Source organism: Streptomyces sp. TBY4, assembly GCF_024213195.1.
Taxonomy (GTDB): domain Bacteria; phylum Actinomycetota; class Actinomycetes; order Streptomycetales; family Streptomycetaceae; genus Streptomyces.
This window is the reverse complement of the sequence record NZ_JANAVF010000018.1, coordinates 1-55,038: the sequence shown is the minus strand read 5'-3', so window position 1 is coordinate 55,038 and position 55,038 is coordinate 1. Positions and strand designations below refer to the sequence as shown.

Sequence of the window (55,038 nt, the reverse complement as noted above, 5' to 3'; positions counted from 1 at the left end):
CGATGCGCGCGGGGGCCTCGGCGCGCAGCTGCTCGATCAGCCCGGGCACCTTCTTGGCCTGCTGCACGGCCAGGTCGGCGGTGCCGGCGGCGAAGTAGAGGGGGGTCGGGTCGGTGAGGGTCTTCTTCAGGTCATCGGCGATGGCCATGTGGTGGTCCTCCCGGATCACGGTCTTGGTTCGTGCTCAGTTCTTACTCAGTGCGTAGGGCTCGTCCCGGCATCGCCACCGCTACCGCCGCCGTCCGCCGCGTTCTCCGCGGCGGCCTCCGCGGCGTTCTCCTTGCGGAAGGACTCGTAGACCTGGAGCAGCACCTGCTTCTGCTGCTCGCTGATGGACGGGTCGGCGAGGATCGCGGCCCTCGTCTCCACGGCGTCCCGGTCCCGCTCGTCCAGGATCCCGGCCTGTACGTACAGCGTCTCGGCGGAGATCCGCAGCGCCTTGGCGAGCTGCTGCAGGATGTCCGCGCTCGGCTTGCGCAGTCCGCGCTCGATCTGACTGAGGTACGGATTCGACACCCCCGCCGCATCGGCCAGCTGCCGCAGCGAAAGCTGCGCCTGCCGCCGCTGCTCGCGGAGGTACTCGCCGAGGTTGCCGACGTTGAGCGATGCCATGACCCGATCCTGCCGCACCTTGCTAACTATTGCAAGCAGCTGCTTGCAATAACTCCCACCCCTGTGGACCGGGACGCGGCCTACGGCGCCGTCGCGATGATCACCGTCGCGTAGTACTCCTCGGAGGTCACCGCGCGGACCGACAGGCCCGCCGAGGTCAGGGAGGAGGCCGTGAGCGGGGCCTGCCTGGCGCTCGTCTCGATCAGCAGGGTGCCGCCCGGGGCGAGCCAGGGCGGGGCGCCGGCGGCCACCCGGCGGTGGACGTTCAGGCCGTCCGCGCCGCCGTCCAGGGAGACGGGCGGTTCGTGGTCGCGGGCCTCCGGCGGGAGCAGGCCGATCTCCCCGGTGGGGACGTACGGGGCGTTGACCACCAGGACGTCCACCCGGCCCCGGAGCCCGGCGGGCAGGGCTGCGTAGAGGTCGCCCTCCCACACCCGGCCGCCGTACGGGGCCACGTTGCGCCGGGCGTAGGCGAGCGCGGCCGGGTCGATGTCCGCCGCGTGCAGTTCGGCTCCCGGCACCTGCGCGGCCACGGCGGCGCCCAGCGCGCCCACCCCGCAGCACAGGTCCACGACCACCGCGCCGGGCCGGGCCGCCGTCACCGCCTCCTGCGCGAGGAACTCGCTGCGTCGGCGCGGCACGAAGGCCCCCTCGCCGACGGCCATGCGCAGCCCGCAGAACTCCGCCCAGCCGACGACGTGTTCCAGCGGTTCGCCCGCGACCCGCCGGGCCAGCATCCCTTCCAGGTGCCCCGCGTCCTCGGCGGCGGCCGTCAGCAGCTCCGCCTCCTCCTCCGCGAAGACGCAGCCCGCCGCCCGCAGGGTCTCCACCAGTGTTGCCACGTACTGCCTCAGTCCTCGTGATGTCCGTCGGGCCCGCTCATCGTTCGCTCAGAAGATGTCCGGGCACCACGGCCTGCGCGCCGTGCGGAACACCGCGTCCGCGAGCGCGAGCGCCCCCGGGCGCTCCTCCGTGACCGCGCCGAGCGCCGCCAGCCGTACCGCCGACTCGTCGCCCAGGTACAGCGACCCCAGCGTGCCCACGTCCAGGCGCAGGTCGGCCGGCTCCTCCGTGCGTACGCAGTCCCCCGCGCCCGCGTCGAGCCGGTAGCGGCCGCCCGCCGGACCGGAGGGGTCGGTGACCTCCAGGACGAGCACCCCGGGTACGGCGTAGGTCCGCGCGCGCAGGGCCCGTACGACGTCCAGCACCCGCAGCCACAGCCAGTCCGCCGAGGTCACCAGCCGGGCGGCGCGCGGGTCGGGCAGCAGCCGGGGGACGAGGTCGTCGGGGGCGCGGTAGCCGGTGCGGACCTTCATCACCCAGTCGATGGAGCACAGGAATCCCCACAGCGCCCGCTCCACCTCCGGGGTGAGGGCGAGCAACTGCCGGACCTGCAGGGTGTTCTGCGGAATCTTCGCGTCCGTCCAGTGGTCGTCCGTGGTGTACCGGACCATGCCGGCCACCTCACCCTCCGCGGTGCGGTACACCGCGTGGAAGGACGGCGTGTAGGTGTTGTGGGACATGTGCTCCACGCCCGTGATCACCCGCCAATAGCGGGCGTCGCGGTTCACCGCGCCGGGCGTGGCCGCCCGCACCCGCTCGTGCAGGGCGGGGCCCAGCTCCCGGACCTCGGCCTCGTCGATCAGGTCGATCCGCCCCCCGTCCCCGGGGACGGGCCGGCGCGGGTCGAGTCCGGTGCGCGGTACGTCGATCTCCCACTCCGAGACGGAGGTGGCGGGCCCGTACCCGTAGCGTCCGTAGATCGGGTACTCGGCGGCGATCAGAATCGACACCACGTCACCGCGCGCGTGGGCGGCGGACAGCTCGGCGGCCATCATCCGGTTCAGCAGGCCCTGCCTGCGGTGCGTCGGCGTCACGGTCACGTTCGTGACAGCGCTCGACGGGACGAACCCGCCGCCGGGCACGGTCAGTTCCTGCGGGAAGGACCGGAAGCTCGCCACGCACCGGCCGGTGTCCGGGTCGAACCCGCCCTGGGTCCGGGCGAGGTCGACGAATCCGGCCAGCTGTTCGTGGTCCCCGGCCGTCGGATGCGCCGGGTTCAGGAAACCGGTCTGCTGGGCACGCAGCCACGCGGGAAGTTCGGATGCGGCGATCGGCCGGACGTCAGCGCTCATAGCGACCCACGCTAATCGGACCGGCCCAGCCCCGTCGCCCGGATTTCCCGCGCGCCGACGCGCGCCGATCCGCGCCGAACCGCGCCAACGCCCGCCGACCCGCTCAGGCCAGCAGGTCGTCCACCTGGGCCTCGCCCTCCCGGTACCGCCGGGTGATCTCCGCGCTGCAGTCGTCGGCCGTGCGCTGGAGCTGCTGGCGGCGCCGCGAGACCTGCTGCTCGTAGCGCACCAACCGGCCCATGCCCTCGTGGAGTTCCTCGTCCGTACGCGCTCCCAGGTCCGACAGCTCCACGTCGGAGAGCATCTCGGCGGCCAGCAGCCGGTACTCCTCCCCGTGCGGGGTGCCGAGCGTGACGTGCCGGGCGGAGGCGCTGCGGCTGGAGGGGGCATCCGCGAGGATCTCCGAGAGCCGGTCCACCACCGGCGCCTCGGGGTCGGTGCGCCGGGCGAGTTCGGCGCGCAGGATGTCGATGCGGCCCTGGAGCAGCCGGCGTACGTAGCTCAGGTCGGCCTCGTCGCGCTGCGCGTCGCGGCGCAGCCCGCGCAGCTCCGGCAGCCCGAGCGCGGTGGTCGCCGTCGGCGGAGCGTCCCCGGCCCCGGTCCGCTGCGCGGGCGGACGCGGCGCCGTGGCCTCGGCGGCCGGCGCGACGGCCGCAGAAGCGGGTGAAGCAGGTGCAGGTGCGGAGGTACCAGAAGTGTTCATGCGTTCGTGTCCGTCCCCTCGACCGGTGCTGGGGGCACCGCCTGCGTGCATGGTGCCACTCCCCGCGGCACCGACGCAGTCCCACTCCACCCGATCGGCCCCGGACGGGTGCAAGCTGGTACACAGGTGATATGCGAGCAGTGGTGCAGAGGGTGGACGGCGCGAGCGTCGTGGTGGCCGGCGAGACCGTCGGGGAGATCGTCGGAGAGGGGCTGTGCGTGCTCGTGGGGGTGACCCACGACGACACCCCGGAGAAGGCGGAGCTGCTGGCGCGCAAGCTCTGGTCGGTGCGGATCCTGGAGGCCGAGAAGTCCTGCAGCGACGTGAACGCGCCGCTGCTGGTGATCTCGCAGTTCACCCTCTACGGAGACGCCCGCAAGGGCCGCCGCCCCACGTGGAACGCGGCGGCGGGCGGCGCCTTCGCCGAGCCGCTCGTGGACGAGGTCGTGGCGCAGCTGCGGGCGCTGGGCGCGACGGTGGAGACGGGCCGGTTCGGCGCGGACATGCGGGTCTCGCTGACCAACCACGGCCCGTTCACCATCGTCATCGACATCTAGAAGGCCTTACGGGGCTACGACGACCTCCTGTGCGGCGGCCGTCTTGCCCACCAGCAGCGGGGCGTCCACCGGAACGTTCCGCTTGACCAGGGCGAGCGCGATGGGCCCCAGCTCGTGGTGGCGGACCGAGGTGGTCACGAAGCCCAGCTGGCGGCCCTCCTCCCCGTCCGCGGCCAGCCGTACGGGCGCGCCGTGCGCGGGGAGCAGCACCTCGGAGCCGTCCAGGTGCAGGAAGACCAGCCGGCGCGGGGGCTTCCCCAGGTTGTGGACGCGGGCGACCGTCTCCTGGCCGCGGTAGCAGCCCTTCTGCAGGTGCACGGCGGTGCCGATCCAGCCGAGCTCGTGCGGGATGGTGCGGTGGTCGGTCTCCAGGCCGAGCCGCGGCCGGTGCGCCTCGACGCGCAGGGCCTCGTACGCGAGCAGTCCGGCGGCCGGACCGTGGGAGCCGGCGAAGGCCTCCAGCTCCTCGCTCGGCAGGAACACGTCACGGCCGTACGGGGTCTCCCGTACGGCGAGTTCCTTGTCGACCTCGGCGATGGAGCCGGCCGGCAGGTGCACGACGGCGAACTCGGCGGTCCGGTCGGCGACTTCCACCTGGTAGAAGAACTTCATCGACTCCAGGTAGGCGATCAGCTCCTCCTGGGTGCCGGGCTCGACGTGCATCCACGTCGTCGCGCCGTCGTCCACGAGGTAGAGCGCGTGCTCGATGTGGCCGTTCGCGGAGAGGATCAGTGCCTCGGTGGCCTGGCCGGCCGGGAGCGCGGTGACGTGCTGAGTGATCAGCAGGTGCAGCCAGCTCAGCCGGTCCGGGCCGGTGACGGTGACGACCCCGCGGTGGGAGAGGTCGACGAAGCCTCGGCCGTCGGCGAGTGCGCGCTGTTCTCCGTACAGCTCTCCGTAGTGGGCGGCGACGCCCTCGTCGCGGCCTTCGGCCTGCACGGCGCCGGGGAGATGGAGCAAGGGGCTGCTGGTCATGCCACCAGCCTACGACCCTGCCCGGAGGTGTCCTAGCGCTGCTCGGCGGCGCAGGTCCGGCAGCGGCCGAAGATCGCGAAGTGCTTCATGTCGGTCTCGAAGCCGAAGGTGTCGCGGAGCTTGGAGGTGAACTCGGCGGCGATGTCCACGTCGGCCTCGATGACCTCGGTGCAGTCGCGGCAGACCAGGTGGATGTGGTGGTGCCGGTCGGCCAGGTGGTACGTGGGGGCCCCGTGCCCGAGGTGGGCGTGCGAGACCAGCTTCAGCTCCTCCAGGAGCTCCAGCGTGCGGTAGACCGTGGAGATGTTGACCCCGGAGGCGGTCTTGCGCACCTCGGCGAGGATCTCGTCCGGGGTGGCGTGCTCCAGGGAGTCCACGGCCTCCAGCACGAGCTGCCGCTGCGGGGTCAGGCGGTACCCGCGCTGGCGCAGGTCGCTCTTCCAGTCGCCGCTCTCGGCGGCGGCGGGGCTCTCGGTGCTGTCGGTGGTCACCACCCGGCCAGTGTAGGCCTCGGGTCCGCGCGGGGGGAGCGGGGAGGCGCCCCGGGAGGCGCCCCGCACGCGGGAGCCCCCGGCGGCCGGAGCCGCCGGGGGCTCCCGGGCGTAGGTGGTGCCTCACGTGCCTTACGGCCTAGCGGAAGAAGGCGATGCCGTCGTCCGGCATGTCCGGGAGGTTGCGCGCCATCTCCGCGACCTCCTCCGGGGTGACGACCTTCTTCAGCTGCGCCGACATGTACGGGCGGAGCTCCACCTCGGGGGTGGCCTTCTCGCCGACCCACATCAGGTCGCTCTTCACGTAGCCGTAGAGCCGCTTGCCACCGCTGTACGGGCCGGAGGCCGCGGTGCGGGCGACCGCGTCGGTGACCACGTCGATCTGCGGCTTCTTGTCGGCGAGCTGGCCGTACCAGACCTCGACGACGCCCTGGTCGCGGACCATGACGATCTCGACGTTGCGGTCCTTGTCGATGCGCCAGTAGCCCGACTCGGACTCCAGCGGCCGCACCTTGTTGCCCTCGGCGTCGAGCACCCAGGAGCGGGAGGTGTACTCCAGGAAGTCCCGGCCGTCGTGGCTGAAGACCACTTCCTGGCCGAAGTTGCACTTCTCCTCACCGGGGAAGTCGAAGACGCCCGCTCCCTCCCAGTTGCCGAGGAGGAAGGCGAGGGGGACGAGCCCCGGGTTCAGGTCGGACGGGATCTGGATCATGAATGGCTGCTCAGCTCAGGCGATCTGTGGGAGGGGTTCCGGTATCCGGGGCGGTCGGCGGCAGATCCGAGGGGATCAGCGCTGGCCCTGGTACAGCTTCTTCACGGCCAGGACGGAGAAGGCGAGGACGCCGACGCAGACCAGGACCAGCAGGGAGGTGAAGACTGCCTCAAGCACGGGGTGCTCCTCGGAGTGTTAAGGGTGGCGTTACGGGGCCGGTCCCCAAGCCTACTGGCCTGGGGACCGGGGCACCGTGTGAGGTAGGCCGTACGAACCCTGCGGGGGTCCGCCCCGGCTCAGCGCAGCAGCTGGTGCTGCAGGAGGGCCGTCTGGTGGAAGGGAACGACCGCCACCTCGCCCTTGCCGCTCTGCAGGACGACGGCCTGGACGTCACCGGACTGGATGCACCCGACCCGGAACCGCTCGTCGCCCGCGGGCTCGGCCTCCTGGTACAGGGACAGGTCGCTGGTGTTGCCCTGCGTGGCGTAGCCGGAGGTCCGGTTGCCCAGGTCGCTGCGCTGCGAGGCCTTGACCTTGGCCCACACCGAGTCGGCCTGCAGCACGAGGGCGTCGCGCAGGCCCATGGAGATCTTGCAGCCGCCGAAGGCGTCGGCGAAGCCGGACGAGTGGAAGCGCAGCAGGTAGATACGGGTGCGCGTGCCGTCCGGGGTGGTCCAGCCGCGGGCGACGATCTGGCGGAGCCCCTCGTCGGCCAGGTCCGTCTTCATCTTCTCGCGGAGGCTTTCCTGGTACTCCGACAGGAACGTGTCCACGGTGACCACCTCGTCCTTCTCCAGCTTCAGCGTGGAGTCGGGGGTGGATCCGGCGGGCGGCGGCAGCAGCAGCTGGGTCAGGCCGGCGTAGTGGATGCCGTCCGGGTTGTCCTTGGCGAAGGGCAGGGCGGCGCCCGCCGGCAGCTGCGGCTTGGAGAGCTCCGGGTAGACCCAGCGGCCGTCGGACTTGGTGGACAGCCCCGGGATGTCGGTGCGTTCGGGCTGGGTGATCCCGTACGCGACTCCGGAGCCGACGGCGGCGAAGACGAGCACGGCGGCGGTCCAGCGGAGCGCGGCGAACAGCTTCCGGCGGTCCTTGGGCGCGACGGGGACCTCGACGGGGACCTCGACGGGAACCTCCGGGGCCGCGAGGGGGTCGGCCACGAAGGGATCGGCGGCGGGGTGGCCTGCCACGACGGTGTCGACAGCGGGCTGCTCCGCTACGGGCGCCCCGGCCTGCGCCGGGACCGCGGCGGGGACGGAGTCCTCGGGGGTCGCCGGCGGCGCCTCGGTGGTGTTCTGCTCGGTCACGCGGACTCCCCGGGGGACTTCAGGTGGCTCATCTGGTTCTTGAAGAACCCGACGGCGTCGTTGGTGGAGAAGGGCTTGGGACCGTAGGCGCGGAAGGTGACGGCGATGTCGCCCTCGACGGCCGTGCAGTCGATCGAGTCGATCTTCTCCTTGCCCTCCTCCGTACCGATCGCCAGCAGCGCGCACTTGGCGTCGGGGAACCCGTCCACCTTGGGCGCTTCGCGCTTGTCGCCCGCGAGCTCGATGAGCTTCTTGGTGACCTCGGAGAAGCTGCCGACGGCCTTGGGGTCGGCCCGCATGATGCGGACTTCGGCGATCCAGCCGCCCATCTCCTTGGCGTACGTACGGCCCGCCAGGCCCTGCAGCTTCAGCTGGGCCAGCATCTCGTCGCGCTTCTTGCGCTCCGTGCTCGACAGGCCGCTGCGGGACTCCTTGAAGCCCTCGATCGCCTGCTCGCCGGACAGGACGAAGTCGTTGCCGTCCGACCCCATGTCCGGGCCGGGCCGGAAACCGTCCGGGATCGGCAGCAGCTTGCCCGACAGGGCGTTCGCCGGCACCGCACCCGGCTCCACGGCCTTCGGTGCGGGCTCGCCGATCGGCACCCAGTAGGCGGTGGGCGCGTCCCGGTCGGCGTCCGCGATCGCCGTGGACGCCCAGACGCCGCCGCCCACGAGGACCGCGGCGGCGACGCCGGCGGCGATCAGGGCGACCGGCCTGCGGCGGGCCGTGCGGCCGGCGTCGCCGGCGGGCTCCACGGGCGGAGCCGGGACCTCGGCCACGGTCTCGGCCAGAGCCACGGCCGGGACCTCGGCCGGAGTCACTTCGTTCTGGGGCTCGGTCACAGTCGCTCCAGCTGTCGCTTGGCCAGGTCCACGACATCGCCTTCGGCGATCTTGCCCCGGTTGTTCACAAAGTGGATGTCCAGCACGAGGTCACCACGGCGGGCCACGGCCCGGGCGCCTCGCATCGGGAGGTAGCCGGCCTTCTCCTCGGCCTTCGAGTCCACCCAGACGCGTCCGAGATCGGAGCTGATGCCGGGGATGGGCACGCCGTCGTTGGCGGCATGGTCCTTGTCGGACATGTAGCCCGACTGCTCCTGCTGGTAGTCGTCGGCCCCACCGCGGTCGGCGAACTGCAGCAGGGTGACCGTGACGAAGGTCGAGTCGCCCACGGTCCAGCTCACCGAGGCGATCCGGCGGGTCCGGGCGGAGGTGAACTCGCGCAGCGCGTTGTCCGGTTCCTTGAAGTCCAGCGCGAGGAAGTCGAGGCTGCCGTAGCCGGACTCCTGCTTCTTCGCCCCGCTCGGCGCCTCGACCAGCAGCTTCGTGAGGTCGTCGTCGGACGCGTGCCAGCGGTTGGCGTTGATCGTCCGGTGCGTGGTGGCGTCGTCGGGCGCCAGCGCCTTCGGGTACGCCAGGTCCGCCTGCGCGAGGGGCGCCAGCGGGGTCGGTTCGCGGTCGTACTGGACCGCGTAGCCGGTGACGGTGCCCGCCAGGACGCCGAGGACGGCGGCGCCCGCGATCAGGAGGACCGCACGGCCGCGGCGACGGCGCCGGGGACCGGTCTGAGCGGCGTCCGGAGTGCCCGGTTCCGGGCTGCTCTCCGCCTCTTTCCGCTGCTCAGGGATGGTCTGTTCGTGTTCCAAAGGGAGTCCCCCCACAGGACTGGAGTCGCGGAGCGATCGTCCGCGTACACACAAGACACCCTGCCGTCGGGAGATGTTGTAGTCACCCTTATTACATTTTTATCTCGGCCGGTTTCAGTCCTCGCGACGCCGCTTTCCATCCAGTTCGTCCCACCACTCGTCGGACTTCGCGTCACCCGAGGGGTCGTCCCACCAGCGGTCGTCCGGACCGCGCCGGTTCGCGACGATCGAGGCGACCGGCGGGATCACCATGGCGACGACGCACAGCGCCACGGCGGCCTCGACCGACCACAGGCGCACGAAGGACCAGGCGGAGACGAAGAGGAACAGGCATCCGCCCATGAGGAGGAAGTACAGGCGCCGGCGCCGGGCGTACATGCCTCAAGGGTAGGGCGGCCCCGCCCTCCCGGGGAGGCCCGGAAACGGCACGAAGGGCCGCACCCCGATCCGATGGCGTCCAACCCCCGGGGGTGCGGCCCTTCGGCCGGTCTTTCATGCGGTCATGCGGTCATACGGTCACACAGGTGCGGTGCTCAGACCGCGATCGCCACGTCCGTGACGCCGCCGGACTCGACGACGACCACGGCGCGGTCCGCCTGGGCGCCGGGCACGAGCGCGCGCAGCGTCCAGGAGCCCTCGGCCGCGTAGAAGCGGAACTGGCCGGTGGCCGAGGTCGGGACCTCGGCGGTGAACTCGCCGGTCGAGTCCAGCAGACGGACGTAGCCGCTGATGGGCTCGCCGTCCTTGGTGACCTGGCCCTGGATGGCCGTCTCACCGGGCTTCAGCGTCGAGAGGTCGGGCCCGCCGATCTTTGCTCCACACATGTTCTCTGTCCTGTCCTAGAGAGGTATGACTACGGGCGTCGCATGCCCGGAATGCTGGGTGCCCGGAACTACTTGTTCGGGCCGAGCTCGATCGGCACGCCGACCAGCGAGCCGTACTCGGTCCACGAGCCGTCGTAGTTCTTGACGTTCTCCTGGCCCAGGAGCTCGTGCAGCACGAACCAGGTGAGCGCGGAGCGCTCACCGATGCGGCAGTAGGCGATGGTGTCCTTCGCCAGGTCGACCTGCTCGGCCTGGTAGAGGGCGGTGAGCTCCTCGTCGGACTTGAAGGTGCCGTCGTCGTTGGCGTTCTTCGACCACGGGATGTTGCGGGCGCTCGGGATGTGACCCGGACGCTGCGACTGCTCCTGCGGGAGGTGTGCGGGGGCGAGCAGCTTGCCCGAGAACTCGTCGGGCGAGCGGACGTCGACCAGGTTCTTGGTGCCGATCGCGGCGACCGCGTCGTCACGGAAGGCGCGGATCGAGGTGTCCTGGGCCTTGGCCTTGTACTCGGTGGCCGGGCGGTTCGGGACCTCGGTGCCGTCGACCAGGTCGCGGGAGTCGAGCTCCCACTTCTTGCGGCCGCCGTCGAGCAGGCGGACGTCCTGGTGGCCGTAGAGCTTGAAGTACCAGTAGGCGTAGGACGCGAACCAGTTGTTGTTGCCGCCGTAGAGGACGACGGTGTCGTCGTTGGAGATGCCCTTGGCGGAGAGGAGCTTCTCGAAGCCCTCCTGGTCCACGAAGTCGCGGCGGACCGGGTCCTGGAGGTCGCTCTTCCAGTCGATCCGGACGGCGTTGGTGATGTGGTTCTTGTCGTACGCGGACGTGTCCTCGTCCACCTCGACGATGACGACGTTCGCGTCGTTCAGGTGGGCCTCGACCCAGTCGGCGTCTACGAGGACGTCGCTGCGGCTCATGGTGTTCTCCTCCGGGGCAGTGTGCGGCGGGGCTGTGCTGGTGGTGCGGGGTGCGTGCGTCCGGGTGCTCCCCCAGCTACCGCTGGGAGGTACCCCCGGGCGATCCTGTTGCGGGGAGGCTTCAGGAGGGCGGGGGCAGAAGTGGTCGCACGGGAAAAGCGGAAGGCCGTCGTCCGGCTATGGAGCGGGATGCGCTCACACGTCACATGGATCGACAGAGCATGGCGGCGACGCGACACAGGTCTACTGCCCGTCGCTTCGTGAGGTCCGCCTGCTGATGCTTCATAGCCATGGATCGTAGGGACGAATCGGCTGCCCTGTCACCGTCGTGTCATATTTCGAGACAGGATCGTCCGGATGGTGGGATGGGAGCGCCCCTGGCGGCTGCCGCACCGCTTCCGGGGACCCTCGTACAGCCCATCCCATCTGCGGGTCGGACCACCGCGTCTCACGATCCGGCCAGCACCACGTTCGTTCCGCCCAGAACCAGCTTCAGGCCGTCCTCCTGCGCGGTGAGCGCGGTCAGCCGGAGTCCGGACGGCAGACCGCCGCCGAGGTCACGGTCGAAGTCGGTCCGCTTGCGCACCGCCGCCTCGATCCCGGGCAGGCCCTCGCCCGGCACCTCGTCCGCATGCACCCGGACGACCTTGCCGCCGTCCTTCCCGTCCACCAGGGAGACGGTCGAGATCACGCTGCGGCTCAGCGTCCGGCCCATGAACTCCACCGCCGCGGTGACCTTCACCTTGCCCGGCGCGCCCCCGTAGGAGATGGTCACGCCGCGCTGCGCGGCCGAGGTCAGGTCGGGGTAGGAGAGCGATGCCGATCCTTCGGCGCGCTTGGCCGTACCGCCGCTGTAGTCGCCGTTCAGGCCGACCTCGTGGAAAGTGGCGCGCAGCTGCGACAGCGCCGCCTCCCGGCCCTCGGGAGTCTTCACGGTCAGGTGGTCCGCCCTGAGGTCGACCCGGTCCAGGTCGTGGCTCAGGGCCTGGGTCAGGAAGGGGAACCCGGCGATGTCCACCCGTACGCCGCCCACCCCGCCCGTCCGGGCCTCGAACCGCTCGGCCATCCGGTTCTCGGCGTAGCCGACCGCCCAGCGGTCCAAGCCGACGAACAGGCCGCCGAGCAGCACTCCGACGACCACCACCGCACGCAGGACACGCGGAACACGCACCTGTGGACACCCCCCGTCGATCGGCCGGACCCGACAAGGGTCCCGGACAGGCCCCAGTTGACCACGAACACCTGTCAAGGGGCCGTCAGCCCGGCGTCGGCCCGGGTCAGCCGACCACCCGGCCGATCAGGTAGACCGCCGGGGCCGCCGCGGCCAGCGGCAGCGCGACACCGGCCGTCATGTGGACGAACTTCGACGGGTAGTCGTACGCCGCCACGCGCAGCCCGATCAGCGCGCACACCCCGGCCGCCAGGCCGATCAGCGCACCGCCCGCGCCCACGGACGTCAGCCCGCCCACGGCGATGCCCGCACCGGCCGCGGCGGCCAGCGAGACGCCGACCGAGGGCGCGGTGGGCAGCGGGAGCGCCCGGGCGAAGACGGCCACCGCCACGGCCGCGGCGCCCACGCTCGCGGCCGCGGAGTCGGCGGCGAGGTAGCCGGCGCAGACGATGGCCAGCGCGGCCGAGGCCACCGAGGCCATCAGCCCGTACATCCGCTCGTCCGGCTCCGCGTGGCTGCGCAGCTGGAGCACCAGCGTCAGCAGCACCCAGGCCCCGAGGGTGCCGATGATCGCGCCGGGCCCGTACGGCTCGTCCACCGCGAGCACGGCCGCATCGGCGACGACCGCACCGGCGAAGGCCAGGGCGATGCCCTGACGGGCCGGCCACATCCCGTTGAGCCGGAACCAGCCCGCCGCGGTGAGCCCCTGCAGGGCGATGAGCGGCGCGAGCAGCGCGAGCTCGCCCACAGCGGCGGCGGCCGCCATGACCAGCCCGAGGGCGGCCGTCAGTATGGCCGCCTGCGGACCGGGATCGATGATCGGCGAGCGGCCTTCGGCGCGGGCCTGGGCCGGGTCCACGGCGCGCAGCGTGTTGCCGCCGAGCGTGGGCGGAGACCAGGCGGGCTCCTCCTCGGCCACCCCGTCACCGGCCACCGCGGCGGCCGCGGCACCGGCCGCCGCCTGCTGCGGGAGGTACGGGGCCTGCTCCGCGGCCCACTCCTGGCCGGGGGCCGGGGTGTAGGCCGGAGCCTCGACCTGGGCAGCCTGGGCGTCCGCCTGGAAGGGGTCGGACGGGCCGGGGTAGGGCGTCGGGTACGCGGCCTGCGGTGCCTGCTGCGCCTGTGCCTCGTCGCGGTACCAGTGGTCCGGGGCCGAGGTCTGCGGGTGCTGCGGGGCCGGCGCCGCGTAGGGATCCGCGTACGGATCGGCGTAGGAATCCGCGTACGGCTGCTGCTGACCCCACTCCTGGCCGGGGACGGGCGCCTGTGCCTGCGGCTCCTCGCGGTACCAGCCCTCGGGGGCGACCGGGTACTGCGCCGGTACGCCGTCCAGCGGGGCCTGGACCGGCTGGTACGAGGTGTCCCACGTCGGGGCCTGCCAGGTCTGGGTCCCGTACGGATCGGGCTCCTGCTGCTGGTGCTGCTGCTGCTGGTGCTGCTGTTCCTCGGGCGTGCTCATGAGGCTCCGCTCACCCGCCCGCGAACGGTGGGAGCACCTCGACGGTGCCCCCCTCGGTCAGCTCGACGGAATCGTGCGGGCGCTTGCCCACGGGCTCTTCGTTCACGAGGAAGGAGCAGCGCAGCAGGACCCGGGTCAGCTCCCCGGGGTGGCGTTCCCGCACGGCGTCGAGCGCCTCGGCCAGTGTCCGCGCCGAGTACGGCTCCTCCGCCGTCTTGGCCGCGGCCTTCGCCGCCGCCCAGTAGCGGATGGTTCCGGTTGCCACTGCACGCTCCTCTCGTCGGCGCTCTGCCGTCGGCCTCCATCATGACCCCTCGCGCCCGCGATCCCGGCGTGCCCCAGCGCGCCCCGCGTGCGCCCGGGCGGCCCGCAGCAGGTCCACCGATCCGGTGAAAACGGCTCATACGCAGGTCCCGGGGGTGGTGGGAACCACAGAAGTGGAACCCTTCGAAGCCTCGGCCCCGCCGGGGCGGGTGGGCTATTCTGCTGCCGAGAGGATCCGGGCAACGTAGCCCCCGGGTCCTTTTGTGCTTTCAGCACGTTGAACGGACCGAGAACAGTGGTGACCGTCCGGGCCTCAGGGCGCGGGGACGGACGGACGCCGGGCAAGTCGTACGAAGCAGTGCCGCGAACGTCCTCGACGGGACCGAGGAGGAACCGACGTGATGGACCAGCGAACCGTCGTGCACGTACGGGTGCGCGCAGAGGCAGCCGAGGTAGCAGGGCTGCAGGCGCACGCACCCGTGCACGCACACCACCAGGACCACCGCCCGACCCGGGCGGGTGGTCGGGCATGAGCTCACTCCTGCTCCTGACCAATGCCCTGCAGCCCTCGACCGAGGTCCTGCCGGCCCTCGGCCTGCTGCTCCACAGCGTCCGGGTGGCCCCCGCCGAGGGCCCCGCCCTCGTGGACACCCCGGGCGCCGACGTGATCCTCGTCGACGGCCGCCGCGACCTGCCGCAGGTGCGGTCGCTGTGCCAGCTGCTCCGCTCCACGGGGCCCGGCTGCCCGCTGATCCTCGTCGTCACCGAGGGCGGCCTCGCGGCCGTCACCGCCGACTGGGGCATCGACGACGTCCTCCTCGACACCGCCGGACCGGCCGAGGTGGAGGCGCGGCTGCGCCTCGCCACCGGCCGTCAGCAGCTCGGCTCGGACGACTCCCCGATGGAGATCCGCAACGGCGACCTGTCGGTCGACGAGGCCACGTACTCGGCGAAGCTGAAGGGCCGGGTCCTCGACCTCACCTTCAAGGAGTTCGAGCTCCTCAAGTACCTCGCCCAGCACCCGGGCCGGGTCTTCACCCGTGCGCAGCTCCTCCAGGAGGTGTGGGGCTACGACTACTTCGGCGGCACCCGCACCGTCGACGTGCACGTACGGCGGCTGCGCGCGAAACTCGGGCCCGAGCACGAGTCGCTGATCGGTACCGTCCGCAACGTCGGGTACCGCTTCGTCACTCCGGAGAAGGTGGAACGGGCGGCGGCGGAAGCGGCCGCGCAGGCGGCCACGAAGGCGGCGGCCGAAGCCTCCGCCCGGGCGGCCGCGGCACTCACCCGGATGGACTAGGGAGCCCGTGGGAACGACCTCCTCCGGACGCCCTGCCCAGAGGTAGGTCACCCCGCGTAGACTTCCGCGCGTGGCCAAGGTGACGCGGGATGACGTGGCACGACTTGCGGGTACTTCTACCGCCGTCGTGAGCTACGTCATCAACAACGGACCCAGGCCGGTTGCCCCGGCCACGCGCGAGCGTGTCCTCGCCGCGATCAAGGAACTGGGCTACCGCCCGGACCGGGTCGCCCAGGCGATGGCCTCACGCCGCACCGATCTCATAGGCATGATCGTCCCCGACGCCCGCCAGCCGTTCTTCGCGGAGATGGCGCACGCGGTCGAGCAGGCCGCCGCCGAGCGCGGAAAGATGGTCCTGGTCGGCAACTCCGACTACCGCACCGAGCGCGAGGTCCACTACCTGCGGGCCTTCCTCGGAATGCGGGTCTCCGGCCTGATCCTGGTCAGCCAGGGCATGAGCGAGCAGGCCGCCTCCGAGATCGAGGCCTGGGACGCCCGCGTGGTCCTCCTCCACGAACGCCCCGAGGCCATCGACGACGTCGCCGTCGTCACCGACGACATCGGGGGCGCACAGCTCGCCACCCGGCACCTGCTGGAACACGGGCACGCGTACGTCGCCTGCATCGGCGGCGTCGAGAACACCCCCTCGGTGGGCGACCCGGTGGCCGACCACGTCGAGGGCTGGCGCCGGGCCATGCAGGAGGCCGGCCGCTCGACCGAGGGCCGGATCATCGAGGCCCCGTACAACCGCTACGACGCGTACAAGGTCGCCCTGGAGCTCCTCGCCGGACCGGACCGCCCGCCGGCGATCTTCTGCGCTACGGACGACCAGGCCATCGGCGTCCTGCGCGCCGCGCGGGAGCTGCGCATCGACGTGCCCGGGGAGCTGGCCGTGGCCGGCTTCGACGACGTCAAGGAGGCGGCCCTGACGGACCCGCCCCTCACCACGGTCGCCTCCGACCGCCCCGCGATGGCCCGCGCGGCGGTGGACCTCGTCCTCGACGACGCCCTCCGGGTGGCGGGCTCCCGCCGCGAACGCCTGAAGCAGTTCCCCTCGGCCCTGGTCATCCGCCGCTCCTGCGGCTGCCGCTGACTCCTTCTCGACGCAGAGCTCGCACCGCTCAGCGCTGGCGCGCTTCCCGGGCTTCGCCCCGCTGCGCCGGACTCCGTCCGGCGGTGGCCGGTCGGCGCTGCCGCCCCTGTCGCCTGGCGCGGGTGCCGGTGGGCGGGTGCGGCTGGTTGGGCCCTGCGGGGCGAGGTCCCCTACCCGCCCTTCGCCCGTTCCCCGGGCTCCGCCCGGACCCGTACGTGCGCTGCGCGCCCGTGCCCTCAAACGCCGGGCGGGCTGGAGTTTGAGGCGCGGGGTCCGGGGCGGAGCCCCGGGGAACGGGCGAAGGGCGGGTAGGGGACCTCGCCCCGCAGGGCCCAGCCCCTCCCGGGCTTATATCGGGCATACACGGTTCTGTCGGGCTTCTCAGACGGGACTCAGGAAGCTCTCATGATCCGCGGACAGAGTCATATGCATGACCGAGAACCTCCGCCGCGAAGGCGAGTACCCCCAGGAAAACCGCCCCCAGCAGCCCGCCCCCTGGGGCGAGGACTGGCAGCGCGGTCGTGATCGGCTCGCCCAGGACGCCGCCGCCGCGTACCCGCCGCCGCCCTCCTACCCCCCGGCCACCCCCGCCGCCGCCCCCGGCTGGCACGAGGCGCACCAGCCCCCCGTCATCCTGGGCGAGACCGTCCCCCAGAGCGGCGGCGGGAACGGCGGCGGCTGGGCCGCCTGGGGCGAGGCCGCCCCGGCATCGCCGGCCCCGCAGGGGCACGCCCGGGCCAAGCGCCCGGTCGCCCTCCTCGCCGCCGTGGCCCTCGCGGCCGCCGTCGTCGGCGGCGGTACGGCCGCCGCCGTGCAGCAGATGCTGAACAAGACCAGCGGCACCGGCACCGGCGTCAACGGCAGCACCATCTCCCAGTCGAGCAACGGCACCGTCTCCGGCGTCGCCGAGAACGTCAGCCCCTCCGTCGTCCGCATCGACACCCGCACCACCTCCGGCCAGGGCACCGGCTCCGGCATCGTGATCACCGCCGACGGCGAGATCGTCACCAACAACCACGTGATCGACGGCGCGAGCCAGATCCAGGTGACGATGAGCGACGGCAAGAAGTACAACGCCAAGATCGTCGGCACCGACCCGGACAAGGACCTCGCCCTCATCAAGCTCGAAGGCGCGAGCGGCCTCAAGCCCGCCAGCCTCGGCAACTCCGACAACGTGAAGGTCGGCGACGAGGTCGTCGCCATCGGCTCCCCCGACCGCCTCACCGGCACCGTCACGAGCGGCATCGTCTCCGCCCTCAACCGCGAGGTGAACGTCCCGAAGTCCGAGAAGCGGCAGTCCCCGCAGGACGGCTTCCCGTTCTCCTACGGCGGCCAGCAGTTCAACGGCGACACCGGCTCGGACACGACCTCGTACAAGGCCATCCAGACGGACGCCTCCCTCAACCCCGGCAACTCCGGCGGCGCCCTCGTCAACCTGAACGGCGAGATCGTGGGCATGCCCTCCGCGATCTACTCCCCCTCCAGCGGCAGCGGCACCGCGGGCAGCGTCGGCCTCGGCTTCGCCATCCCGGTCAACACCATCAAGGCCGACCTTCCCTCCCTGCGCAAGGGCGGCCCCGGCGGCGCGGGCAACGGCTCCGGCAGCGGCACCGGCAGCGCCGCGAACGGTTTCGGAACCTCCTTCTAGCCCGGCTTCCGGCCCGCCCGTGCGAGCCTGTTAGGAGACCGACCACCACCTGGGGGGACCCCGTATGAGCGCCGAAGGCGACCAGCAGCGCATCCTCGTCGTCGACGACGAACCGGCCGTGCGCGAGGCCCTGCGCCGCAGCCTGGCCTTCGAGGGGTACGGAACGCAGACCGCCGTCGACGGACTCGACGCCCTCGACCAGGCGGACGCGTACGCCCCCGACCTGATCATCCTCGACATCCAGATGCCGCGGATGGACGGACTGACCGCCGCCCGCCGGCTGCGCGCCGCCGGCAGCACCACGCCGGTCCTGATGCTGACCGCCCGCGACACGGTCGGCGACCGCGTCACCGGCCTCGACGCCGGCGCCGACGACTACCTGGTGAAGCCGTTCGAGCTGGACGAGCTCTTCGCCCGGGTCCGCGCCCTGCTCCGCCGCAGCTCCTACGCCGCCCCCGCCCCCGGGGACGGCCACCCCGGGGACGCCGACGCGCTGACCTTCGGCGACCTGCGCATGGACCTCGCCACCCGCGAGGTCACCCGTGGCGGGCGCCCGGTGGAGCTGACCCGCACCGAGTTCACCCTGCTGGAGATGTTCCTCGCGCACCCGCGCCAGGTCCTGACCCGCGAGCAGATCCTCAAGACCGTATGGGGCTTCGACTTCGAGCCCAGCTCCAACTCCCTGGACGTGTACGTGATGTACCTGCGCCGCAAGACCGAGGCCGGGGGCGAGCCCCGCATCGTGCACACCGTGCGCGGGGTGGGCTACGTACTGCGGGCCGGCGAGAGCGGTCCCGAGTGAGCCCCAGCGCCAGATTCCGCGGCCTGCCGCTGCGCTCCCGCCTGGCCCTGCTGGTCACCGTCGCGGTGGCGCTCGCCGTCGCGGCCGTCGCCGCGGTGTCCTGGGTGATGGTGCGCACGCAGCTGCGCGACCAGCTGGACCAGTCCCTGATGTCCACGAACGCGTCCGCCGAGGTGGGCCGGCTCATCTTCGACAACCGGCCGTGCCCGGAGAAGGCTCCGGCCCAGAGCAGCCAGAACGCGCAGCCCGGCCAGGAGATCGCCGGCAGCCTCAACGCGTCCGTGCAGATCGTGACGGCCGACGGCAGGCACTGCTGGGTGAGCGGACCGGAGAACCTGCCGGTCACCAAGCTCGACAAGGAGATCGCCGCGGGCGTGCGGGGCGGCACCCTGCACGACGTGACGACCGCCGAAGGCGTGGACATGCGCGTCTACACCCAGCCCGCGCGGGTCTCCCAGACCTCCCCCCTCTTCGCCATCTCGGTCGCCAAGCCGCTCGCGGACATCACCGAACCCCTGTCCACCCTGGCCTGGGTGCTCGTGTTCGTCTCCGGCGTCGGAATCCTCGGCGCCGGCGTGGCCGGCCTCTGGGTGGCCCGTACGGGCCTGCGCCCGGTCGACGAGCTGACCGGAGCCGTCGAGCACATCGCCCGCACCGAGGACCTCACCGTTCGCATCCCCGACGAGGGCGACGACGAGATCGCCCGCCTGTCGCGCTCCTTCAACTCGATGACGGCGGCCCTCGCCTCCTCCCAGGAGCGCCAGGCCCAGCTGATCGCGGACGCCGGCCACGAGCTGCGCACCCCGCTCACCTCGCTGCGCACCAACATCGAACTGCTGGCGCGCAGCGAGGAGACCGGCCGGGCCATCCCGCCGGAGGACCGCAGGGAGCTGCTGGCCTCGGTCAAGGCGCAGATGACGGAACTGGCCTCGCTGATCGGCGACTTGCAGGAACTGTCCCGCCCGGACGCGGCCACCCCCGGCCCCCTCGGCGTGGTGGCCCTGCACGAGATCGCGGGCGCGGCGCTGTCCCGGGCCCGGCTGCGCGGTCCGGAGCTGGAGTTCGACTCGGACCTGGCGCCCTGGTACGTACGCGGCGAGGCGGCGGCCCTGGAGCGGGCGGTGGTCAACGTCCTCGACAACGCGGTGAAGTTCAGTCCGCCGGGCGGCGCGGTCACCGTGTCGCTGCGCGCGGGCGAGCTGACCGTGCGCGACCGCGGCCCCGGCATCCCGGCCGACGACCTCCCGCACGTCTTCGAGCGCTTCTGGCGCTCCCCGTCGGCCCGTTCCCTGCCCGGCAGCGGCCTCGGCCTGTCCATCGTGGCCCGTACGGTGCAGCGCGCGGGCGGCACGGCCGCCCTGCGGGCCCCGGCGGACGGCGGCCCGGGCACGGAGGCGGTCCTCAGCATCCCGGGCGCCCCGACGCCTCCGCCCGCGCAGGCGTCAGTTGTGCCGGATCAGTGAGGCGACCAGGCCGGAGCGGGTGTTCGGGAAGTCCATGGGGACGATGCCGAGCCCGGTCCGGCCGGTCAGTTCGGAGCCGTCGACGAAGGCGTGCACCTGCGGGTTCAGGCGGTCGGAGTTCCAGCGGGGCGGCAGGGCCGCGGCCGTGCTGGTGTAGTTCATGAAGAGCTTGCCGGGCTGCTGGACGGCCTTGCGGAAGTGGTTCTCGATCCTGCCCCGCTTGGCGAAGGGCTCGGCCATGTAGTCGTCCTGGATGTCGAAGACGTTGCCGTCGCCGTAGCGCAGGCCGCCGGGCAGGCCGCCGTTGTCGGGCAGCAGCAGGACCTTTCCGCGGACCTTGCCGAGGAGCGGGAGCGCGTTCTCGATCCGGAAGAGCGGGGCCCAGCCCCGGTTGTTCAGGTAGTCGTCGAAGACGGCGCGGAAGGCGGCGTCGCTCTCCTCGGAGTACTCCTGCTTGAGCCGCATCAGCACGGTCTCGGAGGGGTGCGCGGCGAGGAAGTTCCAGCAGGCGGCGAGGACGTCGCCGAACATCAGGTTCTGGTAGTACGCGCCGTGGTGGATCGCGAACGATCCGCCGGTCACCCGGCAGCGGACGTCGAGGAAGCGGATCCCGGAGTCGAGCTGCGCGGTGATGGAGGTGTTCTGGCAGGCGACGTAGAGCCCGCCCCGGGTGGCGCCCGAGTCGTGGGTGCCGGGGATGGTCATGCGCTGGAGCGGGGTGGAGTCGGCGAGCCCGCTCATCCAGTCCTGGGTGGAGAGCGCGCCCGCCGCGGCACCCCTGGCCCCGGTGGCGGCCGAGGCGGTGCCGGCGCCCGCGCCGAGGAGGGCCGCGCCGCCCAGGGCCGCCGCCCCCGCCAGGAAGCCGCGCCGCCGCAGCCCCGTAGCCGTGCCGCCGTCGGTGCCCTTGCCGCCGTCCGTGCCGACGCCCGTGCCCGTGCCGCCGTCCGTGCCAACGCCCGCACCCGTGCCCGTGCCCACGCCCATGCCCGCCCCTTTGCCGACCCAGTGGTGGCCCGGATTATGGCGTGCGGAGCCCGCCATTACTACCCACGGGTAGCGGTCAGCTTTCGAGCAACTCGGCCATCGCGCGCAGCCCTTGGGCGAGGGAGCGGCCGTCCGGCGCGTGCTCCGGGTCGGTCAGGCACTGCACCATGACCCCGGTGAGCAGCGCGAGGTGCACCGAACCGAGGCTCCGTACGTCCTCCTCCGCGACCTCCTCGGCCGGGACCCCGCGCAGCTGCGCGGCCACCATGCGCCGGTTGTGGCGCTGCCCCTCCGCCAGGACCGCGAGCAGTTCCGGCGAGGACTGCGCGTGCACGAAGGCCTCGACGGAGGCGGTCCAGAGCCAGCGCATCTCGCCGAAGTCCCGGATCTTGCGGTCCCAGGTGTCGGCGTAGCGCTCCCGCGCGGTGTCCCCCTGTCCGGCGAGCCGGCCCGAGCCCGCGGCCCACTCGTCCATGGCCGCGAACAGCGCCTGGTTGAGCAGGGCCTCGCGGGTGCCGAAGTGGTAGCCGATCGCGGCCATGCTCACCTGCGCCGCCGAGGCGATGTCGCGCACGGTCGTCCGGAGGTACCCCTTCTCCTCCAGGCAGCGCCGGGCTCCGGCCAGCAGGTCCTCGCGATTTCCCATGCCGGGATCGTAGCCGCGCAGGGTTTTGGGCAAGCGCCCCAGACGCACGTATTGCGCGCTTGCCCAAATCCTGCCAGGCTGGTGATCACGGCCCACCGACCAGCACACACGGGGAGAGCAACGCCATGCGCCACGAGCTGAAGATCGACGACCGCACCCTGTCCTACCTGGACTTCGGCGGACCCGGCCGCCCGCTGCTTGCCCTGCACGGCGGCATGTCCGAGGGCCTCGCCTTCGCCCCGCTCGCCGAGGCCCTCGGGGACGCCTGGCGGGTCATCGCCCCCGACCAGCGCGGCCACGGGGACTCCGACCGGGCCGCCGGCTACGGCCGCGCCGGATACGTCTCCGACGCCGTCGCCCTGCTCGACCACCTCGGGCTGGACGAGCCCGTCGCCCTCCTCGGCTACTCCCTCGGCGGGCTCAACGCCCTCCACCTGGCCGCCGCCCACCCCGACCGGATCTCCGTGCTCGTCGACGCGGAGTCCGCCGTGGAGATCGACCCCGCCGACAGCGGGTGGATGGCCTTCCTGCGGGCCATGCGGTACACCGCCGCCACCCGCGAGGAACTCCTCGAAGCGGCCGGGCCGGTGGGCTCGCAGTTCGTGGCGCAGGCCCTGCGCCCGCTGCCCGACGGGGGCTGGCGGCTCCCGTTCCACCCGCAGGACATGCTCGACTCCGTCGAAGCCTGCCGCGGCGACCACCGGGCCGCCTGGCTCGCGAGCACCTGCCCGGCGCTGCTGATCCACGGCACCCGCAGCGCCTCCCTGCCGCAGGCACAGGCCGACGCCATGGTCACCCGGCGGCCCGGGACCTCGTACGCGCCCCTGGACGGCGACCACTTCCTGCCGTTCACGCACCCCGCCGAGTTCCACGAGGCGGTGCGCTCCTTCCTGGCCGCGCACTGAGCACTCGGCCCCGGGAACGCCGAAGGGGCGGCGGGCCGACCGGCCCACCGCCCCTCCTTCCGTACAGGTGTTACTTGATGACCGTGATCCGGTCCGCCGCCGGCGGCGCCAGCGGCGCGGCCGGCGAGGAGTGCCCGGTCAGGTAGGCGTTGAAGATGTCCAGGTCGGACGCGCCGACCAGCTTGTTCTTGTGCTCCTTCAGGACGCCGAAGCCGTCACCGCCGCCCGCGAGGAACTCGTTCATCGCGACGCGGTAGGTGCGGGCCGGGTCGATGGCCTCGCCGTTCAGCTTCACCGAGTCCACGACGATGCGGTCCGCGCCCGCCTTGGTGGTGTCCAGGGTGTAGGTGAAGCCCTTGGAGACCTGCAGGATCTTCGGGCTCAGGCCGTTGACCGGGCCGGTGACCTGCTGCTGGAGCGCGGTGATCAGCTGGGCGCCGGTCAGGTCGACGACCGTCATCATGTTGGTGAAGGGCTGGACCGTGTACGACTCCCCGTACGTCACCACCCCGTCGCCCTCGGCGCCGGCGGCCTTGTAGGCCAGGTCCGAGCGGATGCCGCCCGGGTTCATGAGGGCGAGCTGGGCGCCGCCCTTGTCCGCCGGGGCCAGGGCCTCCAGCTGGGCGTCGGCGATCACGCTGCCGAGCGGCTTCTCGTACTCCGTCGAGCCGCGGCCCGCGATGTCGGCCGAGATGTAGCCCATGGGACGGTTCGCGATCGGCGCGGCCAGCGCGTTCCAGCGCTGGATCAGCTCGGTCAGGTCGGGAGCCTTGGGCTGGTCCCGGTTGACGACCTTCTGGACCACCAGCGGCGCCTTGACCGGCGTACGGACGATGTCCTTGGTGCGGCGGTCGTAGGTGAGGGTGGTGTCCGTGTACAGACGGCCGTAGGAGGCGGCCGAGGTGACCGTGCGCGAGTTGCCCGCCGGGTCGGGGATGTTGCACGCGTACGCCTGGTGCGTGTGACCGGTGACCAGGGCATCGACCTTCGGCGAGACGTTCTTCGCGATGTCGACGATGGCCCCGGAGATGCCGGCGCCGGCGCCCGGCACGTTGCAGTCGTAGTTGTACGCGCCGCTCGCGGGCAGGCCGCCCTCGTGGATCAGCGCCACGATCGACTTCACGCCCTGCCGGTTCAGCTGGTCGGCGTACTTGTTGATCGTCTCGACCTCGTCGCCGAAGGTGAGGCCCTTGACCCCGTCGGCGGTCACGATGTCGGGGGTGCCCTCCAGGGTGACGCCGATGAAGCCGATCTTCACGTCCCCCTTCTTCCAGATGTAGGTCGGGTTCAGCATCGGACGCTTGGTCCGGTCGTCCACGACGTTGGCGGCGAGGTACTTGAACTCGGCGCCGCCGAACTCCTTGCCCGGCTCGAAGCAGCCCTCGACCGGGTGGCAGCCGCCGTACTGCATGCGGCGCAGCTCGGTCTTGCCCTCGTCGAACTCGTGGTTCCCGACGCTGCTCACGTCCAGGTCGAGGTCGTTGAGCGCCTCGATGGCCGGCTCGTCGTGGAAGAGGCCCGACACCATCGGGCTGGCGCCGATCATGTCGCCGGCCGCGGCGGTCACGGAGTACCGGTGACCCTTGCGGGCCTCGCGCAGGCTGGTGGCGAGGTACTCGACACCGCCCGCCGGTATGGCCTTGGTGGTGCCGTCGGCCTGACGCTCGGTCACGTTGCCCGAGGAGCCCTGCGGGGGCTCGAGGGTGCCGTGGAGGTCGTTGAACGACAGCATCTGTACGTCGACGGTACGGCCGCGGTCGTGGTCGCGGCCGTATCCGTCACCACTCGCGGCTCCGGCCGGAAGGGCGGCGGCGAGCATCGCACCGCCCGCCGTGGCAACGGCGAGAGCGGTGAGGGCCAACCGGCGGGTTCGGCGGTGCCGTTGTGGCGTCGCTGACATTTGGTCCCCTTTGTGGACAGCGATACATCTTGGGAGGTCTGCCGAAGCCTAGAGTCAACGCGCGTAGCGCGACAGGGGGTACCGGGTATCGAGCTGGTTACACGCGGAAGAAGGACGGCCGTCGGCGGGGCATTCCGGGCCCCCGGCCGCTCCCCCAGCTGCTCCCCCGGCCGTACGCCGTCAGCGCCCCGTCCGGGCCGCACCCCGCCCGGCCCCCGCGGTGGTCGTAGGCTCGGTTCCATGACTGACGACGCAGCAGCGGTCCTGGAGCCGGGACGGCAGATCCAGACCCTCGACGAACTGACGGACGAACAGGCCGACGCCGTTCTCGCCCTGATCGAGGACGCGGCCCGCACCGACGGCACCACCGCCGTCTCCGAGCAGGGCCGGCTCCAGCTGCGCGGCGGAGCGCGCGAGGGGATCCGCCACTTCCTCCTCACCGCCGACGGACGGCTCTCCGGCTACGGGCAACTGGAGGACACCGACCCGGTGGAGGCCCCCGCCGCCGAGCTCGTCGTCCACCCCGCGCTGCGCGGGCGCGGGCACGGGCGGGCGCTGGGCACCGCCCTGCTGGCCGCCTCCGGCAAGCGGATCCGCGTATGGGCGCACGGCGGCAAGTCGGCGGCCCGCCACCTCGCGCAGGTGCTCGGGCTGACCCTGTTCCGCGAACTGCGCCAGCTCCGCCGCCCGCTCGGCGCCTCCGCCGACGCGGCCCCGCTGCCGGAGGCCGTGCTCCCGGCGGGCGTGACCGTACGCACCTTCGTGCCCGGCGCCGACGACGCCGCCTGGCTGGCCGTCAACGCGGCGGCCTTCGCCCACCACCCCGAGCAGGGCTCGCTCACGCAGCGGGACCTGAACGACCGCATCGCGCAGCCCTGGTTCGACGCCAAGGGCTTCTTCCTCGCGGAGCGCGACGGCGAACTGATCGGCTTCCACTGGACGAAGGTGCACGCCGAGCAGCAGCTCGGCGAGGTCTACGTGCTCGGCGTACGCCCCGGCGCGCAGGGCGGCGGCCTCGGCAAGGCCCTCACCGCGATCGGCCTGCGCCACCTCGCCGGGGAGGGCCTGCCCACGGCGATGCTCTACGTGGACGCCGACAACCCGGCGGCCCTGGCCGTGTACGAGGGCCTCGGCTTCTCCACCCACGAGGTCGACCTGATGTACCGCACGGAAAGCTGACCGCACCGGCGGCCCCGGGCCCCGGGGCCGCCCGGAATCCCTGCCCGGCTACTCGGCACCCACCTTGCAGGCGCTCTCCGCCGTCGCCTTGGTCACGCCGCTGACCTCGGTCAGGCCGGTCACGCACTCGCTCTGGGCCCCGGTCACCGCGATGTAGCACGCCGCGCGGACGGCCGCCGGAGCCTCGCCGCCCTTCAGCTCCCGCTCCACCTGGCTGATGCAGGCCGACACGTCCGCGGGGGCCGCCTGGACGGCGGGGACGGCCTGGGCGGCGGGGGCCGCCAGGGCCGCGCCTCCCAGGGCGAGGGTCAGCCCGGTAAGAACACCTGCGATACGGCTCGACGTGCGCATGGCACGCACCTGCTCTCCGGAACCGCCGCGCGGCCCGGCCCCGGACGCGCCGGGACCCTCGACGTACGGCCCCGGAGGCACCGGAACCCTGGACGTACGGACCCCGGAGGCACCTGAACCCGGACGCACCGGACCACGTGGAAACGACGCCGAGCACACCCGGCCGGCGTAAGGCCCCGGGCCCGGTCCCCGTACCGGACCGGCTCGGCAGGACACCCCTCCCTCCCACCGACGCTAGAACACCCCCGGGCCGCACGCACCCGCTGACGCGGGACGAGGGGCCGGCCGGTGCCGACCTGGGCCGGGGCGCAGCCAAGGCCCCCCGGCCCCCGGTCAGCACCAGCTGACCCCCTCCCGGACCCTGGAAGCCATACGCCATTAACCGGGCATTAATGCGCGCTCGCGAAGCTGACCGCATGCAGCCCCGACTCCGACTGACGGCCGACCCGTCCGACGCGCCTGTCCTCCCGCGTGCGCGGAAGAATGGAGTCATGAGCCACAAGCCCAGCGCAGCCCCCACCGAGGTCCCCAACCAGCAGCCGCCGCACAAGTTCGCGTCCCCGTCCGCGCCCTCGGCCGCCGACGTCTCCGACTCCACGGCCGCCGCCGCGGCGACGCCCGAGGCCGTCGCCGCCCGCGCGGCCACCGGCGCCCACGCCCGCCTGGGGTCCATAGCCGCCCACCGCCCGCACGTCGATCTGGAACCGGATCTCGACGCGGACCTGGACGCCTACGACGAGAAGGACACCGGTGAGCTGCCACCGGGCCGCTTCCTCGACCGGGAGCGCAGCTGGCTCGCCTTCAACGAGCGGGTCCTCGAGCTCGCCGAGGACCCCGCCACGCCCCTCCTGGAGCGCGCGAACTTCCTGGCGATCTTCGCCAGCAACCTCGACGAGTTCTTCATGGTCCGCGTCGCCGGCCTCAAGCGCCGCATCGCGACCGGCGTCGCCACCCGTTCGGCCTCGGGCCTGCAGCCCCGCGAGGTCCTCGACCTCATCTGGACCCGCTCCCGCGAGCTCATGGCCCGCCACGCCGCGTGCTTCCAGCAGGACATCGCCCCGCAGCTCGCCGAGGAGGGCGTCCACCTCATCCGGTGGCCCGACCTCACCGAGAAGGAGCAGGCGCGCCTCTTCACCCTGTTCCGCAACCAGATCTTCCCGGTGCTCACCCCGCTGGCCGTGGACCCCGCGCACCCGTTCCCGTACATCTCCGGGCTCTCCCTGAACCTGGCCGTGGTCGTACGCAATCCCGTCAGCGGCCACCGCCACTTCGCCCGCGTCAAGGTCCCGCCGCTCCTGTCCCGCTTCCTGGAGGCCTCCCCGCAGCGCTACGTCCCGCTGGAGGACGTCATCGCCGCGCACCTGGAGGAGCTGTTCCCCGGCATGGAGGTGCTCGCGCACCACATGTTCCGCGTGACCCGCAACGAGGACCTCGAGGTGGAGGAGGACGACGCGGAGAACCTCCTCCAGGCCCTGGAGAAGGAGCTCATGCGGCGCCGCTTCGGCCCGCCGGTGCGCCTGGAGGTCGAGGAGTCCATCGACCCCGGGGTCCTGGACCTGCTCGTGCAGGAGCTGAAGGTCAACCCGTCCGAGGTGTACCCGCTCCCCGGCCCCCTCGACCTCACGGCCCTCTTCGGGATCGCCTCGCTGGACCGCCCGGAGCTGAAGTTCCCGAAGTTCGTCGCCGGCACGCACCGCGACCTCGCCGAGGTCGAGTCCGCGTCCGCGCCCGACATCTTCGCCGCGCTGCGCGAGCGCGACGTGCTGCTGCACCACCCGTACGACTCCTTCTCCACCTCGGTGCAGGCCTTCCTGGAGCAGGCCGCCGCCGACCCGGACGTCCTCGCGATCAAGCAGACGCTGTACCGGACCTCCGGCGACTCCCCGATCGTGGACGCCCTGATCGACGCCGCCGAATCCGGCAAGCAGGTCCTCGTACTCGTCGAGATCAAGGCCCGCTTCGACGAGCAGGCCAACATCAAGTGGGCGCGCAAGCTGGAGGAGTCCGGCTGCCACGTGGTCTACGGGCTCGTCGGCCTCAAGACCCACTGCAAGCTGTCGCTCGTCGTCCGCCAGGAGGGCGACACGCTGCGCCGCTACTCCCACGTCGGCACCGGCAACTACCACCCCAAGACGGCACGGCTCTACGAGGACCTCGGCCTGCTCACCGCCGACCCGCAGGTCGGCGCGGACCTCTCCGACCTCTTCAACCGGCTGTCCGGCTACTCGCGCCGCGAGACCTACCGCCGGCTGCTGGTGGCCCCGCGCTCGCTGCGCGACGGCCTGATCTCCCGGATCGACAAGGAGGCCGCCCACCACAGGGCGGGCCGCCCCGCGTACGTCCGCCTCAAGATGAACTCCATCGTCGACGAGGCACTGATCGACTCGCTCTACCGGGCCTCGCAGGCGGGCGTGCCCATCGACATCTGGGTCCGCGGCATCTGCGCGATCCGCCCCGGTGTCCCCGGGCTCTCGGACAACATCCGGGTCCGCTCGATCCTCGGCCGCTTCCTGGAGCACTCCCGGGTCTTCGCCTTCGGCAACGGCGGCGAACCCGAGGTGTACATCGGCAGCGCCGACATGATGCACCGCAACCTCGACCGCCGCATCGAGGCACTGGTCAGGGTCGCCGACCCGGCCCACCGCGCGGCACTGGACCGGCTGCTGGCGACCGGGATGTCCGACGAAACCAGTTCCTGGCACCTGGGCCCGGACGGCGAATGGACCCGGCACAGCACGGACGGCGAGGGCCAGCCGCTGCGGCACGTTCAGGAGATGCTCATTGACGCCCGGAGGCGCCGGCGTGGCTCAGCCAAACCATGACCTGACCGCGACGACGGCAGGCACCGTGCTCGGTACGTACCTGCGTGCGCAGGCCACCGCTTTCCTGCGGGGCCTGCGCCTGCACGAGGAGGGCGCGGCGAGCGGCGGCGCCGAGGGCAGCGAAGCGGCGCGCAGCCTGCGGGGGGCTGCGCGCCGGATCTCCTGCTCCCTGTCCACGTTCAGGGCGGTCGCCGATTCCTCGTGGGCGGATTCGCTGCGCACCGAGCTGGTCTGGCTCTCGGCGACCCTGGCCGACGAGCACGCGTACGCGGCCCGGCTGCTGCGGCTGATGGACGCCCTGCAGCGGCTGTCGGGAAGCCCCGAGGTACCGGCGCCCCGGGGGACGGCGGGCTCGCTGACCGTGGGCTCGGCCCGCGCGGGCGCCCTGCTGGAGCGCCAGCTCACCCTGGCCCGGACCCGGGCCCACTCCGCGACCCTGCAGGCGCTGGGCTCCTCCCGCTTCCACGCGGTCGCGGACGCGGTGGCCGTACTGGCCTCCGAGGTCCCGCTGGACCCCGTAGCGGCCCGGGGACGGGTGGACGAGGTCCTGGTGCCCCTCGCCGAGGTGGCTCATTCCCGCCTGTCCGCGGCCGTGCACTCCCTCCCGGCCCCCTCACCCTCGCACCCGTACGACGCGGACCACGACAGCGCCTGGAACGAGGTGCGCCGCCTGCTGCGCGTCCACCGCTACGCCCAGGAGGCCCTGGGCGGCGACGTGGCCCGCCTGACGGTCGCGGGCGAGGCCCTGACCCGCCACCGCGACGCGGCGGAGGCCGCGGCCGCCTCGGCCACGGCGGCCCGCACCCCCCGCATCGCCCCGGCGACGGCGTACGCCCTCGGCGTCCTGCACGCCGACCAGCGGCACGAGGTCGAAGCCTCCCGCACCACCTTCCAGCACCTGTGGCAGCCGGCCGGTTCCAGCCACGCCGGAGTCTGACCTCGCGGCTCCCGAGCCCTTCGGCCCCGCCGATCCCACCCCGCCCGCCGCCGGCCGAATCCAGCCCCGCCGGCGTTTGAGGCGCAGGGGTCCGGGGGCTGGCCCCCGGCAACGGCGCCGCACCCCCGCCGCCGACGACCCCGGCCCCGGCCCCGGCCCCGGCCCCGGCCCCGGCCCTCAACGGTCACGCCGCGATAACGGCGGGATAACAGGAGATGACCTCCGCCTCCGGCGAAGCCCCATCGCACCACCCCGTCCGCCACGGTTCACCATCCGTTCACTTACCCCGGTCGGCCGCTTCACCTGATCTGCCTAACTTCGTAGACGCAGGGAGCGAGTCACCGCGAAGGCGGACGATTCCTCCGGGCAACCGACGTAGTCCTCTTCGCACGCCGCCCCGATACAGAAAGCGGCCGGCGGCTTCTGGAAGGAAACACCCGAAAGTGAAGCTTCAGCGCAAGAACATGCTTCGTGCCTCCGCCCTCGGGGCGCTCGTCGTGTCCGGCGCCCTGGTCCTCACGGCGTGCGGCTCGGACGACAACACCAAGACCGACGCCGGCGCCTCGGGCAAGCCTTCCGCCGCCGTCGGCGACATCAAGTGCGACGGTGCCAAGGGCAAGCTCCTCGCCTCGGGCTCCTCCGCGCAGAAGAACGCGGTCGACCTGTGGGTCAAGAACTACATGGCGGCCTGCTCCGGCGTCGAGGTGAACTACAAGTCCTCCTCCTCCGGTGAGGGCATCGTCGCGTTCAACCAGGGCACCGTCGGCTTCGCCGGCACGGACTCGGCGCTGAAGCCCGAGGCCATCGAGGAGTCGAAGAAGATCTGCACCGGCGGTCAGGGCATCGACCTGCCGATGGTCGGCGGCCCCATCGCCATCGGCTTCAACGTCGCCGGCGTCGACAAGCTGGTCCTCGACGCCCCCACGATCGCCAACATCTTCAACGACAAGATCAAGAAGTGGGACGACGAGGCGATCAAGAAGCTGAACCCCGGCGTCACGCTTCCCGCCACCGCGATCCAGGCGTTCCACCGCTCCGAGGACTCGGGCACCACCGAGAACCTCGGCAAGTACCTCAAGGCCGCCGCGCCCGAGGCCTGGACGTACGAGGCCGCGAAGAAGTGGCCGGCCCCGGGTGGCCAGGGCGCCTCCGGCTCCTCCGGTGTCGCCTCGCAGGTCAAGGCCGTTGACGGCGCGATCGGCTACTTCGAGCTCTCCTACGCCTCCTCGCAGAGCATCAAGACCGTGGACGTCTCCACGGGCGCCGCTGCCCCGGTCAAGGCCACGGGCGAGAACGCCTCCAAGGCCATCGCCGCCGCCAAGATCTCCGGCACCGGCGACGACCTGGCGCTGAAGCTCGACTACGCCACCAAGGCCGAGGGCGCGTACCCGATCGTCCTGGTGACCTACGAGGTCGTCTGCGACAAGGGCAACAAGCCCGAGACGCTCTCGACCGTGAAGTCCTTCCTGAACTACACCGCGTCCGACGCCGGCCAGAAGGTCCTGACCGAGAACGGCTACGCGCCGATCCCGGCCGAGATCAACGCCAAGGTCCGCGAAGTCATCGCGAAGCTCGCCTGATCGAGTCGTCGAAGTAATCGAGTAATCGACTGATCAAGACCCCCGGGCCATCCGGTCCGCTCCCCCCGTCCGGGGAGCGGACCGGCCCGGGGACCCTCCCCTCCACCCAGGGGATCCGGTGCACCGCCGCCAGGGGGCCTGCCCCCCATCCAGACCGGAAAGAACATGGCTTCCACCACACCCACCCAGATAGACACGGCTCCGCCTGTCTCCAAGAGCGGAAGGTCCACCGGCCGCGCCGGTGACAAGATCTTCGCGGGCCTCTCCCAGGGCTCCGGCATCCTGCTCCTGGTGATCATGGCGTCGATCGCCATCTTCCTCACCTACCGCGCGTCCATCGCGCTGGCCGACAACGAGGGCAACTTCCTCACCACGTTCGACTGGAACGCGTCGGCCAATCCCCCCGTCTTCGGCATCGCCGTCCTGCTCTTCGGCACCGTCGTCAGCTCGATCATCGCGATGGCCATCGCGGTTCCGATCGCTGTCGGCATCGCCCTGTTCATCTCGCACTACGCGCCGCGCAAGCTGGCCGCCCCCATCGCCTACGTGGTCGACCTGCTGGCCGCCGTGCCGTCGATCATCTACGGCATCTGGGGCGCCCTCTTCCTCGTCCCGCAGCTCGCCGGGCTGAACCTCTGGCTCGACGAGTACATGGGCTGGACCTACGTCTTCGACAAGACCCAGGTCGGCGTCGCCCGCTCGCTCTTCACCGTCGGCATCCTGCTCGCGATCATGATCCTGCCGATCGTGACCAGCGTCAGCCGCGAGGTCTTCCTCCAGGTCCCGCGCATGAACGAGGAGGCCGCACTGGCCCTCGGCGCGACCCGCTGGGAGGTCATCCGCATGTCGGTCCTGCCCTTCGGCCGCTCCGGAGTCATCTCCGCCTCGATGCTCGGCCTCGGCCGCGCGCTCGGCGAGACCATGGCCGTCGCGACCGTCCTCTCCCCGAGCTTCCTGATCTCCGGCCACCTCCTGGACCCGGGCGGCGGCACGTTCGCGCAGAACATCGCCGCGAAGTTCGACGAGGCCAACGAGTTCGGCCGCGACGCCCTGATCGCCTCCGGCCTCGTGCTCTTCCTGCTCACCCTGCTGGTCAACGGCGCCGCCCGGCTGATCATCGCCCGTCGCAAGGACTTCTCGGGGGCGAACGCCTGATGAGCCACGCACTCCAGGACCAGCGCCCCTCCCGGGCCCGCCAGTCCGTCGCCCCCAGCAGCCTGACGCAGGGCCACCTGCCCCGCTGGGCCCCGGCCGGCATCGCCGTCCTCTCGACCGCCCTCGGCTCCGGCCTCGGCGTCCTCTTCGACCTCCACAGCAAGGTCCAGTGGGGCCTGCTCGCGGCCATCCTCTTCGTGGTCATCACGTACACGGCCAGCTCGGTCGTCGAGAACCGCCGCCAGGCCAAGGACCGGGTCGCGACCTCCGTCGTCTGGGTCTGCTTCATCCTCGCCCTCGTCCCGCTGCTCTCGCTGCTGTGGACGACGATCAGCCGCGGCATCAAGGTCCTCGACGGCGGCTTCCTCAGCCACTCGATGAACGGCGTGACCTCCTTCGAGGCCGGCGGCGGCGTCTACCACGCCCTCCTCGGCACCATCGAGCAGGTCGCCCTGGCCACCGCGATCTCGGCGCCCATCGGCCTGCTGACCGCCGTCTACCTGGTCGAGTACGGCAAGGGCTCGCTCGCCAAGGCCGTCACCTTCTTCGTCGACGTCATGACCGGCATCCCCTCCATCGTCGCGGGTCTCTTCATCCTCACGACGTGGACCCTGATGCTCGGCTTCGGCCCCTCCGGCTTCGCCGGCGCCCTGGCCCTGTCGATCCTGATGATGCCCGTCGTGGTCCGCTCCACCGAGGAGATGCTCAAGCTCGTCCCCAACGAGCTGCGCGAGGCCGCCCTGGCCCTCGGCGTACCGAAGTGGCGCGTGATCCTCAAGGTCGTCGTGCCCACCGCCATCGGCGGAATCGCCACCGGCGTGATGCTGGCCGTCGCCCGTATCGCGGGCGAGACCGCGCCGATCATGCTGCTGGTCTTCGGCACCCAGCTGATCAACAACAACCCCTTCGAAGGTGCCCAGTCCTCGCTCCCCCTGTACATCTGGGAGCAGTACAAGGTCGGCAGTGAAGCCTCCTACGACCGGGCATGGGCCGCAGCGCTCGTCCTGATCGCCTTCGTCATGATCCTCAATCTGGTGGCCCGCGGCATCGCCCGCTGGAAGGCCCCCAAGACCGGTCGCTGACGCGACTCTTTGAAAGCGAAGTGACCCCTCATGGCTAAGCGAATCGACGTCAGCGGACTGTCCGCCTTCTACGGCACCCACAAGGCCATCGACGACATCTCGATGACCGTGGAGCCCCGCTCCGTGACCGCCTTCATCGGCCCCTCCGGCTGCGGCAAGTCCACCTTCCTGCGCACCCTGAACCGCATGCACGAGGTCACCCCCGGCGGCCGCGTCGAGGGCAAGGTGCTGCTGGACGACGAGAACCTGTACGGCCCCGGCGTGGACCCGGTCGCGGTCCGCCGCACGGTCGGCATGGTCTTCCAGCGCCCGAACCCCTTCCCCACCATGTCGATCTTCGACAACGTGGCGGCGGGCCTGCGCCTCAACGGCTCCTATCGGAAGTCCGAGCTCTCGGACATCGTGGAGAAGTCCCTCCAGGGCGCCAACCTCTGGAACGAGGTCAAGGACCGCCTGAACAAGCCGGGCTCCGGCCTCTCCGGCGGCCAGCAGCAGCGCCTGTGCATCGCCCGCGCCATCGCGGTCGAGCCCCAGGTCCTCCTGATGGACGAGCCCTGCTCGGCCCTCGACCCGATCTCCACCCTCGCCATCGAGGACCTGATCGGCGAGCTCAAGGAGCGCTTCACGATCGTCATCGTGACGCACAACATGCAGCAGGCGGCGCGCGTCTCCGACCGCACGGCCTTCTTCAACCTCTCCGCGGTCGGCCAGCCCGGCAAGCTGATCGAGCTCGACGACACGGACCGGATCTTCTCGAACCCGTCCGTGCAGGCGACCGAGGACTACATCTCCGGCCGCTTCGGCTAAACCGGACCAGACATCACGCGGCTCCGCCGCGTGACGCAGGCGTCCTGCGGTGCTGCATGGCGGTGCCACCGCAAGGCGAAAGAAAAAAGGGCCGGCTCCCCCTGGGTGGGGGGAGCCGGCCCACTTCTTTTCCCGGCCCCCGCACACCACCCACCCACCCACCCACCCACCCACCCACCCACCCACCCACCTGATCGTGACCTGGATCACAACAACCCTGGCGCCCGCTCGTCGGTCATACGTACGCCAGCGACAAGTCACGTACGGGAAGCGGCCGTTATCGCCGCCACCGGACTCCGGGGGGATCCTTTGCGCAGCACCACGTACCTGACGGCCGCCGCCTGCACCGCGGCCGTGCTGGCCGTCACCGGCCTGCCCCCCGCCACGGCGGCCCCGGCCGCCCCGGCCAAGCCCCTGACCAAGGACACCGCCGACTTCAACGGCGACGGCTACGCCGACCTCGCCATCGGCGCCCACACCGCCACCGTGAACGGCGTCAAGCGGGCCGGCGCCATCACCATCGCCTACGGCTCGGCCACCGGCCTGAAGCACGACACGGCCGCGGTCATCACCCAGGCCACCCCCGGCGTCCCCGGCGACCCGGCCCCGGACGGCAAGTGGCGCGAGGTCTCGGCCCACGGCGACTTCGACGGCGACGGCTACGACGACCTGTACGTCCAGTGGGTCTCGAAGAACGTGATCCTCTGGGGCTCCAAGACCGGTATCACGGGCGCCTCCACCACCCTCCCGCGGGGCACCGCCACGTCCACCGACCCCGAGCTCCTCGGTGCCGGCCTCGGTACCGGCGACATCAACGGCGACGGCACCGACGACATCGTGATCCGCTCCCACGGCGGCCGCCTCGGCTTCACGTTCTCCGTCCTGTCCGGGCCGATCAACCGGACCACGGGCAGAGCCGCGTCCACCGTCGTCCGCGACATCTGGAACCAGGACGGCATCGGCCTCCGCGGCAACGGCCTCTTCGTCGGAGACATCACGGGCGACGGGCTCGCGGACGTCACCGTCGTCGGCCACCGCGACTACAAGCCCGCGAGCACCGTCCTCAAGGGCAGCCCCACCGGCCTGGTCAAGGGCAGCGGCACGTTCAAGGAGTACGCGAACTACTCGACCCCGTACGGCTCCGCCTTCGGCGACCTCAACGGTGACGGATACCTGGACCTGGCCGTCGGCCTCGGCTACTCCCATGCCCAGACCAACGCCGTGCGGGATGCCGTCAGCGTGAACTACGGCGGCCCGAACGGCCTCAGCACCACCACTCCCGCCCTGCTCCTCTCCCAGTCCTCCCCCGGCGTCCCCGGCGTGTCCGAGATCGGCGACCGCTGGGGCAGCACCCTGGAGATCACCGACACCGACGGCGACGGCTTCGCGGACCTGCTGATCGGCGCCTCGTACGAGACCGGTGACGACGCGGCCACCACCACCGGCGCCGGCGCCGTCACCGTGCTGCGCGGCAGCAGGACCGGCATCACCACCACCGGCGCGAAGACCCTCACCCAGAACACCGCAGGCGTCCCCAGCGCCTCCGAGAACAACGACCACTTCGGCTCCGCGATCGCCGCGATCGACTCGGACAAGAACGGCAGGCCCGAGGTCTACGTCGGCGGCAACGGCGAGGACGGCTTCACCGGCCGCGTCTGGAACCTCACCACCGCGCCCGGCACCGGCCTCACGGGCACGGGCGCCACCAGCTTCGGCCTGACCGCCCTCGGCGGCACCGCCGGAGCCTCCAACTTCGGCTACCGCTTCGCGGGCTAACCCGAACCGGAGCCCCCGCCCTCACCGGAGCCCTCACCCATGCGCAAGCAGACCCTGGCGGTCGACGTCGCCGACGTCGACGGGGACGGCTACGCCGACCTGCTCATCGGGGCTCCGGGCGAGATCGGTCCGGGCCCCAAGGGCAACAGGTCCGGCGCCGTCACCGTGCTGCGCGGCAGCAAGACCGGCATCGCCACCACCGGCGCCACCAGCTTCAACCTCGCCGACCTCGGCGGCCCGAAGGGCCTCGCCTCCTTCGGCTTCCGCACCGTCGGCTGACCCACCCGCACGCCCGACATGCCAGTGCGCCCCGCCGGATCGGCCGATCCGGCGGGGCGCACTGGTTTCCGTACGGCATCGCGTACGACGCGTACGGTCACACGAAGGCGAGGTTGACCACCCAGAAGCTGAGGGCCGCGACCAGCGCCGCCGCCGGCATGGTGATGAACCAGCCCAGGATGATGTTCTTGGCGACGCCCCAGCGGACCGCGTTCACCCGCTTGGTCGCGCCCACACCCATGATCGCCGAGGTGATCACGTGGGTGGTGGAGATCGGCGCGTGGAAGAGGAACGCCGAGCCGAACATGATCGAGGCACCGGTGGTCTCCGCCGCGAAGCCCTGCGGCGGGTCCAGCTCGATGATCTTGCGGCCGAGGGTGCGCATGATGCGCCAGCCGCCCGCGTACGTACCCAGCGAGAGCATCACGGCACACGCGACCTTGACCCAGACCGGGATCGCGTCGCCCTGGTTCTGCACGTCCGCGATGACCAGGGCCATCATCACGATGCCCATGGTCTTCTGCGCGTCCTGCAGACCGTGGCCGAGCGCCATGCCGGCCGCCGAGACCGTCTGCGCGATGCGGAACCCGCGCTTGGCCTTGTGCGGGTTGGCGCGGCGGAACATCCACATGATGGCGACCATCACCAGGTAGCCGACGACGAGGCCGACCACCGGGGAGATGAACATCGGGATGACGACCTTGTCGACCACGCCCGACCAGATCACCTCGGTCCCGCCCGCCAGCGCCGCGCCCACCATGCCGCCGAACAGCGCGTGCGAGGAGGACGAGGGCAGGCCGAAGTACCAGGTGATCAGGTTCCAGACGATCGCGCCGACGAGCGCCGCGAAGAGGATCCACATGCCCCGGTTGCCGTGGGGCGTCTCGATCAGGCCCTCGCTCACCGTCTTGGCGACCCCGCTGCCGAGGAAGGCACCGGCGAGGTTCATGACCGCGGCCATCGCGAGCGCGGCGCGCGGGGTCAGCGCACGGGTCGAGACCGAGGTCGCGATCGCGTTCGCGGAGTCGTGGAAACCGTTCGTATAGGTAAAGCCGAGCGCGACACCGATGGTCACGACCAGTGCGAAGGTGTCCACGAGGTTCAGGACTCCTTGACCGCGATGGTCTCCACCGTGTTCGCGACGTGCTCGAACGCGTCGGCCGCCTCTTCGAGCACGTCGACGATCTGCTTGAGCTTCAGCACCTCGATGGCGTCGTACTTGCCGTTGAAGAGCTGGGCGAGCAGCTTGCGGTGGATCTGGTCGGCCTGGTTCTCAAGGCGGTTGACCTCGATCCAGTACTCGGTCAGGTTCTCCATCGTGCGCAGGTGGGGCATGGCCTCGGCGGTCAGCTCGGCCGCACGCGCCAGGACCTCGATCTGCTGCTCGACGCCCTTGGGGAGCTCCTCCACGTTGTAGAGGACGACCAGGTCGACCGCCTCCTCCATGAAGTCCATGATGTCGTCGAGGCAGGACGCCAGGTTGTAGATGTCCTCGCGGTCGAACGGCGTGATGAAGGAGGAGTTGAGCTGGTGGAAGATCGCGTGGGTGGCGTCGTCTCCCGCGTGCTCCGCTGCCCGCATCCGCTCCGCGATCTCGGCCCGGGCGGAGGAGTCCGCTCCGAGCAGTTCCATGAGGAGCTTGGAGCCCGTGACGATGTTGTCCGCGGATGCGGCGAACATGTCGTAGAAGCTCGTCTCCCTGGGGGTCAGACGAAATCGCACGTGAGGTCCTCGGGGTGCATTGGATTCGGTCAGGCTGATGCTAGGCGCATCCCCCGGCCACGGCTAACCGGCAGTTCCCCAGTGTCCTCCATCAGGCAGAGTGAGGACGACGGCCCCCTGCCCTCGCGGCCTGGGGCCGGTACCCTATACCCATGAGGGGTATAGGTCCCCCATTCCGGACCACGGGAGGACGCATGACTGCCATCCAGGCGGAGGGCTCCGGAGCCACGACGGCCACGGATACGGACGCGGGCGCGGACACCAGCACCGGCGCGGTGCACGGCTACCACCACCAGAAGGACGAGCACCTCAAGCGCCTGCGCCGGATCGAGGGCCAGATCCGCGGACTCCAGCGCCTCGTCGACGAGGACGTCTACTGCATCGACATACTCACCCAGGTCTCGGCGAGCACGAAGGCGCTCCAGTCCTTCGCGCTCCAGCTCCTGGAGGAGCACCTGCGCCACTGCGTCGCCGACGCCGCCCTCAAGGGCGGGGGAGAGATCGACGCCAAGGTCGAGGAAGCGACGAAGGCGATCGCCCGGCTGCTGCGCACCTGAGGCGGACCCGGGGAGCCGGGGTCGGCCGGACAGGGGTCAGCCGGACATCACGCCCATCAGCACCTCGTCGATCCGGTCCTGGCTGAGCCGCTCCTCGGCCACGGCCGACGCCGCGATGATCAACTCTCCGCACAGGTCGATCTCGGCGAGAGCCACGAGGTCCTGCACCGTCGAACCACCTGCGGGAGTCACGCGTGTCACCTCAATCTGCCGTCGTCCGGTCGCCGGCGTTCGGCTTCTCAGCGTAGGGAGCGCGCGGCGCGGCGCGCATGACACGGATGGACCATTTCCGGCCCCCCACGCCGGACCGGTGGCCCGCCGTGGGGCCCGATCGCGCCGCACCCGGGGGCGCCGGACGGCTAATCGGCGATCTTCCCGGCGTAAATGTCCCCTTCGGGCGGCAGCACGACGGCGACCGGGGTCCCGAAGCCGTAGAGCAGCGTGGTGGAGGACACATCGATCACGCCATTGTTGACGTAGGTGAAACGGTGCCGGACCTTCCGCAGCAGGCCCGCGGAGTCGAGATAGGCGTCGAACGGCACCGCGTCCTTGCTGAACCCTTTCGCCGCCGCCTCCAGCGCCCCCTTCACCGCCGGTGAGGCCTGCGCCGCCGCCCGCGCGATGTCGGTCGTGCCCCGGTAGTGCCGCACCTTGGTCCCGCCCACCTCGGTCTCGCCCACGTACGTCACCTCCTGCGCCCCGCGCAGCAGCTCGGCCGCGGCCATCGGATCGGTGGCCCCGCCGGTGACGAGGTTCCCGTCGGCGAGGGCGGTCGTGTCGACGCGCACCCACTTGTCCTCGGGGACGCCCGCGCCCCGGTTCTTCATGTAGAGCGCCCCGGGCACCAGCAGCTCGGTGATCGGCCGGTGCTCGGCCTTGCCCTTGGCGTCGTCGGGGAGCATGACCAGCAGCTGCGCCATCCGGTTCCTGAAGTCGACCCCGCCCTCGCCCCGGATCGTGACCCGGGTGCCGCCCGTCGCCATCTCCATGGCGGTACGGGCCTGCGCGCTCCCGGTCCCGGCGAGCGCGTCGGGGGCCGCGCGGACCGTCGCCAACGGGTCCCCGGCGGGCCGGGCGTCGTCGCCCGCGACGGCGTCGCCGCCGCACCCGCTCAACGCCGCCACCGTCAGGGCCAGGCCGACCGCGACCGCAGCCCGATCCGCGCGACCCCGCCTCCGCCTGTGCTGGTGCACCACCATCGCCTGCCAACCCCCAACGCGTGACAGCTGTTTTCCCGAGGCCCCCACCCGCTCCGCTTAACGAGGTCCCGGGCCTCCCGTCACGGCCGCGCCCTCCGTGCGCCGGGCCAGTGCCCCGCCAGCCCCCGGCCCGGTACCTTGGTGGAGTGGAACCGCACACCGAAGCGACCCTCGTCCCTCCGCTTGCCGCAGTGCCGCTGCCCCGAGACCCATCGGGCCCGGCGCCGACCCCGTCCACCGATCACGTCACGAGCACCTCCGAGCGGGGCTCGTTCAGCCTGGCCGCCTGTACGTGCGGCTGGCGCGGCCCCGCCCGCCGCTCCCGCGACCTGGCCCGCAAGGACGCCACCGGCCACGCCCCGCAGTAGCCCGGGATCGCCCGAACGGACGGCCCGGCTGGCCGACGCGCCCGGGAGCGGTTGCCCTTGACTCATGCCCGGACCCGCGCCACGACTCGCCGCCCTCCTCTGGGCCCTGCTGATCGCGCTCGGCCCCGCCGCCCCGGCCCGGGCAAGCCCCGTGGGCACGGCCGACGGCCCCGGGGACGTCGCCCTGGCCATCGGCGTCACCGCCACCGCGGCCACCGCGACCGGCCTGTGGCTGCGCTCCCGCTACCGGCGCTCCGAGGCGGAGGCGGACGGCACGGACCCCGGCGGCGATCCGTGACCCCGCCCCCGCGTTCCCGCCCGGCCGCGGTCCGCGTCTGTTTCGGGGCCGCGGCGCTGTGCCTGCTGGCGGCCGTGGTGCTGACCCTCTGGGACTCGTACCGCATGGGCTGACGCTCCGGGCACCGCCGGGAGCATCACCGGCTCAGGCGGCGAGGTCGCTCTCGTGCCCGCGCCCCGCCGGCTCCGTCGCCGCGAGGCCCACCGGGCGGGCCACCACCCGGTCGCCCGCCCGCACCAGCACGCCCAGGCGCGGGGAGCGGGCCACCGCCCGGACCAGCGGGGTCAGCAGCGCCATCGCGACCGGCGCGAGCAGCAGCACCACCGCGGTGCCCAGGGCGAGCCCGCCGATGACGTCGGTCGGATAGTGCCGGCCCGTGTAGACCCGCGTGAACCCCTCCAGCAGCGCCAGCCCGATCCCGATGGAACCGAGCCTGCGGTGCGCGACGAACAGCCCGACGCCGAGGGCCATCACGAGCGTCGTGTGGTCGCTGACGAACGAGAAAGCGCTCTGGCCGATCCCGGTGCCGGACTCCTGCACCTCCAGCCCGCCGTGCTGCGCCGCGGGCCGCGGCCGGCCCACGAACTCCCGCAGCGGAACGTTGAGGAGGAGCGCCGCCCCGGCGGCGAGCGGGGCCCACACGAGCGCGGTGAAGGTCTCGACGGCGGCGGACTCGTCCTGCCGGCGCGCCCCGCGCCAGCACCACAGCACCAGGAGGACGAGGGCCAGCGGGATCCCGTACTCGCCGAGGACGGCGACCGTGCGGTCCAGCCAGTCCGGGGCTCGCCGCGCCAGTCCGTTGATCTCGTACAGCAGGCTTACATCCACGTTCGGCCCACCTGTTGTGAGTCCAGCCATGGTGATGCGGCCCCTTGCCCTTGCCTTGGTACCCGTACGGCCCCACGCCTGTGTGCGGCCCTTCGCCCCCCGGTGATCAATCCGGCGCTTCCGCTCGTCCTGCCCCCAGTGACCATGGAACGCCCGTTCTGGCGGCTACGTTCCACTCTCCACCGAATGATCACCCCAACGTTATCGAAGAGTGACTCATCGTTGCAGCTCAGGGCCTTCGCTTCACGCTGTGTTGCCGACGCCCTCGCGCCGGGGCAACGCCTCCGCGCCGTCCTTCGTCACGCGCGTCGCGCCGAAGTAGTCGGGCGTGTCGATCTTGTCGAAGCGGATCACGGCTCCGGTGAACGGGGCGTTGATCATGTATCCGCCGCCCACGTAGAGCCCGACGTGCCGGATCTCCCGCGAGTTCGTCAGATCGTCGGAGAAGAACACCAGGTCACCCGGGAGCAGTTCCGCGCGCGAGGGATGCGGACCGGCGTTGTACTGGTCGTTCGCCACGCGCGGCAGATCGACCCCCACCGACTCGTACGCGGCCTTGGTCAGCCCCGAGCAGTCGAACCGCCCGCCCTGCTCGGGCGTGCCGTTCCCGCCCCACAGGTACGGGGTGCCCAGCTGCTTCTGCGCGAAGTAGATGGCCCCGGCCGCCTGCTGGGAGGGCGCCACCCGTCCGACGGGAGCCTCGAAGCTCTTGGCCAGGGTCGTGATGGTCTTCACGTACCCCTGGGTCTCCCGGTACGGCGGGACGCCCCCGTACTTCTGCACCGCGCCCGGGCCGGCGTTGTAGGCGGCCAGCATGTTCTTGACCGGGTCCCCGGCCACCTTGCCCACCTGCCGCGCCAGCACGCAGTCGTACGAAGCCGCCGACGGGATCGCGTCGTTCGGGTCCCAGATGTCACGGTCGCCGTCGCCGTCCCCGTCGATCCCCTGCGTCGCCCAGGTCCCCGGGATGAACTGCGCGATGCCCCGCGCGTCCGCCGGACTCACCGCACCCGGGTTCCAGCCGCTCTCCGAGTAGAGCTGGGCGGCGAGCACCGCCGGGGTGAGCGTCGGACAGAGGTTGCCCCACTTCTGCACGAGGGACTGGTACTTCCCCGGCACGGCCCCCTTCGCGAGCCCTCCGGCCCGGCCGCCGGCGCCGGTCGCGATGCCGGCGGCCGCCGAGTAGGTACCGACCACGAGCAGGGCGAGGAAGCACAGGCACGCCCCGAAGCTGATTCCACCGATCACCCAGAGTCTGCGCACCCGCCAACCTTCCCCCATCGAACGGCCTTTCCCGGCGCTTGTGCCACCCCGTGTCGAATCATCCCGCCGGGGAAGCGGCACAGGAACCGCCGCGGCCGCGGCACTTGGAGCACAAGCCCCGGCGGACGGATGAACTCGTACGACGATACGAAGTACTTGTCCCGCCGGTGGGCTCCTACCCCCTCGGAGCCACGAACAGGCTCTGCGCGCTCCGCCCGATCGCGCCCTTCTCGTCGTGCAGCCGCGCGTCCGCCAGCCCGATCCCCGCCGCGTCCACGCTCGTACGGGCCTCCACGCACACCCATTCGCCGACCGGATGGCGGTGCAGGTGCACGGTGAGGTCCCCGTTGACGAAGAGGTACCGCCCGAAGTCCACGGCGGCGCTGATGCCGTTGCCCGAGTCCGCCGCGACCAGCACCCGGTCCAGCGGGCGGGGCTCCTCCCCGGCTACGAGCGGCACCCTCATCCGCATCCAGCAGGTCCCGGGACCCAGTTCGACGAACGCGCCCCGCGTGAAGCGGGTCTCCACCGCCGAGTGGTAGCCCTGCTCCCACGGCACCGGGAAGAACGGCGCCGGCCCCACCTCCCCGGGCGGCGGCAGCTCCGGCCCGGACACGACGGACGGTACGGAGTCCTCAGCCACCCGGATCCGCAGAGCCCGCGCCAGCATCACGGGCGCGCCCCCGGCCGGGGCCAGAGCGGCCTCCACCACCTCGGTCCCGCGGCCGGCCCGCAGCACGGCGGTGGTCAGCTCCAGCGGGCCGATCGGCACCGGGCGCAGGATCTCGTACGTGATCCGGGCGATCCGCATGTCGGCCCGCCCGCCCGGCCGTTCCTCGATCGCCCGCCCGAGCAGCGCGGCCGGCGGTCCGGCGTGCTGGGACCCGGGATCCCACGGCCCGCGCGTGTAGCCACTGGCCAGGAACCGCCCCTCGCCGACCCGCTCGTAGAACGCCTCGACCTCGCTGACGCCACCCTCGACACCGCTCCCGACACCCATGGCCGCCACGCTACCGACTGGTAATCCGCAACCACCAGACCCACCCCGGGCCCCGGGCGCAGCCCGAGCCCTCAGCGGGCGAAGCCCAGCCCCACCCCGAGCCCCACCAGGACCGACCCGATGGCCCGGTTCAGCGCCTTCTGCGCCTTCAGCATCCGGTCGCGCAGCCGGGAGTTGGAGAAGAACAGCGCGACCGCCCCGAACCACCCCAGGTGGGCCGCCGACATGAAGAGCCCGTACCCGGCCTGCTGCCACACCGGGGTCCCCGGCCCGACCACCTGCGTGAAGGTGGACACGACGAACAGCGTGGTCTTCGGGTTGAGCACGTTGGTCAGGAAGCCGCTGCGCAGCGCCCCGAACGGCGTCAGCCCGCCCTTCTCCTCCAGGTCCACGGCCACCTCGGCCCGCGCCCGGAAGGTCCGTATCCCGATCCACACCAGGTACGCGGCGCCCGCGAGCTTGATCACCGTGAACAGTTCGGCGGAGGAGGCGATCAGCAGCCCGACCCCGAGCATCGTGTAGGAGACGTGGACCAGCACCCCGGCCGCGACCCCGGCGGCCGCGAACAGGCCGGTGGGCCGCCCGTAGAGGTAGCTGTTGCGCACGACCATGGCGAAATCCGCGCCGGGACTGATGACGGCGAGGAAGGTGATGACGGCTACTGCGATCACTTCGGTCATACGGCGATGCTCCCCGGACCCTCCCACGACGATCAAGGCCTTTCCGCGACCCGGGCCCCTCCCGCACACCCGGCGACCGCCCAACTCCCCCACGGGGAGACAATGGGGACGTGCCCAAGCCTCCGCCTGCCGCCCCCACCGGTCCCGCCGCTCCGCTCCCCCTCCTGAAGGCGGACTGCGCCAACTGCTTCGCGCTCTGCTGCGTCGCCCTCCCCTTCGCCAAGTCCACCGACTTCGCCGTGAACAAGCCCGCCGGCACCCCCTGCAAGAACCTCCGGCAGGACTTCCGCTGCGGCATCCACACCGGGCTGCGCGACAAGGGCTTCCAGGGCTGCACCGTCTTCGACTGCTTCGGCGCCGGCCAGCAGGTCTCCCAGGTCACCTTCGGCGGCCGCGACTGGCGCTCCCACCCCGCCACCGCCGGCCCGATGTTCGCGGTCTTCCCGGTGATGCGGAGCCTGCACGAACTGCTCGCCTACCTCGCCGAGGCCCGTACCCTCCCGGCCGCCCGCCCGCTCCGCACCGAGCTGGACGCCGCCCTGGCCGACACCACCCGGTGGACCGGGGCGAGCCCGCAGGACCTGGCGGAGTTCGACATCACCCCGCTGCGCGAGCGGGTGAACACCCTCCTCCTCCAGGCCAGCGAGCTCGTACGGGCCAAGGTGGCGGGCCGCAAGAAGGACCACCGCGGCGCCGACCTCATGGGCGCCCGCCTCCCCGGCGCGGACCTGCGCGGCGCCAGCCTCCGCGGCGCCTACCTGATCGCCGCCGACCTCCGCGGCGCCGACCTGCGCACGGCCGACCTGATCGGCGCGGACTTCCGGGACACCGACCTGCGCGACGCCGACCTCCGCGATGCCCTCTTCCTCACGCAGCCCCAGCTGAACGCCGCCCGCGGCAACGCCGCGACCCGCATCCCGCCCTCCCTGACCCGCCCCGCGCACTGGCTCCCGTAGAGCCGCCCCCCGGGCCTCCCCCACCACAACGGCGCACACCCGGACACCTGTGCGCCCCTCGCGCATCCACACGCCCCCCACCGGGCGTGACCCTGCGCACTCAACTCCATACGGTGAGCCACGCAACCGGAAGACGATCGTCACCAGGCGATCCCACTGGAGGTTCTCCCCGCATGCGACGACTGACCAAGACCCTCGGCACCCTCGCGGCCGCCGCCACCCTCGTCCTCGGCCTCGGCGGCTCGGCGCACGCATCGTCGGGAGAGCTGGTCATCAACGGCCACACGATCCACGAACCGTCCGGCTGCATCCTGCACAGCGGCCCCGCCGCGGTCTCCAACCACACCGACAACCCCGTCTTCATCACCAGCGGCCGCTGGTGCACCGGACTGGTCGTCGGCATCATCCACCCCGGCGACACCCGCTTCGCCCCGTTCACCTCGAACATCCTCGTCCCGTAGCCCGGACACCCCGCGGGTACCGCGCCCGGCTCGTGCCCCGGGCGCGGCACCGGCGGGGAAGCCGGCCGGGAAGCCGGCCGTCAGGGCCTGACGACCGCCTGCCAGCCGAGCGGGCACGCGAAGCCCGCCGCCGAGTAGTCGCAGAAGATCTCGGACACGTCCCCGCCGGCCGTCAGCACCTTCACGTAGGCCCGCTGACCGGTGAAGGTGATGGTCACCGCGCACGCGTCCCGCGGAAAGCCGGGATTCGCCGGCGTGGTCAGGTCCTTCCAGACGTACCCGCCGACCGTCGTCCCCACCACGGTCCGCCGCCCGATGTACGCCTTCCCCCGGCTCAGCGCGGCACCGAGCTCCTGATTGCCCTGCGCCTTCACCGAGTCCATGTCCACGCACGGCCCGGCCGGCCCCCGGTCCCCCTTGGGCCCGCGCTCCCCCTTGGGCCCCTGCGGACCACGCGGCCCCGCACACCCGCCGCCCCCACTCACGGGCGCCGACCGGTCGTCACCACCCGCCCCGGGGGACACACACGCACCGCTCCCCACGGCGGCCGCCCCCGCCACCGGGGCCGAGACCCCCGTGAGCACCAGCGCCAGCGGCACCGCGAACCCCCCGGCCCACCAGGCCGCCCTGCCGAGAGCACCCATCCGTCACCACTCCTCGCGTCCACATGCCGATCACCGCCGTCCACGTGGAGCATCACCCGCAACGGAAAGCCCTCCCCCCTCACCTGACGGAATGTCGGAAAACATCATCGGTATGGTCGAACGAACCCCCACCGGTTGAGCCAAACGGCGCGCGCCCCTCCGAACCACCAGCACACCGAAACAGCAATCGTTGCCCGGGGTCACCCCTCGTGATACACAGAGTGACCATACGTTCTTTCCCCCACACGCCGCCCGACCCCAGGTCAGGACATACGGACGGCATCCGGGGCGACAGATCGGGTAAAGAGAGCAGTCAAGTCGACATCCCAGGGCGGTTTCATCAGGGAAGATAGAGCGTGACCCCTGCCGTCCGGGCACGGGCTACCGGAACTACCCATACAGGGGCGGTGAGTTACATGATCCTGGCAGCCGAAAAGGGCGACATCACCACCATCATCGGCGGAATCGCCCCGAATTGGGGGCCGTTCGGCAGTCTCGGCAACGAAGCGAAGATCATGATCGAGGTGGTCATGGCCGTCGCGATCCTGCTCTGCCTCGGCATCGCCATCTGGGGCGCGGCCAAGCAGCGCATCGGCGCCACCGCACTGCGCGACACCTTCAGCGCGGAACAGGGCAAGGGCCTCATCGTGGCCGGCCTGACGGGCGTCTTCATCATCGGCTCACTGGGCACCCTCTTCACGATCGTCTACGGAATGGCCGTCTAGCCCGAGCCCTGATGAGGACTCACCACACCGCGCCTGCGCGGATACCAGCGCTACCGTCGTACGACGCGGAGGGGGCGAACACCGAATGAGCACCGACGAGCACTACGGTGGCGGCGAGGTCGGCGGCACCGGCCAGACCCGTACCCGCTTCCCGGAGCCCTCGGACCCGTACGCCCCACCCCGCCGCACCCCCAGAGGCCTGATCACGGTCGTAGGCGTAGTGGTCCTCCTCATCGCAGCCATCGCCTTCGCCAACCAGTCCAACACCCCCAAAGCCCCACCCACAGCGGACAAGGCCCCGGCCACCACCAACCCAACAGCAGCCACGGGCGTGGCCCCGGTCGACGGCAAGGCATCCGGCGTGCCTTCCGGGTTCCCGCAGGATCAGCAGGGTGCCCAGTCCGCAGCGTCGAACTACGCCGTCGTGCTCGGCTCCGACGGGATGTTCAACCCGGCACGCAGGCGCGCCATCGTCAATGCCGTCGCGGACGCCAGCACCAGAACCGCGCTCCAGAGCGGCTTCGATGCAGACTATTCCCCAGGTCTGCTCGCCCAGATCGGGTTGACCAAGGACGGCCTCGCACCCACGGGTTCCACGTTCGTCAGCCGGACCGTGCCGGCCGGCACCAAGGTCACGGCCTTCGCCAACGGGACCGCCTCGGTCGAGGTCTGGTGCATCGGCATGTTCGGATTGACCGGCGAGAAGTCCACCCGCCCAGTAACCAGCGGCTGGTTCACCATCTCCCTGAAACTGACGTGGAACGGGTCCGACTGGAAGGTCCTCGAGACCGCACAGAGGGACGGACCCACTCCCGTCACCGGAGACGACCCGGTGTCCACCTCCGACGAGATCGGCCGCGCCGTCACCGAGTTCGGAGGCTTCACCTATGCCCGGTAGCCACAAGCTGTCGCTCCGCGGCATCGGTGCCACGGCGGCAGCCGTTCAGGCCGCCGTCATCCTTTTCGCCGCCCGCGCGACGGCCGCGCCGTCACCGCCACCGGCCCCGTTGCCGAGCCCGAGCAACTCCTGCGGGCTGATCGCGGGCCCGGCCCGGGAGTACTGCGAACGCGGCTCCACCCTGCCCGCACCCGGTACCGGCATCGCCCCCAGCGACCCCACCGACGCCCTCAACCCCCTCTCCTCCCTCGCAAAGGGCTGCGCCGACGCCGCAGCCTGGATCGTCGGCGAACTCAGCAAAGCAGTCAACGGCACCGCCAACGTCGACTTCACCAACGGCGCCTTCCTCAAGCAGTACGCCATCGTCTTCGCCGCCTCCACCATCCTGACCCTCGTCCTCTGGCTCTTCGCCGTCGCCAAGCGAGCCATCCGCGGAGTCCCCTTCGCCACCGCCATGTCCGAAGCCATCGGCTTCCTCTGGCTCACCGTCCTCGCCTCCGCCTTCACCCCCCTCATCCTCTACACCGTCGTCTCCGCCACCGACGGCGTCACCGAGGTCATCGCCTCCGCCACCGGCAGCCAGACCGACGTCTTCTTCGGCTCCTTCGCCGAGGCCCTCAAGAAGGGCGACGACATCGGCGGCGGCCCGATCATGCTGATCGTCGTCGCCCTCGTCACCGTCCTCGCCGCGGGCATCCTCTGCCTCGAGCTGGTCATCCGCGCCGCGCTCCTCTACGTCGGCGCCCTGCTCGGCACCGTCGTCTACGCCGGCCTCGTCGACCGCAACCTCTGGGGCCACGTCCGCCGCTGGGCGGGCATCATGATCGCGGTCATCCTCGTGAAGCCGGTCATCGTCATCGTCCTCGGCCTCGCCGGAGCCCTGGCCGGCGACAAGGGCCCGAACGCCTTCTCCGCCGTCGTCTCCGGCCTCGCCATCATCCTCCTGGCGATCTTCGCCTCCGCGATGATCTACCGCTTCGTCCCCGGTTTCGGCGACGAGATCGCCTCCGCCCGCACCAACCGCAGCAAGGCCACCGACGGCGCCCAGGCCGCCGCCGTCATCAGCTCCCCCGCCTCCCTCGTCTCCCAGGGCATCAAGACCCACAGCAGCCGGGGCGGCGGCAGCGGCGCGGGCGGCGGCGCCCACCGCGCCGGCGGCGACAACCAGATCTCCGGAGGCATGGCCGCGCACAGCAGCCGAGGCTCCCGCGGAGGAGGCGGCGGGAACGGCCCCGCCGCCGCACCCCCGCCCCGTACGGGCTCCAGCACGAGGAACACAGGAGGTGACGGGCGGTGACGACCCAGTCCCACCAGCTCCACCCGGTCACGCCCCGCCGCACGTATCTGATCGGCCGGGCCCGGCCGAACGCGATCGTCGGCAAGAACCGCGAGACCGGCGAGATCGCCCTGATCATCGTCGGCGCGTTCCTCGGCATGATGAGCGGACTGCTCGTCCCCAGCCTCACCCTGCGCATCGTCTCCCTCGCCGGCTTCCCCCTGATCGCCCTCGCCGCCGTCTACGTCCCCTACCGCGGCCGCACCTTCTACCGCTGGTTCGAGATCAACCGCAGCTACAAGCGCACCCTGCGCCGAGGCACCACGTACCGCTCCGGCGCCATGGAGGCCGGCGTCCGCGCCGCCGACGCCCGCGAGGTGGAGATCGGCCCGCCCCCCGGCATCGGCCGCATCAACTGGCTCGCCGCCCCCTTCGGCCCCGACGAGATCGCCGTCCTCCTGCACGCCGACCGCAGAACCGTCACCGCCGCCATCGAGATCGAGGGCCCCGGCGTCGGCCTGCGCGACAGCGAGGACCAGGAAGCCCTCGTGGACCGCTTCGGCACCCTCCTCAAGCACGTGGCCAACGGCGACGGCTTCGTCACCCGCCTCCAGATGCTCGTACGCACCCTGCCGGCCGACCCGGAGGCCCACGACAAGGACGTGGCCGCCCGCGGCGACACCAACGCCCCCGTCTGGCTGCGCGATTCGTACGACCAGCTCCAGTCGATGGTGTCCACCTCCTCCGAGCAGCACCGCGCGTACCTCGTCGCCTGCATCCACTTCACCCGCGAACTCGCCGCCGAGGCCCACACCATCGCCCGCGCCGCCACCCCGGCCAAGGGACGCAGGGTCGACCGCGACGCCGGTCTCGCCATCGTCATGGCCCGCGAGCTCACCGACATCTGCGCCCGCCTCGCCGAGGCCGACATCCGCGTGCGCCAGCCGCTGGGCCAGGGCCGCCTCGCCTCCCTCGTGCACTCCATGTACGACCCGGACCACCCCATCGACCACATCCAGGCCATGACCAAGCGCAACGCCTGGCCGGCCGAACTGGACGCCGTCGAACCGACCTACCTCCAGGCCAAGACCCGCGAGTCCTCCACCCGCGCCCCCTGGTGCCACGCCACCGCCTGGGTCAAGGAATGGCCGATGACCCCGGTCGGCGTGAACTTCCTCGCCCCGCTCCTCGTCCACACCCCCGACGTCATCCGCACGGTCGCCGTCACCATGGACCTGGAACCCACCGAGATCGCCATCGAGCGCATGCTCACCGAGAAGACGAACGACGAGGCCGATGCCAGCCGCGCCGCCAAGATGAACCGCACCGTCGACCCCCGCGACATCGCCGCGCACGGCCGGCTCGACCAGCGCGGCGAAGACCTCGCGAGCGGCGCCGCCGGCGTCAACCTGGTCGGCTACATCACGGTCTCCTCCCGCTCCCCCGAAGCCCTCGCCCGCGACAAGCGCACCATCCGCGCCTCGGCGGGCAAGTCCTACCTGAAGCTCGAATGGTGCGACCGCGAGCACCACCGCGCCTTCGTCAACACCTTGCCGTTCGCCACCGGCATCCGACGCTAGCTGGAGGGAATGGCCGCCCATGCGAGATCCCATGACCGCCCTGACGGACGCCTTCACCAGCTTCCTGTTCGGCAAGGTCGAAACCACACGCCTGCCCGTCCGCACCTCGACCGGGCAGGCACAGGCCGTCTACCTCCCCACGGCTGCCCCCGGTCTCGGCGACTCCGGCGTCATCATCGGCCGTGAGGTCTACAGCGGCAAGGGCTACATCTACGACCCCTTCCAGCTGTACGGCCAGCAGCTGCCCGCCCCCCACTGGCTGGTCCTGGGCGAATCCGGCAACGGCAAATCAGCCCTGGAGAAGACCTACGTCCTGCGCCAACTCCGGTTCCGCGACCGCCAGGTCGTCGTCCTGGACGCCCAGGGCGAGGACGGCGTCGGCGAATGGAACCTCATCGCCCAGCAGCTGGGAATAACCCCCATCCGCCTGGACCCCATCGCCGCGAACGACGACGGGATCCGCCTCAACCCCCTCGACCCCGCGATCACCGCGACGGGTCAGCTCGCGCTGCTCCGCACCATCATCGAAGTCGCCATGGGCCACGGCCTGGACGAGCGCTCGGGCTTCGCCCTGAAGGTCGCGCACGCATACGTAGTAGAAACGATCACGGACCGCCAACCGGTCCTGATGGACATCGTGGAACAACTGCGCCACCCGGAGCCGGAATCGGCCCTCTCCATGAACGTGGCCATAGACGACGTCCGCGCCTGGGGCCTGGACGTCGCACTCGTCATCGACCGCCTCGTCGACGGCGACCTGCGCGGCATGTTCGACGGCCCGACCACGGTGGGCATCGACCTCGACGCCCCCCTGATCGTCTTCGACCTCTCCCACATCGACCGCAACTCCATCGCCATGCCCATCCTCATGGCGATCGTCGGCGTGTGGCTGGAACACACCTGGATCCGCCCGGACCGCAAGAAGCGCATCTTCCTCGTCGAGGAAGCCTGGCACATCATCAACAGCCCCTTCGTGGCCCAGCTCTTCCAGCGCCTCCTCAAGTTCGGCCGCCGCCTGGGCCTGTCCTTCGTGGCAGTGGTCCACCACCTCTCCGACGTGGTCGACGGCGCAGCGGCCCGCGAAGCAGCAGCCATCCTCAAAATGGCCTCGACCCGCACGATCTACGCCCAGAAGGCGGACGAGGCCCGTGCCACGGGCCGAGTCCTGGGCCTCCCCCGCTGGGCGGTGGAAATCATCCCGACCCTGACCCCCGGCATCGCGGTCTGGGACGTCAACGGCAACGTCCAGGTCGTCAAACACCTGATCACGGAAGCCGAACGCCCCCTGGTCTTCACCGACCGCGCCATGACCGAGTCCTCGGCCCAGCACCGCCTCCCCGACGACCTCCTGGCCGCCGAACTGGAAACAGAGGAACGGGCCCTCCTGATGGAACGCCACCGCAACGCGGGCGGCTCGGCGACCACGGTGGCCTGACATGCCCCAGCACACGGACCACCCGTCCCCCCGCCCCCAGGGCGGCATCCCGGACGGCCTCCTGGTGGCCCTCCTGGCCTTCCTCGTGGGCCTGGCCGCCCTCACCTGGACGTCCACCGGCCTGGCCGCCCTCTTCGCGAAGGGCGCCTGGCCGGCCGAGGTCACCTTCACCCGCACCCCGACCGCGGTCCGCTCCCTGATAGCTCAACCCGACAACATCCCAGCCGCCTGGCCGGCCACACCCCCCGAGGCCCTCTCCAACTGGGGCCTCTTCTGGGGCCTGTTCATCAGCCAGCTCCTGATCCTCCTGGTCCTGACCATCTTCACCGTGGGCACCATCGCCCGCACAAAATCCCGCCACCGCCAACCAAAACCCAACGCACCCCAGACAGCCCAGACAGCCCAGCCGGCCCAGACGGGCCCGATGGGCCTGCCAACCCCACCTCCCCCGACGAGCTACGGGCTCCCATCCCCCTCCACCACGCAGCCCCCTTCGTCCCCACCAACGCCGTCGGCCCCACGGGCAAACCCAACCCCGCCCGCGAACTCCGCCCCGCCGGCCAACTCAGCCCCGCAGCCCTACTCAGCCCCTCCGGCGTTTGAGGAGCGGGGGCCCGGGGGCTGGCCCCCGGCAACGGCCCCGCACCGACCCACGGTCCCCACCCCGACCAGGCCCTCTCACCCGGCAAACCCAGCCCCGCCCTCAAACTCCGCCCCGCCGGCGTTTGAGGCGCAGAGCCCCGGGGGCAGACCCCCCGGCAACGGACCCGCACCCACGGACGACGCGTACCGCTACGGCTTCGGCTACGCCCCACCCAGGGCCACCCCACCCCAAAGCCACCGCATCGCCTACGCCCCACCCGCCGCCCGCCACACCACAGCCTCAGAAGCCATCGCAGCCGCACCCGGCCCAGCCCTGGTGATCACGTCCTCCCCCACCCTCTGGTCGGAGACGAAGGACGCCCGCTCCAAGCTGGGCCCCGTCCTCCTCTACGACCCCTCCCACCTCTGCGACACCCCCGCCCGCCTCCACTGGAGCCCCACAGAAGGCTGCGCGGACCGCGCCACCGCCGCCGCCCGCGCCCTCGCGCTCCTCGCCCCGGTCCGCCCGCAGGCCCGTATGGACTCCGCCCTCGCGGACACCGCGGAAACGCTCCTGCGCTGCTGGCTGCAGGCCGCCGCCCTGGACAACCGCCCCTTCAAGCAACTGCACCGCTGGGCCCAGGGCACCAACGCCCAGGAACCGGTCCGCATCCTCCGCACGCACCCCCAGGCAGCAACCGCCGCCCCCGGCGCGGCCGGCGAACTGGAGAGCGCCCTCACCGCCCACCCGGACCGCCGCGAGCTCGCCCAACACCTCACGGCCCGCGCCCTGACGGCCCTCTCCTCGATCCACATCCGGGAATCCTGCACCCCGAACCGAACCGATTCCCTCGCCCTCGCATCGTTCGTGTCCGAAGGGGGCACCCTCTACGTGGTGGGCGAACCCCTGGAAGACCCCCGGGCCCACCCGGGTGCGATGCCCCTGCTGACCGCACTCGCCTCCAGCGTGGTCGAGCACGGCCGCCGCATGGCCGCACGGTCATCCGACGGTCGGCTCGACCCACCACTGACCCTGGTCCTGGAGGACGTCGCCGCCGTGGCCCCGATCCCCCAACTCCCGCAGCTCCTCCAGGACACAGCGCTCCCCCTCCTCGCCCTGTGCCGCAGCCGCGAACAGGCCCGCTCCCGCTGGCCGGAAGCGGACCTCCCCGTAGCCGCCCGCTAAGCAGGCCGCGGGAACACGTACTCCAGTTCCTTCGCCGACGGATCGGTCGGCATCGGCACGACCTTCCCGCTGGGCACGAACCCGAACCGCCGGTAGAACGCCCCGGCCCGCGCGTTCTCCTCGTGCACGAAGAGCCGTACGCGCGCCAGCGCCGGCTCCTCCAGCCCCCAGGCCCACTCCAGCGCGGCCCGGAACAACGCCTCGGTCAGCCCGGTCCCCCGCTGCTCCGCTCGGACGAACACACCCACAAGATGGGCCTGATCCTGCTCGATCTCCCCGTCGAAGAGGTCGACCGTGCCGACCGCCTCGACGAGCACGCTCACCGTGCCGACCCACACCCCGTCAGGCCCCTCGGCCACGAACTGCCGGACCCCAACTCCCGCAGCGCCCCCGGCAGCCCGCTCCTGCCAGAACTCGTCACTCTTCGCCTCACCCTGCTCAACGGTCTCCAGAAAGGCCACCGGCGCGGCCGGATCCCGCAGAGCCGCGATCCGCAGCTCCTTCACCTTGGCCCACTCGTCGGCCCGTACAGCGCGTATCACGTACTCGTTCATACTCCGGGATCCTAACGAGCCGGCCACCCCGCCTTCATCCGAGTTTCCCCGTAAACGCAGAAAAGCCCCGCACCGAACCCTAAACGGGTTGGTGCGGGGCTTTCCCACAATGATTGTTCGGCGGCGTCCTACTCTCCCACAGGGTCCCCCCTGCAGTACCATCGGCGCTGAAAGGCTTAGCTTCCGGGTTCGGAATGTAAACCGGGCGTTTCCCTAACGCTATGACCACCGAAACACTATGAAGTTAACCAACCGGAATTTACACAGTTCGTTACTTCAGAACTAACACAGTGGACGCGAGCAACTGAGGACAAGCCCTCGGCCTATTAGTACCAGTCAGCTCCACCCGTT

The 55,038-nt window shown here is 71.6% G+C and carries 59 protein-coding genes and 1 rRNA gene (1 of these 60 only partly in view); 27 read left to right on the top strand and 33 right to left on the bottom strand.

Annotation, left to right across the window (positions count from 1 at the left end):
• From NLX94_RS31945 to NLX94_RS31925, 5 genes are all read right to left on the bottom strand, one after another.
• Positions 1–148: the start of a hypothetical protein gene (locus NLX94_RS31945; protein WP_254386613.1), read on the bottom strand. It extends 410 nt beyond the left edge of the window; the window shows 148 of its 558 coding nt (coding positions 1–148); it begins with the start codon at positions 146–148; the stop codon falls past the left edge of the window.
• 47 nt (positions 149–195) lie between these two features.
• Positions 196–612 (bottom strand): helix-turn-helix domain-containing protein, encoded by a 417-nt coding sequence (locus tag NLX94_RS31940; RefSeq protein WP_254386612.1) that lies wholly within the window; start codon positions 610–612, stop codon positions 196–198.
• 80 nt (positions 613–692) lie between these two features.
• Positions 693–1,454, bottom strand: coding sequence for a putative protein N(5)-glutamine methyltransferase (locus tag NLX94_RS31935; RefSeq protein WP_254386611.1), 762 nt, complete (start codon positions 1,452–1,454; stop codon positions 693–695).
• A 48-nt stretch (positions 1,455–1,502) separates the two neighbouring features.
• Positions 1,503–2,747, bottom strand: a complete 1,245-nt coding sequence (locus tag NLX94_RS31930; RefSeq protein ID WP_254386610.1) for a GNAT family N-acetyltransferase — start codon at positions 2,745–2,747, stop codon at positions 1,503–1,505.
• A 103-nt stretch (positions 2,748–2,850) separates the two neighbouring features.
• On the bottom strand, positions 2,851–3,450 hold the full coding sequence (locus NLX94_RS31925) for an AmfC protein (RefSeq protein ID WP_254386609.1): 600 nt from the start codon (positions 3,448–3,450) through the stop codon (positions 2,851–2,853).
• Between the two features lie 131 nt (positions 3,451–3,581).
• Here NLX94_RS31925 and dtd point away from each other — a divergent pair, with 131 nt between their 5' ends.
• Complete coding sequence (dtd, locus tag NLX94_RS31920; protein WP_250744592.1) at positions 3,582–4,007, top strand: D-aminoacyl-tRNA deacylase; 426 nt, start codon at positions 3,582–3,584, stop codon at positions 4,005–4,007.
• Between the two features lie 6 nt (positions 4,008–4,013).
• Here dtd and NLX94_RS31915 read toward each other — a convergent pair whose 3' ends face one another.
• From NLX94_RS31915 to NLX94_RS31860, 13 genes are all read right to left on the bottom strand, one after another.
• Positions 4,014–4,982, bottom strand: a complete 969-nt coding sequence (locus NLX94_RS31915) for a folate-binding protein YgfZ (RefSeq protein WP_254386608.1) — start codon at positions 4,980–4,982, stop codon at positions 4,014–4,016.
• Positions 4,983–5,014: 32 nt separating this feature from the next.
• Positions 5,015–5,476: a transcriptional repressor gene (locus tag NLX94_RS31910; RefSeq protein ID WP_254386607.1), complete on the bottom strand. Its 462-nt coding sequence runs from the start codon at positions 5,474–5,476 to the stop codon at positions 5,015–5,017.
• A gap of 136 nt (positions 5,477–5,612) precedes the next feature.
• Positions 5,613–6,185, bottom strand: coding sequence for an FABP family protein (locus NLX94_RS31905; RefSeq protein ID WP_254386606.1), 573 nt, complete (start codon positions 6,183–6,185; stop codon positions 5,613–5,615).
• 296 nt (positions 6,186–6,481) lie between these two features.
• Positions 6,482–7,489 carry a hypothetical protein gene (locus tag NLX94_RS31900; RefSeq protein ID WP_254386605.1) on the bottom strand — a complete coding sequence of 336 codons (1,008 nt, stop codon included), beginning with the start codon at positions 7,487–7,489 and terminating at the stop codon, positions 6,482–6,484.
• Positions 7,486–8,331 (bottom strand): hypothetical protein, encoded by an 846-nt coding sequence (locus NLX94_RS31895; protein ID WP_254386604.1) that lies wholly within the window; start codon positions 8,329–8,331, stop codon positions 7,486–7,488. Before NLX94_RS31895 ends, NLX94_RS31900 begins: the two co-directional genes overlap by 4 nt.
• Positions 8,328–9,134: a hypothetical protein gene (locus tag NLX94_RS31890; RefSeq protein ID WP_254386603.1), complete on the bottom strand. Its 807-nt coding sequence runs from the start codon at positions 9,132–9,134 to the stop codon at positions 8,328–8,330. Before NLX94_RS31890 ends, NLX94_RS31895 begins: the two co-directional genes overlap by 4 nt.
• Before the next feature lie 114 nt (positions 9,135–9,248).
• Positions 9,249–9,512, bottom strand: coding sequence for a DUF3099 domain-containing protein (locus tag NLX94_RS31885; RefSeq protein ID WP_254386602.1), 264 nt, complete (start codon positions 9,510–9,512; stop codon positions 9,249–9,251).
• 155 nt (positions 9,513–9,667) lie between these two features.
• Entirely contained in the window at positions 9,668–9,958 is a 291-nt protein-coding gene (locus NLX94_RS31880) for a DUF1416 domain-containing protein (protein ID WP_243339454.1), read from the bottom strand.
• Between the two features lie 68 nt (positions 9,959–10,026).
• Complete coding sequence (locus NLX94_RS31875; protein WP_254386601.1) at positions 10,027–10,872, bottom strand: sulfurtransferase; 846 nt, start codon at positions 10,870–10,872, stop codon at positions 10,027–10,029.
• 202 nt (positions 10,873–11,074) lie between these two features.
• A complete protein-coding gene (locus tag NLX94_RS39660; RefSeq protein WP_350206375.1) occupies positions 11,075–11,158 on the bottom strand; it encodes a putative leader peptide in 84 nt (27 codons plus the stop codon).
• Positions 11,159–11,320: 162 nt separating this feature from the next.
• On the bottom strand, positions 11,321–12,043 hold the full coding sequence (locus tag NLX94_RS31870) for a DUF2993 domain-containing protein (RefSeq protein ID WP_254386600.1): 723 nt from the start codon (positions 12,041–12,043) through the stop codon (positions 11,321–11,323).
• Between the two features lie 106 nt (positions 12,044–12,149).
• Complete coding sequence (locus tag NLX94_RS31865; RefSeq protein ID WP_254386599.1) at positions 12,150–13,502, bottom strand: hypothetical protein; 1,353 nt, start codon at positions 13,500–13,502, stop codon at positions 12,150–12,152.
• A 10-nt stretch (positions 13,503–13,512) separates the two neighbouring features.
• Positions 13,513–13,767 carry a MoaD/ThiS family protein gene (locus NLX94_RS31860; RefSeq protein WP_112449116.1) on the bottom strand — a complete coding sequence of 85 codons (255 nt, stop codon included), beginning with the start codon at positions 13,765–13,767 and terminating at the stop codon, positions 13,513–13,515.
• 528 nt (positions 13,768–14,295) lie between these two features.
• On the opposite strand from NLX94_RS31860, the gene NLX94_RS31855 reads away from it, so the two are divergent.
• The 5 genes from NLX94_RS31855 to NLX94_RS31835 all read left to right on the top strand — a co-directional run bounded on the left by NLX94_RS31855 (position 14,296) and on the right by NLX94_RS31835 (position 20,072).
• Positions 14,296–15,066: a response regulator transcription factor gene (locus NLX94_RS31855; protein WP_243339450.1), complete on the top strand. Its 771-nt coding sequence runs from the start codon at positions 14,296–14,298 to the stop codon at positions 15,064–15,066.
• Between the two features lie 70 nt (positions 15,067–15,136).
• Positions 15,137–16,159, top strand: coding sequence for a LacI family DNA-binding transcriptional regulator (locus NLX94_RS31850; protein ID WP_254386598.1), 1,023 nt, complete (start codon positions 15,137–15,139; stop codon positions 16,157–16,159).
• A 430-nt stretch (positions 16,160–16,589) separates the two neighbouring features.
• Positions 16,590–17,807 (top strand): S1C family serine protease, encoded by a 1,218-nt coding sequence (locus NLX94_RS31845; protein ID WP_254386597.1) that lies wholly within the window; start codon positions 16,590–16,592, stop codon positions 17,805–17,807.
• Between the two features lie 64 nt (positions 17,808–17,871).
• Positions 17,872–18,609 carry a response regulator transcription factor gene (locus NLX94_RS31840; RefSeq protein WP_254386596.1) on the top strand — a complete coding sequence of 246 codons (738 nt, stop codon included), beginning with the start codon at positions 17,872–17,874 and terminating at the stop codon, positions 18,607–18,609.
• Entirely contained in the window at positions 18,606–20,072 is a 1,467-nt protein-coding gene (locus NLX94_RS31835) for a HAMP domain-containing sensor histidine kinase (protein WP_254386595.1), read from the top strand. Before NLX94_RS31840 ends, NLX94_RS31835 begins: the two co-directional genes overlap by 4 nt.
• Here NLX94_RS31835 and NLX94_RS31830 read toward each other — a convergent pair.
• Both NLX94_RS31830 and NLX94_RS31825 read right to left on the bottom strand, forming a co-directional pair.
• Positions 20,052–21,050: a phosphatidylinositol-specific phospholipase C gene (locus tag NLX94_RS31830; protein WP_254386694.1), complete on the bottom strand. Its 999-nt coding sequence runs from the start codon at positions 21,048–21,050 to the stop codon at positions 20,052–20,054. The genes NLX94_RS31835 and NLX94_RS31830 overlap by 21 nt on opposite strands.
• Before the next feature lie 82 nt (positions 21,051–21,132).
• A complete protein-coding gene (locus NLX94_RS31825) occupies positions 21,133–21,702 on the bottom strand; it encodes a TetR/AcrR family transcriptional regulator (RefSeq protein ID WP_254386594.1) in 570 nt (189 codons plus the stop codon).
• A gap of 125 nt (positions 21,703–21,827) precedes the next feature.
• On the opposite strand from NLX94_RS31825, the gene NLX94_RS31820 reads away from it, so the two are divergent.
• Positions 21,828–22,607, top strand: coding sequence for an alpha/beta fold hydrolase (locus NLX94_RS31820; protein ID WP_254386593.1), 780 nt, complete (start codon positions 21,828–21,830; stop codon positions 22,605–22,607).
• Positions 22,608–22,677: 70 nt separating this feature from the next.
• Here the strand turns inward: NLX94_RS31820 and NLX94_RS31815 are convergent, their stop codons facing one another.
• Positions 22,678–24,507: a bifunctional UDP-sugar hydrolase/5'-nucleotidase gene (locus NLX94_RS31815; RefSeq protein ID WP_254386592.1), complete on the bottom strand. Its 1,830-nt coding sequence runs from the start codon at positions 24,505–24,507 to the stop codon at positions 22,678–22,680.
• 240 nt (positions 24,508–24,747) lie between these two features.
• On the opposite strand from NLX94_RS31815, the gene mshD reads away from it, so the two are divergent.
• Complete coding sequence (mshD, locus tag NLX94_RS31810) at positions 24,748–25,686, top strand: mycothiol synthase (RefSeq protein WP_254386591.1); 939 nt, start codon at positions 24,748–24,750, stop codon at positions 25,684–25,686.
• A gap of 48 nt (positions 25,687–25,734) precedes the next feature.
• On the opposite strand, the gene NLX94_RS31805 is transcribed toward mshD, so the two are convergent.
• Positions 25,735–26,037 carry a hypothetical protein gene (locus NLX94_RS31805; RefSeq protein WP_254386590.1) on the bottom strand — a complete coding sequence of 101 codons (303 nt, stop codon included), beginning with the start codon at positions 26,035–26,037 and terminating at the stop codon, positions 25,735–25,737.
• Between the two features lie 491 nt (positions 26,038–26,528).
• On the opposite strand from NLX94_RS31805, the gene NLX94_RS31800 reads away from it, so the two are divergent.
• The 8 genes from NLX94_RS31800 (at position 26,529) to NLX94_RS31765 (ending at position 36,475) form a co-directional block, all read left to right on the top strand.
• Complete coding sequence (locus tag NLX94_RS31800; RefSeq protein ID WP_254386589.1) at positions 26,529–28,859, top strand: RNA degradosome polyphosphate kinase; 2,331 nt, start codon at positions 26,529–26,531, stop codon at positions 28,857–28,859.
• Positions 28,840–29,796 (top strand): CHAD domain-containing protein, encoded by a 957-nt coding sequence (locus NLX94_RS31795; protein ID WP_254386588.1) that lies wholly within the window; start codon positions 28,840–28,842, stop codon positions 29,794–29,796. Before NLX94_RS31800 ends, NLX94_RS31795 begins: the two co-directional genes overlap by 20 nt.
• Before the next feature lie 443 nt (positions 29,797–30,239).
• Positions 30,240–31,376, top strand: a complete 1,137-nt coding sequence (gene pstS / locus NLX94_RS31790) for a phosphate ABC transporter substrate-binding protein PstS (protein ID WP_254386587.1) — start codon at positions 30,240–30,242, stop codon at positions 31,374–31,376.
• Between the two features lie 165 nt (positions 31,377–31,541).
• Positions 31,542–32,531 carry a phosphate ABC transporter permease subunit PstC gene (gene pstC / locus NLX94_RS31785; RefSeq protein ID WP_254386586.1) on the top strand — a complete coding sequence of 330 codons (990 nt, stop codon included), beginning with the start codon at positions 31,542–31,544 and terminating at the stop codon, positions 32,529–32,531.
• A complete protein-coding gene (gene pstA, locus NLX94_RS31780; RefSeq protein WP_254386585.1) occupies positions 32,531–33,613 on the top strand; it encodes a phosphate ABC transporter permease PstA in 1,083 nt (360 codons plus the stop codon). Before pstC ends, pstA begins: the two co-directional genes overlap by 1 nt.
• A gap of 30 nt (positions 33,614–33,643) precedes the next feature.
• Positions 33,644–34,420, top strand: coding sequence for a phosphate ABC transporter ATP-binding protein PstB (gene pstB, locus NLX94_RS31775; protein ID WP_254386584.1), 777 nt, complete (start codon positions 33,644–33,646; stop codon positions 34,418–34,420).
• 309 nt (positions 34,421–34,729) lie between these two features.
• Positions 34,730–36,196 (top strand): VCBS repeat-containing protein, encoded by a 1,467-nt coding sequence (locus NLX94_RS31770; protein ID WP_254386583.1) that lies wholly within the window; start codon positions 34,730–34,732, stop codon positions 36,194–36,196.
• Positions 36,197–36,235: 39 nt separating this feature from the next.
• On the top strand, positions 36,236–36,475 hold the full coding sequence (locus tag NLX94_RS31765) for an FG-GAP repeat protein (RefSeq protein WP_254386582.1): 240 nt from the start codon (positions 36,236–36,238) through the stop codon (positions 36,473–36,475).
• A 97-nt stretch (positions 36,476–36,572) separates the two neighbouring features.
• On the opposite strand, the gene NLX94_RS31760 is transcribed toward NLX94_RS31765, so the two are convergent.
• Together NLX94_RS31760 and NLX94_RS31755 are read right to left on the bottom strand one after the other, a co-directional pair.
• A complete protein-coding gene (locus NLX94_RS31760) occupies positions 36,573–37,571 on the bottom strand; it encodes an inorganic phosphate transporter (RefSeq protein WP_254386581.1) in 999 nt (332 codons plus the stop codon).
• A 5-nt stretch (positions 37,572–37,576) separates the two neighbouring features.
• Positions 37,577–38,197 carry a DUF47 domain-containing protein gene (locus NLX94_RS31755; protein ID WP_150519007.1) on the bottom strand — a complete coding sequence of 207 codons (621 nt, stop codon included), beginning with the start codon at positions 38,195–38,197 and terminating at the stop codon, positions 37,577–37,579.
• 194 nt (positions 38,198–38,391) lie between these two features.
• Between NLX94_RS31755 and NLX94_RS31750 the strand changes: the two genes are divergently transcribed.
• Positions 38,392–38,754, top strand: a complete 363-nt coding sequence (locus NLX94_RS31750) for a metal-sensitive transcriptional regulator (protein WP_254386580.1) — start codon at positions 38,392–38,394, stop codon at positions 38,752–38,754.
• A 36-nt stretch (positions 38,755–38,790) separates the two neighbouring features.
• Here the strand turns inward: NLX94_RS31750 and NLX94_RS31745 are convergent, their stop codons facing one another.
• Together NLX94_RS31745 and NLX94_RS31740 are read right to left on the bottom strand one after the other, a co-directional pair.
• Positions 38,791–38,946, bottom strand: coding sequence for a hypothetical protein (locus NLX94_RS31745; RefSeq protein ID WP_254386703.1), 156 nt, complete (start codon positions 38,944–38,946; stop codon positions 38,791–38,793).
• 167 nt (positions 38,947–39,113) lie between these two features.
• Positions 39,114–39,953 (bottom strand): hypothetical protein, encoded by an 840-nt coding sequence (locus NLX94_RS31740; protein ID WP_254386579.1) that lies wholly within the window; start codon positions 39,951–39,953, stop codon positions 39,114–39,116.
• A gap of 146 nt (positions 39,954–40,099) precedes the next feature.
• Between NLX94_RS31740 and NLX94_RS31735 the strand changes: the two genes are divergently transcribed.
• Together NLX94_RS31735 and NLX94_RS31730 are read left to right on the top strand one after the other, a co-directional pair.
• The gene (locus tag NLX94_RS31735) at positions 40,100–40,321 is read left to right on the top strand and encodes a hypothetical protein (protein ID WP_254386578.1); all 222 of its coding nucleotides are present in this window, start codon (positions 40,100–40,102) and stop codon (positions 40,319–40,321) included.
• Between the two features lie 64 nt (positions 40,322–40,385).
• Entirely contained in the window at positions 40,386–40,619 is a 234-nt protein-coding gene (locus NLX94_RS31730; RefSeq protein ID WP_254386577.1) for a hypothetical protein, read from the top strand.
• 144 nt (positions 40,620–40,763) lie between these two features.
• On the opposite strand, the gene NLX94_RS31725 is transcribed toward NLX94_RS31730, so the two are convergent.
• The 4 genes from NLX94_RS31725 to NLX94_RS31710 form a co-directional block, all read right to left on the bottom strand.
• Positions 40,764–41,477, bottom strand: a complete 714-nt coding sequence (locus NLX94_RS31725) for a phosphatase PAP2 family protein (RefSeq protein WP_254386576.1) — start codon at positions 41,475–41,477, stop codon at positions 40,764–40,766.
• Between the two features lie 213 nt (positions 41,478–41,690).
• Positions 41,691–42,695 (bottom strand): NlpC/P60 family protein, encoded by a 1,005-nt coding sequence (locus NLX94_RS31720; RefSeq protein ID WP_308402598.1) that lies wholly within the window; start codon positions 42,693–42,695, stop codon positions 41,691–41,693.
• A gap of 190 nt (positions 42,696–42,885) precedes the next feature.
• Positions 42,886–43,710, bottom strand: coding sequence for a thioesterase family protein (locus tag NLX94_RS31715; protein WP_254386574.1), 825 nt, complete (start codon positions 43,708–43,710; stop codon positions 42,886–42,888).
• Positions 43,711–43,781: 71 nt separating this feature from the next.
• Entirely contained in the window at positions 43,782–44,390 is a 609-nt protein-coding gene (locus NLX94_RS31710; protein ID WP_243339416.1) for a LysE family translocator, read from the bottom strand.
• Positions 44,391–44,500: 110 nt separating this feature from the next.
• Between NLX94_RS31710 and NLX94_RS31705 the strand changes: the two genes are divergently transcribed.
• The gene (locus NLX94_RS31705) at positions 44,501–45,346 is read left to right on the top strand and encodes a pentapeptide repeat-containing protein (RefSeq protein ID WP_254386573.1); all 846 of its coding nucleotides are present in this window, start codon (positions 44,501–44,503) and stop codon (positions 45,344–45,346) included.
• Between the two features lie 173 nt (positions 45,347–45,519).
• Entirely contained in the window at positions 45,520–45,807 is a 288-nt protein-coding gene (locus tag NLX94_RS31700; protein ID WP_254386572.1) for a hypothetical protein, read from the top strand.
• Between the two features lie 80 nt (positions 45,808–45,887).
• Here NLX94_RS31700 and NLX94_RS31695 read toward each other — a convergent pair whose 3' ends face one another.
• Entirely contained in the window at positions 45,888–46,190 is a 303-nt protein-coding gene (locus NLX94_RS31695; RefSeq protein ID WP_254386571.1) for a hypothetical protein, read from the bottom strand.
• Between the two features lie 677 nt (positions 46,191–46,867).
• Here NLX94_RS31695 and NLX94_RS31690 point away from each other — a divergent pair.
• The 6 genes from NLX94_RS31690 to NLX94_RS31665 all read left to right on the top strand — a co-directional run bounded on the left by NLX94_RS31690 (position 46,868) and on the right by NLX94_RS31665 (position 54,133).
• Positions 46,868–47,176 carry a hypothetical protein gene (locus tag NLX94_RS31690; protein WP_031145169.1) on the top strand — a complete coding sequence of 103 codons (309 nt, stop codon included), beginning with the start codon at positions 46,868–46,870 and terminating at the stop codon, positions 47,174–47,176.
• Positions 47,177–47,261: 85 nt separating this feature from the next.
• Complete coding sequence (locus tag NLX94_RS31685; protein ID WP_254386570.1) at positions 47,262–48,074, top strand: hypothetical protein; 813 nt, start codon at positions 47,262–47,264, stop codon at positions 48,072–48,074.
• The gene (locus tag NLX94_RS31680; RefSeq protein ID WP_254386569.1) at positions 48,064–49,371 is read left to right on the top strand and encodes a hypothetical protein; all 1,308 of its coding nucleotides are present in this window, start codon (positions 48,064–48,066) and stop codon (positions 49,369–49,371) included. The genes NLX94_RS31685 and NLX94_RS31680 overlap by 11 nt, the downstream gene beginning before the upstream one ends.
• Positions 49,368–50,930: an SCO6880 family protein gene (locus NLX94_RS31675; RefSeq protein ID WP_254386568.1), complete on the top strand. Its 1,563-nt coding sequence runs from the start codon at positions 49,368–49,370 to the stop codon at positions 50,928–50,930. The genes NLX94_RS31680 and NLX94_RS31675 overlap by 4 nt, the downstream gene beginning before the upstream one ends.
• Before the next feature lie 19 nt (positions 50,931–50,949).
• On the top strand, positions 50,950–52,365 hold the full coding sequence (locus NLX94_RS31670) for an ATP-binding protein (RefSeq protein WP_254386567.1): 1,416 nt from the start codon (positions 50,950–50,952) through the stop codon (positions 52,363–52,365).
• Position 52,366: 1 nt separating this feature from the next.
• Positions 52,367–54,133: a type VI secretion protein gene (locus NLX94_RS31665; RefSeq protein WP_254386566.1), complete on the top strand. Its 1,767-nt coding sequence runs from the start codon at positions 52,367–52,369 to the stop codon at positions 54,131–54,133.
• On the opposite strand, the gene NLX94_RS31660 is transcribed toward NLX94_RS31665, so the two are convergent.
• Together NLX94_RS31660 and rrf are read right to left on the bottom strand one after the other, a co-directional pair.
• On the bottom strand, positions 54,130–54,687 hold the full coding sequence (locus NLX94_RS31660) for a GNAT family N-acetyltransferase (RefSeq protein WP_254386565.1): 558 nt from the start codon (positions 54,685–54,687) through the stop codon (positions 54,130–54,132). The genes NLX94_RS31665 and NLX94_RS31660 overlap by 4 nt on opposite strands.
• Positions 54,688–54,802: 115 nt before the next feature.
• A 5S ribosomal RNA gene (gene rrf / locus NLX94_RS31655) occupies positions 54,803–54,920 on the bottom strand.
• Between the last annotated feature and the right edge of the window lie 118 nt (positions 54,921–55,038).

What these genes read in the sequence shown, in the direction of transcription:
- NLX94_RS31940 (WP_254386612.1), bottom strand. Translation starts at nt 612, where the DNA reads ATGGCATCGCTCAACGTCGGCAACCTCGGCGAGTACCTCCGCGAGCAG.
- NLX94_RS31930 (WP_254386610.1), bottom strand. Translation starts at nt 2,747, where the DNA reads ATGAGCGCTGACGTCCGGCCGATCGCCGCATCCGAACTTCCCGCGTGG.
- NLX94_RS31925 (WP_254386609.1), bottom strand. Translation starts at nt 3,450, where the DNA reads ATGAACACTTCTGGTACCTCCGCACCTGCACCTGCTTCACCCGCTTCT.
- dtd (WP_250744592.1), top strand. Translation starts at nt 3,582, where the DNA reads ATGCGAGCAGTGGTGCAGAGGGTGGACGGCGCGAGCGTCGTGGTGGCC.
- NLX94_RS31915 (WP_254386608.1), bottom strand. Translation starts at nt 4,982, where the DNA reads ATGACCAGCAGCCCCTTGCTCCATCTCCCCGGCGCCGTGCAGGCCGAA.
- NLX94_RS31905 (WP_254386606.1), bottom strand. Translation starts at nt 6,185, where the DNA reads ATGATCCAGATCCCGTCCGACCTGAACCCGGGGCTCGTCCCCCTCGCC.
- NLX94_RS31885 (WP_254386602.1), bottom strand. Translation starts at nt 9,512, where the DNA reads ATGTACGCCCGGCGCCGGCGCCTGTACTTCCTCCTCATGGGCGGATGC.
- NLX94_RS31880 (WP_243339454.1), bottom strand. Translation starts at nt 9,958, where the DNA reads ATGTGTGGAGCAAAGATCGGCGGGCCCGACCTCTCGACGCTGAAGCCC.
- NLX94_RS31875 (WP_254386601.1), bottom strand. Translation starts at nt 10,872, where the DNA reads ATGAGCCGCAGCGACGTCCTCGTAGACGCCGACTGGGTCGAGGCCCAC.
- NLX94_RS39660 (WP_350206375.1), bottom strand. Translation starts at nt 11,158, where the DNA reads ATGAAGCATCAGCAGGCGGACCTCACGAAGCGACGGGCAGTAGACCTG.
- NLX94_RS31865 (WP_254386599.1), bottom strand. Translation starts at nt 13,502, where the DNA reads ATGAGCACGCCCGAGGAACAGCAGCACCAGCAGCAGCAGCACCAGCAG.
- NLX94_RS31855 (WP_243339450.1), top strand. Translation starts at nt 14,296, where the DNA reads ATGAGCTCACTCCTGCTCCTGACCAATGCCCTGCAGCCCTCGACCGAG.
- NLX94_RS31845 (WP_254386597.1), top strand. Translation starts at nt 16,590, where the DNA reads ATGACCGAGAACCTCCGCCGCGAAGGCGAGTACCCCCAGGAAAACCGC.
- NLX94_RS31840 (WP_254386596.1), top strand. Translation starts at nt 17,872, where the DNA reads ATGAGCGCCGAAGGCGACCAGCAGCGCATCCTCGTCGTCGACGACGAA.
- NLX94_RS31825 (WP_254386594.1), bottom strand. Translation starts at nt 21,702, where the DNA reads ATGGGAAATCGCGAGGACCTGCTGGCCGGAGCCCGGCGCTGCCTGGAG.
- NLX94_RS31820 (WP_254386593.1), top strand. Translation starts at nt 21,828, where the DNA reads ATGCGCCACGAGCTGAAGATCGACGACCGCACCCTGTCCTACCTGGAC.
- NLX94_RS31815 (WP_254386592.1), bottom strand. Translation starts at nt 24,507, where the DNA reads ATGTCAGCGACGCCACAACGGCACCGCCGAACCCGCCGGTTGGCCCTC.
- mshD (WP_254386591.1), top strand. Translation starts at nt 24,748, where the DNA reads ATGACTGACGACGCAGCAGCGGTCCTGGAGCCGGGACGGCAGATCCAG.
- NLX94_RS31805 (WP_254386590.1), bottom strand. Translation starts at nt 26,037, where the DNA reads ATGCGCACGTCGAGCCGTATCGCAGGTGTTCTTACCGGGCTGACCCTC.
- NLX94_RS31800 (WP_254386589.1), top strand. Translation starts at nt 26,529, where the DNA reads ATGAGCCACAAGCCCAGCGCAGCCCCCACCGAGGTCCCCAACCAGCAG.
- pstC (WP_254386586.1), top strand. Translation starts at nt 31,542, where the DNA reads ATGGCTTCCACCACACCCACCCAGATAGACACGGCTCCGCCTGTCTCC.
- pstA (WP_254386585.1), top strand. Translation starts at nt 32,531, where the DNA reads ATGAGCCACGCACTCCAGGACCAGCGCCCCTCCCGGGCCCGCCAGTCC.
- pstB (WP_254386584.1), top strand. Translation starts at nt 33,644, where the DNA reads ATGGCTAAGCGAATCGACGTCAGCGGACTGTCCGCCTTCTACGGCACC.
- NLX94_RS31765 (WP_254386582.1), top strand. Translation starts at nt 36,236, where the DNA reads ATGCGCAAGCAGACCCTGGCGGTCGACGTCGCCGACGTCGACGGGGAC.
- NLX94_RS31750 (WP_254386580.1), top strand. Translation starts at nt 38,392, where the DNA reads ATGACTGCCATCCAGGCGGAGGGCTCCGGAGCCACGACGGCCACGGAT.
- NLX94_RS31740 (WP_254386579.1), bottom strand. Translation starts at nt 39,953, where the DNA reads ATGGTGGTGCACCAGCACAGGCGGAGGCGGGGTCGCGCGGATCGGGCT.
- NLX94_RS31730 (WP_254386577.1), top strand. Translation starts at nt 40,386, where the DNA reads ATGCCCGGACCCGCGCCACGACTCGCCGCCCTCCTCTGGGCCCTGCTG.
- NLX94_RS31725 (WP_254386576.1), bottom strand. Translation starts at nt 41,477, where the DNA reads ATGGCTGGACTCACAACAGGTGGGCCGAACGTGGATGTAAGCCTGCTG.
- NLX94_RS31715 (WP_254386574.1), bottom strand. Translation starts at nt 43,710, where the DNA reads ATGGGTGTCGGGAGCGGTGTCGAGGGTGGCGTCAGCGAGGTCGAGGCG.
- NLX94_RS31710 (WP_243339416.1), bottom strand. Translation starts at nt 44,390, where the DNA reads ATGACCGAAGTGATCGCAGTAGCCGTCATCACCTTCCTCGCCGTCATC.
- NLX94_RS31700 (WP_254386572.1), top strand. Translation starts at nt 45,520, where the DNA reads ATGCGACGACTGACCAAGACCCTCGGCACCCTCGCGGCCGCCGCCACC.
- NLX94_RS31695 (WP_254386571.1), bottom strand. Translation starts at nt 46,190, where the DNA reads ATGGACTCGGTGAAGGCGCAGGGCAATCAGGAGCTCGGTGCCGCGCTG.
- NLX94_RS31690 (WP_031145169.1), top strand. Translation starts at nt 46,868, where the DNA reads ATGATCCTGGCAGCCGAAAAGGGCGACATCACCACCATCATCGGCGGA.
- NLX94_RS31685 (WP_254386570.1), top strand. Translation starts at nt 47,262, where the DNA reads ATGAGCACCGACGAGCACTACGGTGGCGGCGAGGTCGGCGGCACCGGC.
- NLX94_RS31680 (WP_254386569.1), top strand. Translation starts at nt 48,064, where the DNA reads ATGCCCGGTAGCCACAAGCTGTCGCTCCGCGGCATCGGTGCCACGGCG.
- NLX94_RS31670 (WP_254386567.1), top strand. Translation starts at nt 50,950, where the DNA reads ATGCGAGATCCCATGACCGCCCTGACGGACGCCTTCACCAGCTTCCTG.
- NLX94_RS31665 (WP_254386566.1), top strand. Translation starts at nt 52,367, where the DNA reads ATGCCCCAGCACACGGACCACCCGTCCCCCCGCCCCCAGGGCGGCATC.
- NLX94_RS31660 (WP_254386565.1), bottom strand. Translation starts at nt 54,687, where the DNA reads ATGAACGAGTACGTGATACGCGCTGTACGGGCCGACGAGTGGGCCAAG.